The sequence below is a fragment of the Ketobacter sp. MCCC 1A13808 genome (assembly GCF_009746715.1).
Lineage (GTDB): Bacteria > Pseudomonadota > Gammaproteobacteria > Pseudomonadales > Ketobacteraceae > Ketobacter.
In genome coordinates, this window is the sequence record NZ_VRKW01000021.1 from 1 (window position 1) to 52175 (window position 52175).

The 52175-nt window shown below is 48.5% G+C and carries 46 protein-coding genes and 2 pseudogenes; 15 read left to right on the plus strand and 33 right to left on the minus strand.

Features of this window, described 5'->3' with window-relative positions; all coding sequences use genetic code 11:
- Positions 1-119: 119 nt before the first annotated feature.
- Positions 120-1196, plus strand: a pseudogene (locus tag FT643_RS21505) (IS256 family transposase); the annotation flags it as partial.
- A 5-nt stretch (positions 1197-1201) separates the two neighbouring features.
- On the opposite strand, the gene FT643_RS21510 reads toward FT643_RS21505, so the two are convergent.
- From FT643_RS21510 to FT643_RS21565, 12 genes are all read right to left on the minus strand, one after another.
- Positions 1202-1687 (minus strand): hypothetical protein, encoded by a 486-nt coding sequence (locus tag FT643_RS21510; protein WP_156873486.1) that lies wholly within the window; start codon positions 1685-1687, stop codon positions 1202-1204.
- 3 nt (positions 1688-1690) lie between these two features.
- Positions 1691-1951 (minus strand): hypothetical protein, encoded by a 261-nt coding sequence (locus FT643_RS21515; protein ID WP_156873487.1) that lies wholly within the window; start codon positions 1949-1951, stop codon positions 1691-1693.
- Positions 1952-1974: 23 nt separating this feature from the next.
- On the minus strand, positions 1975-2256 hold the full coding sequence (locus tag FT643_RS21520; protein ID WP_198043779.1) for a MafI family immunity protein: 282 nt from the start codon (positions 2254-2256) through the stop codon (positions 1975-1977).
- Positions 2253-2519, minus strand: a complete 267-nt coding sequence (locus FT643_RS21525) for an EndoU domain-containing protein (protein WP_411267825.1) — start codon at positions 2517-2519, stop codon at positions 2253-2255. Before FT643_RS21525 ends, FT643_RS21520 begins: the two co-directional genes overlap by 4 nt.
- A 66-nt stretch (positions 2520-2585) precedes the next feature.
- A complete protein-coding gene (locus FT643_RS21530; protein ID WP_156873488.1) occupies positions 2586-2990 on the minus strand; it encodes a DUF6896 domain-containing protein in 405 nt (134 codons plus the stop codon).
- A gap of 1 nt (position 2991) precedes the next feature.
- Entirely contained in the window at positions 2992-3192 is a 201-nt protein-coding gene (locus tag FT643_RS21535; protein WP_458859528.1) for a hypothetical protein, read from the minus strand.
- A gap of 115 nt (positions 3193-3307) precedes the next feature.
- On the minus strand, positions 3308-3538 hold the full coding sequence (locus tag FT643_RS21540) for a hypothetical protein (protein ID WP_156873490.1): 231 nt from the start codon (positions 3536-3538) through the stop codon (positions 3308-3310).
- Positions 3539-3891: 353 nt separating this feature from the next.
- Positions 3892-4203 (minus strand): immunity 53 family protein, encoded by a 312-nt coding sequence (locus FT643_RS21545; RefSeq protein ID WP_156873525.1) that lies wholly within the window; start codon positions 4201-4203, stop codon positions 3892-3894.
- A gap of 310 nt (positions 4204-4513) precedes the next feature.
- Positions 4514-4756: a hypothetical protein gene (locus FT643_RS21550; protein ID WP_156873491.1), complete on the minus strand. Its 243-nt coding sequence runs from the start codon at positions 4754-4756 to the stop codon at positions 4514-4516.
- Positions 4757-4773: 17 nt separating this feature from the next.
- The gene (locus tag FT643_RS21555; RefSeq protein WP_198043783.1) at positions 4774-5760 is read right to left on the minus strand and encodes an RHS repeat domain-containing protein; all 987 of its coding nucleotides are present in this window, start codon (positions 5758-5760) and stop codon (positions 4774-4776) included.
- On the minus strand, positions 5753-6607 hold the full coding sequence (locus FT643_RS21560) for a putative Ig domain-containing protein (RefSeq protein ID WP_156873493.1): 855 nt from the start codon (positions 6605-6607) through the stop codon (positions 5753-5755). Before FT643_RS21560 ends, FT643_RS21555 begins: the two co-directional genes overlap by 8 nt.
- A gap of 223 nt (positions 6608-6830) precedes the next feature.
- Complete coding sequence (locus FT643_RS21565; protein ID WP_458859529.1) at positions 6831-6998, minus strand: PDDEXK nuclease domain-containing protein; 168 nt, start codon at positions 6996-6998, stop codon at positions 6831-6833.
- 531 nt (positions 6999-7529) lie between these two features.
- Between FT643_RS21565 and FT643_RS21570 the strand changes: the two genes are divergently transcribed.
- The 5 genes from FT643_RS21570 (at position 7530) to FT643_RS21590 (ending at position 14759) form a co-directional block, all read left to right on the plus strand.
- The gene (locus tag FT643_RS21570) at positions 7530-8795 is read left to right on the plus strand and encodes a TolC family protein (protein WP_156873494.1); all 1266 of its coding nucleotides are present in this window, start codon (positions 7530-7532) and stop codon (positions 8793-8795) included.
- A 35-nt stretch (positions 8796-8830) separates the two neighbouring features.
- Positions 8831-9745 carry an efflux RND transporter periplasmic adaptor subunit gene (locus FT643_RS21575; RefSeq protein WP_156873495.1) on the plus strand — a complete coding sequence of 305 codons (915 nt, stop codon included), beginning with the start codon at positions 8831-8833 and terminating at the stop codon, positions 9743-9745.
- Between the two features lie 11 nt (positions 9746-9756).
- Positions 9757-12870 carry an efflux RND transporter permease subunit gene (locus FT643_RS21580; protein ID WP_156873496.1) on the plus strand — a complete coding sequence of 1038 codons (3114 nt, stop codon included), beginning with the start codon at positions 9757-9759 and terminating at the stop codon, positions 12868-12870.
- Positions 12871-12912: 42 nt separating this feature from the next.
- Complete coding sequence (locus FT643_RS21585) at positions 12913-13665, plus strand: dienelactone hydrolase family protein (protein ID WP_156873497.1); 753 nt, start codon at positions 12913-12915, stop codon at positions 13663-13665.
- 221 nt (positions 13666-13886) lie between these two features.
- Positions 13887-14759: a hypothetical protein gene (locus FT643_RS21590; protein WP_156873498.1), complete on the plus strand. Its 873-nt coding sequence runs from the start codon at positions 13887-13889 to the stop codon at positions 14757-14759.
- Positions 14760-14781: 22 nt separating this feature from the next.
- On the opposite strand, the gene FT643_RS21595 is transcribed toward FT643_RS21590, so the two are convergent.
- The 8 genes from FT643_RS21595 to FT643_RS21630 all read right to left on the minus strand — a co-directional run bounded on the left by FT643_RS21595 (position 14782) and on the right by FT643_RS21630 (position 22495).
- The gene (locus FT643_RS21595; protein ID WP_156873499.1) at positions 14782-15462 is read right to left on the minus strand and encodes a Fe2+-dependent dioxygenase; all 681 of its coding nucleotides are present in this window, start codon (positions 15460-15462) and stop codon (positions 14782-14784) included.
- Positions 15446-16594 carry an alpha-hydroxy acid oxidase gene (locus FT643_RS21600; RefSeq protein WP_156873500.1) on the minus strand — a complete coding sequence of 383 codons (1149 nt, stop codon included), beginning with the start codon at positions 16592-16594 and terminating at the stop codon, positions 15446-15448. The genes FT643_RS21595 and FT643_RS21600 overlap by 17 nt, the downstream gene beginning before the upstream one ends.
- A 78-nt stretch (positions 16595-16672) precedes the next feature.
- Positions 16673-19006 (minus strand): TonB-dependent receptor, encoded by a 2334-nt coding sequence (locus FT643_RS21605; protein ID WP_156873501.1) that lies wholly within the window; start codon positions 19004-19006, stop codon positions 16673-16675.
- Positions 19007-19025: 19 nt separating this feature from the next.
- Positions 19026-19847, minus strand: a complete 822-nt coding sequence (locus FT643_RS21610) for an energy transducer TonB (protein WP_156873502.1) — start codon at positions 19845-19847, stop codon at positions 19026-19028.
- Positions 19848-19850: 3 nt separating this feature from the next.
- Positions 19851-20258, minus strand: coding sequence for an ExbD/TolR family protein (locus FT643_RS21615; protein ID WP_156873503.1), 408 nt, complete (start codon positions 20256-20258; stop codon positions 19851-19853).
- A gap of 15 nt (positions 20259-20273) precedes the next feature.
- Positions 20274-20699, minus strand: a complete 426-nt coding sequence (locus tag FT643_RS21620) for an ExbD/TolR family protein (protein ID WP_156873504.1) — start codon at positions 20697-20699, stop codon at positions 20274-20276.
- A 3-nt stretch (positions 20700-20702) separates the two neighbouring features.
- Positions 20703-21365, minus strand: a complete 663-nt coding sequence (locus FT643_RS21625; RefSeq protein ID WP_156873505.1) for a MotA/TolQ/ExbB proton channel family protein — start codon at positions 21363-21365, stop codon at positions 20703-20705.
- Between the two features lie 131 nt (positions 21366-21496).
- The gene (locus tag FT643_RS21630) at positions 21497-22495 is read right to left on the minus strand and encodes an extracellular solute-binding protein (RefSeq protein WP_317622099.1); all 999 of its coding nucleotides are present in this window, start codon (positions 22493-22495) and stop codon (positions 21497-21499) included.
- A 203-nt stretch (positions 22496-22698) separates the two neighbouring features.
- On the opposite strand from FT643_RS21630, the gene FT643_RS21635 reads away from it, so the two are divergent.
- Complete coding sequence (locus FT643_RS21635) at positions 22699-24456, plus strand: ABC transporter transmembrane domain-containing protein (protein ID WP_156873507.1); 1758 nt, start codon at positions 22699-22701, stop codon at positions 24454-24456.
- A gap of 54 nt (positions 24457-24510) precedes the next feature.
- On the opposite strand, the gene FT643_RS21640 is transcribed toward FT643_RS21635, so the two are convergent.
- The 5 genes from FT643_RS21640 to FT643_RS21660 form a co-directional block, all read right to left on the minus strand.
- Positions 24511-26589 carry a CocE/NonD family hydrolase gene (locus tag FT643_RS21640; RefSeq protein ID WP_198043785.1) on the minus strand — a complete coding sequence of 693 codons (2079 nt, stop codon included), beginning with the start codon at positions 26587-26589 and terminating at the stop codon, positions 24511-24513.
- A gap of 285 nt (positions 26590-26874) precedes the next feature.
- Positions 26875-30048 (minus strand): efflux RND transporter permease subunit, encoded by a 3174-nt coding sequence (locus tag FT643_RS21645; protein ID WP_156873508.1) that lies wholly within the window; start codon positions 30046-30048, stop codon positions 26875-26877.
- The gene (locus tag FT643_RS21650) at positions 30045-31160 is read right to left on the minus strand and encodes an efflux RND transporter periplasmic adaptor subunit (RefSeq protein WP_156873509.1); all 1116 of its coding nucleotides are present in this window, start codon (positions 31158-31160) and stop codon (positions 30045-30047) included. The genes FT643_RS21645 and FT643_RS21650 overlap by 4 nt, the downstream gene beginning before the upstream one ends.
- Before the next feature lie 103 nt (positions 31161-31263).
- Positions 31264-31722 carry a GbsR/MarR family transcriptional regulator gene (locus FT643_RS21655; protein WP_156873510.1) on the minus strand — a complete coding sequence of 153 codons (459 nt, stop codon included), beginning with the start codon at positions 31720-31722 and terminating at the stop codon, positions 31264-31266.
- Between the two features lie 85 nt (positions 31723-31807).
- Positions 31808-32794, minus strand: a complete 987-nt coding sequence (locus tag FT643_RS21660) for a CE1 family esterase (protein WP_198043787.1) — start codon at positions 32792-32794, stop codon at positions 31808-31810.
- A gap of 323 nt (positions 32795-33117) precedes the next feature.
- On the opposite strand from FT643_RS21660, the gene ppk2 reads away from it, so the two are divergent.
- Positions 33118-34008, plus strand: a complete 891-nt coding sequence (gene ppk2, locus FT643_RS21665; RefSeq protein WP_156873528.1) for a polyphosphate kinase 2 — start codon at positions 33118-33120, stop codon at positions 34006-34008.
- 103 nt (positions 34009-34111) lie between these two features.
- On the opposite strand, the gene FT643_RS21670 is transcribed toward ppk2, so the two are convergent.
- Complete coding sequence (locus tag FT643_RS21670) at positions 34112-35065, minus strand: esterase/lipase family protein (RefSeq protein WP_156873512.1); 954 nt, start codon at positions 35063-35065, stop codon at positions 34112-34114.
- Between the two features lie 271 nt (positions 35066-35336).
- On the opposite strand from FT643_RS21670, the gene FT643_RS21675 reads away from it, so the two are divergent.
- Positions 35337-36386: a lipase secretion chaperone gene (locus tag FT643_RS21675; protein WP_156873513.1), complete on the plus strand. Its 1050-nt coding sequence runs from the start codon at positions 35337-35339 to the stop codon at positions 36384-36386.
- On the opposite strand, the gene FT643_RS21680 is transcribed toward FT643_RS21675, so the two are convergent.
- Complete coding sequence (locus FT643_RS21680; RefSeq protein WP_156873514.1) at positions 36346-37098, minus strand: NUDIX hydrolase; 753 nt, start codon at positions 37096-37098, stop codon at positions 36346-36348. The two genes, FT643_RS21675 and FT643_RS21680, sit on opposite strands and share 41 nt — an antisense overlap.
- Positions 37099-37273: 175 nt before the next feature.
- On the opposite strand from FT643_RS21680, the gene FT643_RS21685 reads away from it, so the two are divergent.
- Both FT643_RS21685 and FT643_RS21690 read left to right on the plus strand, forming a co-directional pair.
- Entirely contained in the window at positions 37274-38308 is a 1035-nt protein-coding gene (locus FT643_RS21685; protein WP_156873515.1) for a bifunctional nicotinamide-nucleotide adenylyltransferase/Nudix hydroxylase, read from the plus strand.
- Between the two features lie 69 nt (positions 38309-38377).
- On the plus strand, positions 38378-39793 hold the full coding sequence (locus FT643_RS21690) for a nicotinate phosphoribosyltransferase (protein WP_156873516.1): 1416 nt from the start codon (positions 38378-38380) through the stop codon (positions 39791-39793).
- Between the two features lie 78 nt (positions 39794-39871).
- On the opposite strand, the gene FT643_RS21695 is transcribed toward FT643_RS21690, so the two are convergent.
- The 4 genes from FT643_RS21695 to FT643_RS21710 all read right to left on the minus strand — a co-directional run bounded on the left by FT643_RS21695 (position 39872) and on the right by FT643_RS21710 (position 45125).
- Complete coding sequence (locus tag FT643_RS21695; RefSeq protein ID WP_317622098.1) at positions 39872-41614, minus strand: isocitrate/isopropylmalate family dehydrogenase; 1743 nt, start codon at positions 41612-41614, stop codon at positions 39872-39874.
- 68 nt (positions 41615-41682) lie between these two features.
- Positions 41683-42141: an ATPase gene (locus FT643_RS21700; protein ID WP_156873517.1), complete on the minus strand. Its 459-nt coding sequence runs from the start codon at positions 42139-42141 to the stop codon at positions 41683-41685.
- Between the two features lie 1054 nt (positions 42142-43195).
- A complete protein-coding gene (locus tag FT643_RS21705; RefSeq protein ID WP_156873518.1) occupies positions 43196-43612 on the minus strand; it encodes a VOC family protein in 417 nt (138 codons plus the stop codon).
- Between the two features lie 358 nt (positions 43613-43970).
- On the minus strand, positions 43971-45125 hold the full coding sequence (locus FT643_RS21710) for a cytochrome-c peroxidase (RefSeq protein ID WP_232340382.1): 1155 nt from the start codon (positions 45123-45125) through the stop codon (positions 43971-43973).
- A gap of 387 nt (positions 45126-45512) precedes the next feature.
- On the opposite strand from FT643_RS21710, the gene FT643_RS21715 reads away from it, so the two are divergent.
- From FT643_RS21715 to FT643_RS21730, 4 genes are read left to right on the plus strand one after another with little or no spacing between them, the layout of a single operon-like run.
- A complete protein-coding gene (locus FT643_RS21715) occupies positions 45513-46943 on the plus strand; it encodes an imelysin family protein (RefSeq protein ID WP_156873519.1) in 1431 nt (476 codons plus the stop codon).
- On the plus strand, positions 46882-48456 hold the full coding sequence (locus FT643_RS21720) for a di-heme oxidoreductase family protein (protein ID WP_198043789.1): 1575 nt from the start codon (positions 46882-46884) through the stop codon (positions 48454-48456). Before FT643_RS21715 ends, FT643_RS21720 begins: the two co-directional genes overlap by 62 nt.
- A gap of 8 nt (positions 48457-48464) precedes the next feature.
- Complete coding sequence (locus FT643_RS21725; protein ID WP_156873521.1) at positions 48465-49631, plus strand: DUF1513 domain-containing protein; 1167 nt, start codon at positions 48465-48467, stop codon at positions 49629-49631.
- Between the two features lie 22 nt (positions 49632-49653).
- Positions 49654-50730, plus strand: a complete 1077-nt coding sequence (locus FT643_RS21730; protein ID WP_156873522.1) for an imelysin family protein — start codon at positions 49654-49656, stop codon at positions 50728-50730.
- A gap of 53 nt (positions 50731-50783) precedes the next feature.
- Here FT643_RS21730 and ypfJ read toward each other — a convergent pair whose 3' ends face one another.
- Positions 50784-51686: a KPN_02809 family neutral zinc metallopeptidase gene (gene ypfJ, locus FT643_RS21735; protein ID WP_156873523.1), complete on the minus strand. Its 903-nt coding sequence runs from the start codon at positions 51684-51686 to the stop codon at positions 50784-50786.
- Positions 51687-51782: 96 nt separating this feature from the next.
- Positions 51783-52175: pseudogene (locus FT643_RS21740) on the minus strand (glutathione-disulfide reductase); the annotation flags it as partial.

A 52175-nucleotide genomic window follows, 5' to 3' on the forward strand; every position in this document is an offset into this window, starting at 1 on the left:
AAAAATGGACGATGCCCATAAGAAATTGGAAAACGGCCTTAAACCGATTTATGATTCTGTTCGAAGACCGTTTGAAGGATTATATTTAACCCTGCAGTTACACAGAATTATTTACAGGGTCCAACGAGGAAGCGCCTAACCGTAAGAACGGAAAGTCTTCCAAGACCTTAAAAGACCCCACTGGCAGCGTTGAGTTGGATCCCCCCCAGCGACCGGTCTGGCACCTTCGAACCCCAGCTGATCAAGAAGAACCAGACTCACCTCACCGATGAATTGGAACGCAAGATCCTGGCTCTGTTTGCCCTGGGTAACAGTTACCAGGACATCCGCGGCCATATTGCCGATCTTTACGGTGTCGAGCTTTCCAATGGTACCACCAATGCTGTCACCGACAAGCTGCTTCCTGAGTTGTAGGCGTGGCGTGAGCGAGACCTGGAAGCCATCTATCCTATCGTCTGGCTGGACGCTATACACTACAAAATAAAAGAAAACGGCCGCTATGTCAGCAAAGCCATTTACACCATCCTGGGCCTCAACATCGAAGGCAAGAAGGAGCTGTTGGGCCTGTATTTATCGGATCAGGAAGGCGCTCATCACTGGCTTTCAGTGCTGACAGATCTGTACAACCGAGGCGTAAAAGACATCCTGATCGCCTGTGTTGATGGATTGAAGGGCTTTCCTGAAGCCATCGAAAGCATCTACCCCAATACCGAGATCCAGCACTGCATCACTCACCAGATTCGCAACTCTATGAAGTACGTCGCCTCAAAGAACCAGAAGGCGTTTATGACCGATCTAAAATGCGCTTACAAGGCTGCTACGCTGAACGCTGCCGAAACCGCTCTGGATGAACTGGAAGCCAAATGGGGTGACAAATACCCGATGGTGATCAATTCCTGGCGTAGTAAATGGTTCACCTTGTCGACTTATTTCAAATACCCGGATTATGTCCAGAAGGCAATCTACACCACCAATGCCGTTAAAGCTGTTCACCGCCAGTTCCGCAAGCTCACCAAAACCAAAGGTGGCTTCGCCAATGAAAACAGCTTACTGAAGCTGTTCTATGCCGGTATACTCAAAGCCACTGAGCGATGGACTCATCCGATTCAAAACTGGAACCTGACGGGGTCGCCTAGACGCTGTCACAGCTCACGATCCACTTCCCTGATCGATTGGAGAAATTCATCAGCTTATGATGCCACTAGGCTGACACAGAATTTTGAACACCCTCGTTAAATTCAGAGTCCGAGGAATCTACAACCATTATAGATTCCTCGTAATCATTTAACTCATCAGACAATAGTTGCTCTCCAGTACGCTGTAAATGGAACTTCAGCTTCAAGCCGAGCTCATCTAGGGACAATACAGCTAATAAATTCTGATCCCTTTTCTCCTTATTCCAATGAGAGAAAATTTTTCGAGTAAGCAAAACGCCTTGAATCAGGTAATCTGCTTCAACATAGTCATCGATATTGATCGAGTTTATAAAGCATTCAAATCCAGTTTTATCAGGAAAGTCATCTACCGAGGCGTTAGTTTCAATATTTATGCACGCTTTAATAAAAACACAACCGTACTTTTCACTGAAACCAGACTCTCCAATCTTAAGTAATTCACGATCTAGCACTCTACCGTTCAATTCTAAATGAGAGTACGCCGTAGCCATATCTTTGTTCATCGTAAACATATTTTATTCTCCAAGATATTTGGTCATGGCTTTATCTATTGCAGCTCTAAACTTTTTATCACTAAGCATTTTATTTACAGACTTTGGTGCATTAGGAAAAGATTTTGTTTCCGGGTCATACAAATACTTATTGTTTTTATTGTCTTGATAATGTACTTGACCTGGCCTCTGCCCGGGATTTGGATTTTCAACATCTATTCTCTCTTTACCCTTACCCTTCCATAAAGTCTTGCTTGCGGTTTTCGTTCCATTTGCACCCAGCATCCCTCCCTTTGCAACATTAAAACTTAGCTATCAGTTACATGGCCGCGCAGTTTCTCTTCAAACACTTTTTTGTCCAATTGCATTAGCTCTGCCAACTCACAGACGAGAGCCAAATACTCACCAGGAATCTGCTTGTTCTCCTCAATTACGATATCAACCAAGGTATCCAAAGCCAGTTCATATTCACCAGCATCAATGAAATCCTGTACTTCATTTCTTTCAGAATTGGTAAATATTTCTAACAACAGACCAAGCAATCGTAACAACAGATTTTCGATAGACTGATAATCGTAGGTAGTCATCATGGGTTTCTCGGCACGTTAGTTGGGAACCCTGAGACAATATCTCCATTGCGTTCCTGAATTACTCTGATATCAATCCCATCGCGCGTTCCTTCGGTAATGGTCCGCCCGCCACGCCCAGTACGAGTTACGGCATTTGGATCAGTCGCAATGTCAGATATTTCATGCATGATTTTGTCATCTGACCAGCCTTGAGGAAACTCACTCTTTCCTGGCTTGCCAGTACCAGGTCTATGCCCACCACCTGTGGCATCACCGTCAAGGATGTGTCTACGACGCTTAGAAGAAGCAAGGTCTACATAGTCATCTGCCTTCTTTGCAACATCAAACCATCAACCTGAGAGTTCAAAATATCCATCACTGATAACTGATGACTTAATCACCCCTTGATCCTTAAGCTTTGCCAAGCAATCTGCTAAGTCATATTCACTATAATCGACTCCAATTGAGTCGAGAAACTGCTCTAACCTCCAAGAATCAAATATTTCTGTGTTGTCTACATACTTATGAACATCAATAATTTCGCCAGTAGAAACGTTCCGAAATAGCAGGCCTACTCCATGCTTATTAAACATCCATATCTGACCACCAATTTCAATTTCTCCAGTTTTGGGAAAATCGAGCAAAAACTGCCAGTCTTTTAAGCCAGGATGAAGAGCAGCAAACGCGGAAATCAAAGCGACTTGATAGCAGATTAGTTGGTGTATTAGTTTGTTAAGATTTGGAATCGTACCCATACTAATATAATCTCGCTTCAGCAGCTTCTTTCAATAATTGATCGCCTTGCTCTCTAGTTGCTTTTGTAATATTTTCCGGTATTTCCTTAATCCCAGCGCCTATTGCTCCCTGCGTCCGATGATGCCCATCGAGAATAATCATCTTCCCATCTACATCCGCTACTTCAACCGGTTTGGTTTGATCGTATCCATTTTCACGCATGTTTCGGCGTAGCTTCTTAACCCGGCTAGAGGACATCTCATTCCTTCCTTGACGGCTGATCAAAGATTTTGGATCTACTTTCTGCGCAACATTGCTGCATCGCTACATTAAAAAGCTATCCAGCCAATTCCTCAGCAAGCGCCCTTAGCTCCTGTTCCGAGAACTCAAACTCAGGCCCTTCCTCCATAGCCATCAACTGAAGAAGTTTCTCATCAAGATCAGGAGTCAATTCAACCCCATGATCTTGATAAAGCTGGAAAGCCGAGCGGGCTATTCTCACAACGTCGTAGCCTTTATCAAGCTCTGCTTGCAATACACTACTTAGTTCTTTCGCTGTAAGCGTCATAACCCTAGCTCCCTTGCAGTTGGTGGATAATGTTGAGAATTGACCGTCTGACCGTTAATTGATTTCGGATGAACTCTATTTACCTGGCCAGAATGGTTATAGCTTTCCATCCACTGTCTGACGTTACCGGTTTGAGGGTTATGCTCAGTGACAAATGAAGCCCCACGGGTCGGGCCTTCAGTCCTTGCAGGGACTTCCTTGGTGTAATAACGCGTACGGCCATCAGGTAGTTGTCGCGTCGTAGCTGCATTTTGCTGAGCTTTTTCCAACCCAGAAAGTTTCGCGCGAAGTGCTGATTGCGCATTTACGTTTTCGGCACCGCTACTTACTTTCTTTGCAACAAGGGTAAATTATTACGGCGCGTTTTCCTCCGCCCAACTCAGGAAAACTCCAATCAATTCGCCCAAATTAAAGGGGCCTCCATACCCTTGGAAATTACCTTTCTCGACCTTGCACAATATCCAGTCATTCTCATCAGCACGTTGTACTTTTATGTCTTTGAATTCGACATCATAAAGATAGGTATCTTTCAATTCGACCTTTAATGACCAACCTGGATTATCAATATTGCTAATAAACACCCCGTAGGTGTGCTCCCAGTCTTCGTTACACATGGATGCATACCACTGTTGGAGGCGCTCTAACAGGCCAGATTCTGAACTCATCATAACCATACCTTAGTAGTTGTAGTGGTTACCTTTTGGTATTTCACTCGAATCAGCAGGTCTCACCCCTCCTGGAATATCTTTACCTTGAGTGTGCGGCGTAGGCACGGCGTCACCTGTTTGTTTGTTGATATGCGGGGCACCTTTTAAATCCGTGCTCTGCACTTTGTCCCATCCATTTGGATTTCTTGGGTTAGGACTCCAAGTTTCATGTTTAGTAATTTCACCCGTTTGGGGATCTGATTTCCATGTCGTGTGTGGTCCGTCAGCATCCTTGATTGGTTCAACTTTCTTTGTTCTCTTTGTAACATTAAATCACAGGATTATTTAATTCATTCCCATACTTATCGGTAAATCGTCTTTTAACTTGCCTAAATAGTTTTAACTCCAAGTCAGGATTTAGACCTTCAACTTTAAAAATTTCCCTAACGAACTCGTCAGCAATATATTGATTTCGTGACGCCAACAAATCAACATCATTAGGAGGCAAACAAAACCCCAAATCCACACATATTTGATCCAAAAAGCATCTAATTTCTGATTCTACATCCATAAACTATATCCAACCTGTTAATTGTCTAAATGCTTCTCAATGCTTTTAATCAATTGCTGTTCAGCTGCTTGCCGTTGCCCATGAGCTTTGTCGCTACCAAGTTCAATATTTATCTTTATTCGTTGTTGCACGCTTTCACCTAATTCACCCTTCAACTGAGTCAGCTCTTCATTTGAATAATTTTTCAAATCCTTAGGCCGCGGCAATTCACCATGTACCTTTCCAGTTGAATCTAACGAAGGTAGTTCTTTTCTTGCCTTCTTTGCAACAATTTGAGCCCCGTCTCTCGTTGCTTCAATCCCTAACCCTGAAGCACCAGGGAAGATTGGTACTGCCATTAAAACAGAGTCGACTAGTATACCCCCTGCATCTACGATCGCTGCGCTATAGTCTCCCCGGCTATAATTATCTACTAAGCTTGCTATTCCAACGCTGATACTCAATGCTTCAACGGCTAAATCTAAGTATCGCCCATCAGGATCCACGTACTTATATGGGTTGTTATTGACATATGCATACCGATTAAAACTCATTGGGCTGCTTTCCACAAACCAAACCGGATCAACTGCTAAAAACCGTCCCATTTCGGGGTGGTACCATCGGCCTTGCATGTAAGTTACATTCAGCGTCTTTTCATCCAGATGACCTGTGAAACCAACACTATTATCGGTATCTTCTTTTACTATTTGTGAACCATAGGGCAGATAGTCCTCACGCCACTTAACAGCGCCTGAATGGTCCGTTGCCATGATGGGTGAACCCAGGTGATCCGTTGTAAAGTAGGTAATGCTTTCTACGGCCGCGTTGCTGCAAAAAGCAAAGCCAAACATTAACAATATGATTAAAGCGCGGCTTACGCTTTTTGTGATAATTTCAAAATGCTTCATAGTCGAAATGCCTGCTTTGATATTAATAAATCCTATCTCTTTATTGGCCGCATGACGAACGTGCCCTAAACTCTGCCAGTTGCTGGTGGATAGCCAGGAGGTGAGCCGCTTATTCATATTGACTCTCCTCCGGTCCATTGCCGTTGGGTACAAAGCTCGAATCGGTCGTCAACAAAATGCGATCAATGATGACGTCCGATTCGCGCATCCACAGATTCAAATGATGCACACCGGGGCTGCTCACCTCGAAAGTGAATACGTTTCCAGCAGAACCCTGCCGAACATTGGACCAGGACCAGCCATTGGGCGGGGGAATGACGAAATATTTGCCCGAACTGTGCGGGATGCCGTCCATTCCAGGATAAAAAGTGCGGGAGGTACTATTCGGAGCATACCCGCGTATCCATAGGTAATAAGTACCCGTTTGCGTAAAATCGATGGCGTAATCAACTCGGGCATTATCGGTCGTAAAGCCATTCGGCGGTGAAACCGAGGCCCCTGCAGGCGCGACTATCGCACCTTCGCCCACAGCTTCTGCTGGGGTAATCAATTCCCAATTGTAGTTTTCAAAGGACTGCTCTTGGTTGATGTAATGCTCACCCTCCATGACCACCAGGCCTGCTGATTCCTGATAGACAAAGTTACCCGTAGTGACAGGTACTGTCTCCACCGTGATGGTAACGGTTTGCTCGGAGTACAGACTGCTGTCCACAGCATCGGTGGCACGAATCACCAGGGTGTAAGTACCGGGACTATTAAGCGGTGGCGTCCAATTCAGACGGCCACTGCCATCACCCCAATCACTGAAACTTGGATTGCCCGGCAAACCGCTCACATCCGCCGACAATGTTGGGACCGTACTATCTGCATCAGTGGCCGTCACCGTGAAATCAAGCGCCTGTTCTTCCACAACACTTTGACTGCCAATGGTTGCTAGCTCAGGTACAGCGTTATTGGTCTGCATACCAGTTCGGTTACTTTATATGGTGCGGTGCTGAGCTGGGTTTTCCGATCTTGCTCTGCAACAGCGTGGCCTGCTTTTCCCGTTGTGGGTGCAGTTCTCTAATCACTTTGAGTACCTTTGTCACCATGGGCCTTGGTGGGACCAGGAGAACCTGGGGCAATATACCATTGCACTAGAGCAGCCTGTCGTCGCTTGAGAGTGTTAACGGCAGTTCGATCATGCTTTATAGCTTCCCAGCACACAGAATAATGTCGAGTGGCGCTTCCTCTCCTGGCTGTCGCTCGTGTTTGTCGAGCCAGCGCAAATAAAGCTCCATCTGGCCCTTGTTCTCAGCCTTAAAGTCGCCAAACTTTAGCTCCACGACCACCAGCCGCCGGAGATAGCGGGTTATTCAAGGGCAATTCAGGCGGTTACAGGACTCGATATGAACGCGGATGTTCGAATTACACTTGAACTTTTAGTTTAACGGCTTACACTATTGCGTTCAGTTTTTGATTTGGTTAATTCAGTTGTTTAGATTGCTGCTACGATCCATGATGATTTCTCTCCTGCTATTGCAATCTTTTGCAACGCTCGCGGACGTGCATCAATTTCACCAAGCAGATAATCAACACCAAATAATCACCGAGCAACTTCAGGATAATGACCAACTGAAGCTATCCGAAAAGCAATCCAACACAGATATCGGCTGTCAACATTGTTGCCATTGCCATGGTTCTATTCATTTCGCACTACCAACAAACGCTGAACCCCCCTGGCCGAATCGAGTTGGCTCTGAAGTCACGGCTTACTCTCATTTTTACTCTCCCGATATTTCCGCGCACCACTACCGCCCTCCTATCATTTAGTCCTGCTAAAAAAACACGTTTACCATTAGCGCCGTCCCTTAACGGCTGAAATCTTTGCTAGCAGGAATGTAATCATGGCTATGACTCATGCCCGTGAGGTATTTTGCCGCCTATTGTATACCGTCATTATGGTGGTTGCCTCTGTGTCTCCCACTATTGCTATCGCGCAAAGCATGACACTTACACAAGCAATCACTAACACTCTGGAACACAACCCTCAATTGCATCAATTTGAGATAAAGAAAAACCACATCCTCGGTCAACGTAAAATGAGCAGTCTGTCTCCCGGACTCAACCTGGATTTTGAAGTTGAAAATATCGGAGGTAGCGGTCGCTACTCCGATGTGGGATCAGCGGAGACAACATTATCTTTATCGTCTGTTATTGAATTAGGCGATAAACGAAACGCACGCACAGCTGTCCGGGATTCGGAATTGGATCTAGTCGACTACCAAAAGCGGGCGTACACACTGGACGCTCTAGGGCAACTGAACGCGGTTTTTATTAAGACGTTAGAAATCCAACAACTCATTACTTTAGCTGGGGAAGCGCGAGACCTGGCAAAGAAAACCTTAATGATTGTTAAGCGCCGGTCCGGAAAAGGTGCCGCACCGGACTCTGACATTAAGCGATCCAACGCGCTATTAGCGAAATCCCAACTGATATTAGACGCGCTAACACAACAGCACGAACGGAGTCTGGTTAGGTTAGCATCGTTTTGGGGTGGGGAAACGCCCCCCGCCACCGAAGTAGAGGGAGAACTTTATGACTTCGGCTCAACGTCGGAATACTCAGACCTGTACCAACGCGCACTGGCCTCACCCGCCATCGCCGTTTTAGCCAGTGAAGACCGGCTGAAAGCAGCCGAAATTCAGCTCGCTCAAACACAAGGCAAACCCGACCTGGATTGGAGCGTGGGAATTCGACGTTTTGAGGATTCAGGAGAATCGGCGTTAGTTGCGGGAGTATCTATCCCACTCTTTAGCGGAAAACGTAGTAACGGTGATCTAAAAAGCGCGTTGGCTGACCGCGATGAGGTTGCGCTCCGCCGCAAAGATGCCCTTAACCAATTAAATACCCGCTTGTTTGATGCTTACTCATTACGTATTCAGCAAGTGAATGAGGTGAAAGTCTACCGAAACACGGTTATTCCTGAACTCACTTCTGCTTTGAAAGCCACTCAGCGCGCTTACGAAACTGGTCGCTACAGCTATCAAGATTGGATTGCAGCACAAAAAGAGCTTATCGAAGCAAAGCAGAGCTTAATCGAAAGCGCAGCTGCAGCATTGTTAAACCAGACCGTTATAGAACAGTTGGTCGCGAAACCCTTTGCTCAATAATTCACGCTCATAACGGAACAAATTCAGGAATAAATATGAACAATAAATTCGTTTTATCGCTAATGACGATACTCACATTGGGACTGATTAATACGGCCTACCCGAGTGACTCTGAACATCACCTTGAACACGAAGAGACGACAAAAATCACAGAGGATCTAGCAAATAAAAACGGCATCAATACCGGGATTACCGGTCCGCAGAAATTACATAAATCGATCATCAGCTACGGCAGACTGACAACGGCTCCGGAGAAAACAAGTCATGTACGCGCTCGCTTCGCAGGAATAATAAAATCTGTCAGTGTCACCATCGGCGACCAGGTTAGTACTGGCGAACTTCTGGCCATAGTCGAATCCAACGAAAGCCTAAAACAATACAAAGTGATTGCCCCTATCACAGGAACCATTATTCAAAGGCACGCAAATGCTGGGGAAATGACACAAAACCAGGTGCTGTTTTCCATCGCTGATTTTCAATCTCTTTGGGCTGAATTGCGAATCTTTCCGCAACAGCAAGCGCTTATCGAGCCAGGTCAACCCATTAAACTACTGAATAATGGCGAAACTCCAGGAAACACGAAGGAATCCATCATCGAGCACGTCTTGCCAGGTCCGGAAAACACCGCTTACACCATTGCAAGAGCTAAGATTCCAAATGACGATAGTAAACTATTACCCGGACTTATGATCGGTGCAAAAATTGACATCGCGGAATTTACCACCGCACTTGCTGTGAAAAATACTGCACTGCAGACCATGGATTCGCAACTCGGTATTTTTACCAAAGCCGAAGACACCTATACATTTAAACCGGTGACCATTGGCCGATCCGACAATCAATTTTCTGAGGTGATTTCAGGTGTTGCAGCAGGAGTGGAATACGTTACTGAAAATAGCTACCTGATCAAGGCCGATATAGAAAAATCAGAAGCCGAACATGAACACTAAGGAGGCGTAACATGATTAATTCAATATTACGCCTTGCGATAGAAAGGCGGATTCTATTCTTGAGTGCATTGGTCTTAATAATCGCATCAGGATTATGGAGCTACCAGCAACTTCCCATCGATGCCGTTCCCGACATAACCAATGTTCAGGTTCAAATAAATACCGCAGCGCCCGGTTATTCCCCCCAGGAAGCGGAACAACGCATAACGTACCCGGTTGAAACAGCCCTCGCAGGGCTACCTAAGCTGGCTTATACCCGCTCGCTGTCCCGCTACGGGCTATCTCAGGTCACGGTCGTTTTCGAGGAAGGAACAGACATCTATTTTGCCAGAAACCTAATCAATACCAAGCTTAGCGGTATCCAATCCGCGCTGCCTGAAGGTATAGAACCGGAGATGGGACCGATCTCAACAGGGCTTGGTGAAATATTTATGTATACCGTGCAGGCTTTACCCGACGCGGAGAAAATTACCGGGACTCACTATGACGCAACCGCACTACGTGAGATTCAGGATTGGATTATCAAACCTCAGCTGGCGCAGGTGAAAGGCGTAGTCGAAGTGAACAGCATTGGCGGTTACAACAAGCAGTACCATATTACACCCGACATACAAAGCATGCTGCATTTTCGTATTGCCATGGCAGACATCGTTCTAGCGCTGAAAAACAACAATCGCAATCAGGGAGCGGGATACATAGAAAAAAATGGTCAGCAACTTTTGGTACGCTCTCCTGGTCAGCTTACAACGATAACTGAAATTGAAAATGTCATTGTCACCAGCCAGGATTCTGTACCCGTCAAAATATCCGATATAGCCAGTGTCGCTATTGGAAAAGAGCTTCGCACTGGAGCTGCAACCCAGGATGGTGTAGAGACGGTGCTCGGCACAACGATGATGCTGATCGGAGCAAACTCGAGAGAAGTAGCAAAGAATGTGGCGTTAAAGCTCGAACAAATTCAGACATCCCTCCCCCGGGGTGTCGTCGCAACCCCGGTATACGATCGCACTTCACTGGTAGACAAAGCCATGAAAACGGTGAGCAAAAACCTGTTGGAAGGCGCCCTTTTGGTGATCCTTATCCTGTTTATGTTACTGGGAAACTTGCGAGCTGCGATTATAACCGCAGCGGTGATTCCGATAACAATGCTCATGACCGTAACCGGTATGGTTAAAACCGGCGTTTCAGCTAATCTGATGAGTCTGGGGGCATTGGATTTTGGTCTCATAGTCGATGGTACCGTTATCATCGTTGAGAATTCCGTACGACGTTTAGCCTATGCACAACGATCAGGAATTCTGGATTTACGGGAACGTTTGAATACAGTGTACGAAGCGGCTTCTGAAGTCATCAGACCCAGCTTGTTTGGCGTAGCCATAATTACCGTGGTTTATATCCCCATATTTTCTTTGACCGGGGTAGAAGGAAAAATGTTTCACCCGATGGCGGCCACCGTCGTCATGGCCCTCATCGCAGCTATGATTCTGTCCCTGACCATAGTCCCCGCAGCGGTAGCAGTATTTCTTAAAGGAAATATTAAAGAAAAGGAAAGCTTCGCCATACAAGTCGCAAAATCGATATACAAGCCCATGCTGATGTTAGCAATGAAGGCTCGCTGGTTGGTATTGGTCTGTGCAGGGGGGTTCGTTATCTGCGCCACCTGGATAGCGACAACTCTGGGTTCTGAATTTGTACCGCAACTGGATGAAGGTGACATCGCCCTGCACGCTATACGGATACCGGGAACCAGCCTAAGCCAGTCGGTAGAAATGCAAGAGCTACTGGAGAAACGCATTAAATCGTTTCCCGAAGTTGACAAAGTGTTTGCTCGAATAGGGACAGCGGAAGTGGCTACAGACCCTATGCCGCCCAACGTTGCGGATAACTTTGTTATCCTGAAGCCTCGCAACGAATGGCCCGAACCTGAAAAAACCAAACAACAGCTGATAAATGAGCTGGAAGAATCACTTACTCAGGTACCGGGCAATAATTATGAATTTACTCAGCCAATCCAGATGAGATTCAATGAACTAATATCGGGAGTGCGAGCCGACTTGGGGATAAAGGTTTTTGGCGATGACCTAACGCAGCTGGTGTTAACAGGGAACGAAATAATGAGCGTTTTGAAAGAAACGGAGGGTGCTTCCGACGTTCGTGTTGAACAAGTAACCGGGCTTCCGACACTTTCCGTTATCCCCAAAAGAACGGAGCTTGGTCGATACGGGCTAAACGTGACCGATCTGCAGGAATGGGTTGCTTCAGCAATCGGCGGAGAAAGTGCAGGTATTTTATATGAAGGGGATCGACGCTTTGAACTGGTGGTACGACTACCGGAAAGCACGCGCAGTGACCCGGATCAACTGTCTGAGCTCCCTGTACTTTTAAAAAATGGCGACTATGTTCCGTTATCCGAAATCGCAAACCTGGAAGTATCCCCTGCCCCGGCTCAAATAAGTCGTGAAAACGGAAAACGCCGTATCGTGGTGACAGCAAACGTTCGAGGACGTGATCTAGGCGGATTTGTCGAAGAGGTTAAGGGAAACATTGCGGCTAATGTGAACATACCGGCAGGCTACTGGCTCGATTTCGGTGGCACCTTTGAACAATTGGAATCAGCTACCAAACGCCTGAGCATTGTGGTGCCCGTTACGCTGATCATTATATTAAGCTTACTGGTAATGGCGTTCGGCTCACTAAAAGACGCGTTAATTATTTTCAGTGGTGTGCCTTTAGCTCTCACAGGCGGCGTATTTGCTTTGGCCATCCGAGGTATGCCGATGTCGATTTCAGCAGGCATCGGTTTCATTGCATTGTCCGGCGTGGCTGTTCTTAACGGACTGGTCATGTTAGCGTTTATTCGCAACCTGTGGCACGAAAAGAAAGATCTCGCGGGCGCAATAATAGAGGGCGCTGTTATCCGGTTACGCCCTGTTCTGATGACCGCATTGGTGGCCAGTTTGGGGTTTGTACCTATGGCCCTGAATACGGGCACCGGCGCAGAAGTTCAGCGACCGCTAGCGACAGTCGTAATAGGCGGCATCATCTCTTCCACGTTACTGACATTATTTGTACTGCCCGTGTTATACCATTGGCTGCACGGACGATCGCGCTCCGTAAAAGTCTAAATCGGCAACCAACGAAGATAAACCCATTTAAGGTGGAATCTCATGAAATTACTAAGGACGTTAAGCATCAAAACCATGGCCCTCACCCTGGGCCTGTTCTCTTCCATCACCTTCGCCGGCACCATTACCTATAAAGTGGATAAACAAGAATACGAAGGTTATTACGTATCCCCCGGCGAGGATGCACCCCTGGTCATATTGCTACACGATTGGGATGGATTAACGGACTACGAAATACAGCGATCCGATATGCTAATGAAGCAGGGTTATGCGGTGTTTGCGGCAGATCTATTCGGAAAAGGTGTTCGCCCGATAAAAGATCAGGATAAGAAACAACACACCGGAGAACTCTATGCGGACCGGGAAAAATTACGAAACCTCATCAAAGCTGCTGTTACTACGGCTAAAGCCCAGGGCGCAGATGTTAACAATGCTGTAATGGCAGGTTACTGTTTTGGCGGAGCCGGAGTGTTGGAATACGCCAGATCAGGTGCCAATTTAAAGGGATTTGTCACATTCCACGGAGGGCTGAGCACGCCCGTTGGGCAGAACTACAAAAATACCAAAGCCGGAATATTAGTGTTTCATGGAAGTGCGGACAGCGCGATCAGCTTACAGGATTTGGCAACCCTGGGCACAGAGCTGGAGCAGAATAATGTTCCACACGAATTGATTAGTTACGGTGGTGCCCCCCACGCATTCACTGTGTTCGGCTCGGATCGTTATCGACCACAAGCTGACAAATTATCCTGGCAGCGTTTTCTGACCTATTTGCAGGAAACCACCAGTAAATGATAGTTATCACCATGAGCAGATAGATGAGCACCCGCTCTTGAATCTGCTCATACCCCCTCCTTCTGATTACCCTGCAATTTCTTACTGCACGACGAACTACTCGCACCGCGTGCCACTTAGATCTGATTTGGCACGGTGTGGCTGGAGGCGTTGCTGGCTTCTATTACGGGGATGGTATAATATACTTCCAATAAAATTACCCGAACCAAGGATTTGATTCAATGTTCGCCGGATTGGTACAGAGCATGATTCAGAAACACCAAAAGCTGGAAGCATCCGCCCACCATTTCGCTGACTCAGTTCGCGCTGATGAAGGCCTGCCGATCCTGCTGCCCGGCTATTCTGGTCCTTTGGACCGTGAGTCTGCCATCGCATCAATGACGCAGATGTGGCGCTTGTCTGCAGGCGAAACGTTGCCAACGGCCGGACTGGTATGCTGCTCGAAAGCAACCATTCGCCAGGCCGTTAAATTAAATGACGCAAAACACCAATTCCAGGAAGCCATTAAGCAGGTCCGTAACGGAGCTAGCGGTGAGAAATCCAGGATAGATAAACTAGTAGACCGCATGTTGCAACAAGAAGGACGGCGAACGGAAGAACTGATTATCGCGCTAAAACGCGCACGCCTGAATCAACTGGATTTGCTCCGCTGCTACGCGAAAATCCGTGTCATTGAGCCTAACCTTCATTCGATTAGCTGGACTTGGGCCAAAACCCATTCCGTGATCGACCCGACCAACCGCGAAGAAGCCATGGAGATGGCTGAGAAACTGACCCACCCCCACACACGCAGCAGGGTAATGGCGTTACTGCAGGATTTGCCCGCTGGCGAGCCGTTAGCGTATAAGAAAAAATTACCCAACCAGCTGAGAGCCAATCTGGTCTGGAAAGAAGAACGTGTCTACAGAAGAAAAGCTGTCACCATTTCGGGCATCGTGTTAAGTCAGGACAAAACCTTGCCTAAATATGTGTGGCGGGATGATCCCGGAAATGACTCACCGGCGGAACGCATCACCCGATTCGATACCAAGCTGAATCCGGAGCCCTACATTAAAGCGCTGCACCTGCACCGCTATATCGCAAACGATGGTTAAACAGCAGATTGAATGGGCTTGTTCAGACGTCTATCCAGCGCCTTAAAAGGTTATGATAGATGCCACTCAAGCGAACAATTTCGGTTTGCTGACTGTTTTCAGTGCGCAGCATTTGAATACTCTGGTCCAATTCATACAACAACTCTCGCGCGCCGTCATCACGCACCATGCTCTGCACCCAGAAAAAAGAACTGACTCTCTCACCCTCCTCTACCGGTTGCACCTGGTGCAAACTAGAGGCGGGATAAAGCACCAGATCCCCGGCGCAAAGCTTGACGGGCTGCGCCCCGAACGACCCTTCAATCACCAGTTCACCACCCTGATATTCGTCCGGTTCTGACAAAAATAACGTTGCGGAAATATCGCTTCTTACATATTCACCGGTGCCCGGCGCCTGCAGTACAGCACTGTCCACATGCACGCCATAACGACCACCCGCCGCGTAACGATTAAACTTTGGCGGATAAATTTTCTTTGGTAACGCGGCGGATATAAATTGCGGATTCTGACTGAGCTTGCTCACAATCAAATTACCCAATCGAACGCCGGTTTCATGGTGGTCGGAAAATTGCTGATTCAGTTTCACTTCTTTTGCCAACTCACCGGCACTGGAAGCACCCTCCTCCCAATCAGCCTCAGCCAACTGCAAACGAAATTGTTTTACTTCGATCTTGGATAAAGCGCCTTCAACGACGAGCAACATGGGCTGAACCTTCTATTAAACAACTTTCATTGATTTCTTCTAATGTAGTGCACCCGGTTAAGGCCATACAAAGCTCCAATTCATCACGAAACAACCGAAGCAAATGCGCCACACCTATGGCTCCGGCCACCGCCAATGCGTATATCGGTAGACGACCAATCAGGACCGCATCTGCGCCGAGGGCAATGGCCTTGAAGACATCTGAGCCGCTGCGAATGCCACCGTCAAGCAGTACGGCAACACCATCGCCGAGCGCTTCACGTATCGCCGGTAAGGATTCAAGCGTTGAAGGCACGCCGTCCAAAGCCCGACCACCGTGATTTGATACGATGACGCCACTTGCACCGCAAGCAATCGCTTGGCAAGCATCCATGGGGTTTAATATTCCTTTTACCACCACTGGTAACGTCGTTTCTTCGATCAACCATTGCAAATCACTCCAGGTTGGCGCTTCCGACATTATACCCTGGAAAATGACACTTTGATCTGGATTCAGACTGACCTGGGGAGGGATGGAATGGTGTTTGAGATTAACTGCTTGCACATGCGCGGGCATAACGAACCCGGCCGCTTGTGCCCGTCGGTTACCGGAGCGAACCGGCACATCCAATGTCACCACCAGGGTATCGTAACCCGATCGTTCCGCCCGTCGCACCAAGTCCAGGGTATCCGCCTTGCCCGGCTGAAAATAGAGTTGAAACCATTTATGACCCGAAGTTTCGGTAGCGATCTCTTCCAGGCTATACGATGAAAGCGTGCTGCTGATCATACCGCTTTCCAACGCATCGGCAGCACGGGCACTGGCCAGCTCGCCATCGGGATGCACCAATTTTTGAAATGCAACAGGCCCTAACAGCAACGGATGGCGAAATTCCTGATTCAGAATACGGGTGCGGGTGGTAGCAGTTGTAAAATCAACCAGGACTCGATTCATGAGCCGGACGTTTTGATAGGCCTCGAGATTGGACTTCAGCGTGGTTTCTCTTCCACTTCCACCTGCGATGTGGGCATAGATAGATGGCTCGATAAACTCGCGAGCGATAAGTTCATAATCTTCGGTACAGGTAATGCTTTCGGGAATAGAGGTTAACGCGGAGCGTACAGTTCGGGTTGGGGATTCAGATTGAGCCATTCAAAAAAGCCCCCTGAGCTTCTCGATAGGAAGATGAAAGTCCCGTCATTTTAGCAGAGACGGGACTTTCAGGCTCTATTATAGCTGATAAGTGAACGTTAGCATGGCTCTGGGAGCATCACCGATATAGGTGAAGGCACCGCTGCGATAAGCTGCCAAATAGTAATCTTCATCTGTGACGTTCATCAGATTCAGACGCGCATTCAGACTATCAGTAATGTCATAGGTCGCAAACAAATCCAATACGGTATAACTCGGAACGGTATAGGAGTAATCACCGATGGCTTCGTTGTATCCGGGTGCAGAATCAGGTTGGCCGGCGTACATCTCGCTGGAATACGTGACCACGCCACCAAAGGCAAACTGATCGGTAAACTGATAGCGAAGTTGGAAATAGGCGCTTTCATCGGCAAAATTACTCAAAGTCTGGCCAATGGTTTCTACATTGTAAGACTCCGTTATTTCGGCTTCCATAATGGCTACGCCGAACTGCGAGCTAAGGCGCTCGGTAATATTGCCGGTTAACGATGCTTCAATACCTTTAACTTCATTGGCGCCGGTATTAATTGTGCCGATCGTGGCATAATCGTCACCAACACTCTCCATGACATCTTCTTTCTTAATCTGGAAGATAGCCAAAGTAGCCAGTAGCTTCTCTTCCATGACATTCCATTTCGTGCCTAATTCCAGATTAGTCGTCGTTTCAGGTTTGTTTTCTGTTACCTGAATCGGATCGCCACACAGGCCACCGTATCCACAGTTTCCGCCCAAATCAGACTCGCCACCGTTGATATTGCTCGACGTACTCCAGGTAGCATATATATTACCGTGTTCGGTAATATCATAGACAACACCCACATGACCATTCCACAGTCCGTCTGAGTAGCTGTAATCCGTCTGGTCGCCATCGTCCCCTGTTAGCGTATTCTGGTAATCGAAATCGTCATAACGAATACCCATGAACACGGACGCCTTTTCCGTCAGATCCACAGTATCCATAACATAGAGCGATACGGTTTCAACGTTGAAGTCAGAGTCCTGTCTGTCCTTTTCAATAGTACGACCCGTAAAATTATGAATATCAGGCACAATTGCACCGTTGGCATCGACAATACAATAGGCTGATCTTTGCGAGCCACCGCGACCGGAAAGTACACAATTAGTTGCGGCGGAATCGGTAACTTTATAGAGGCCATTCTGTACTTTCAGATCGGAATACTCCATGCCGAATACAAATTGATTGCGAATGCCGTTCGCACTTTCTGTATCTACATAAAAGTTCAATTGATCAGCCAGGTACTCTACTTCCTGCCACCCCTGGTGGTCACTCAAGCCGATAGTAGGAGTCGGTGGAACGGTAGCCAAATTATCACTTCCGCGAGCACCGGTAACCACGTATCCATTATCCGTAGTGCCGTAGCGAATCGAATTCTGCACGCGGAAGTTGTCGCTGACATCGTAATTCATACGAAACGTGAACGTGTCCACGGTGGATTCAAGGAAATCGGCGTTTTGCAGATAGACAGGGATATCGTCCACCGGCTTGCCACCGTCCGGAAGAATATAGGTGCCCAAATCAGGCTTATCATCTGCCTGCAAATGGTAATAATCCGCTATAAAGGAGAGCTTTTCTGTTGCTGTAAACGCGGCAGACAATGCGATACCGGTGCGCTCCCGGTCCGCCGGGCCACGATCAGGTACTTCTTCTGCAGCACCCAGCACGTTGACACGAACGGCCAGATTATCAGTCAAAACCTGGTTGGTGTCCGCTGTCAGCCGGTAATATTGATCTGTACCAAAGCCACCCTGCAGCTCAGTAAAATTGTATTCGGTACTGGCTTGCTTGGTAGCACTGTTAACCGCACCACCTGTTGATCCTCGTCCTGCGAATGTGGAGCTGGGACCTTTGGTCACTTCCACTTGTTCAGTAGCAAAACTCTCACGAATTGTCATCCCCGGATCACGTAAACCGTCAACGAATACATCGCTGCGGGCTTCATGCCCTCGAATAATATAGCGATCACCGAACGCATTTCCATTCTCACCGGTGCCAAGAGTAATACCGGGCTGAGCCTGCAGTACTTCACGCAAATCAGACCGGCCGGAATCCTGAATCTGAGTTTCCGTAATGACCGTAATCGTTTGCGGGGTTTCAGCCAGCGGCTTAACGTGACGCGCATCGCTTGACACTCTGGCTTTATAGGGCGCACCGGGTTCTGCATAAGGGTTGGTATCAATTGCCCGATCTTCGATCTGCATTTTATCCAGTTCGATAGTATCCTCTTCAGCCATGACCACCGGGCTCATGATCAAAGCGGAAATACCCAATGCCAACGTTGTTTTCTGGCCTCTGAACTGATCGCGGGAACGTAAGCTTATAGGTCGCTGCGACCCATTGTTTGGTTTGGTCATTTATTTAACTCCTGAATGTTTACTTGGTTATGAGCGAATATTCGATAGGTATGGCAAGTGACAACGAGTCACGGCCCATGGAATCGGGAATCGGAGGTAAAGGATTGGCTTTTACCAACATATCCAGAGCTGCCTTATCCAATAATGGGTAACCTGAACTTGTTTTAATTTCAGACGCTGTTACTTCGCCTTTTTTATTTATGGAAAATTTTAAAACCACAACACCCTGCTGTTTTTCTTTTTTTACTTCCGCCGGATAATCTTTGTATTCGTTGAGTCTGGCCATTAAAACGTTAAAGTAACTTTTAGCGTCCCCTTTTTTGCCACCTGATCTCGAGGTATTTCTGGATCCGGTTCCTTTCACCATCGCTTTTGTCGTTTCTTTCTGGTCACTCTGCTCTGCCGTTTCCGGCTGCTCGGGCGCAGTCTCGGGCTCAGCTTCAACGGTTTCTTCCGGCTCTGTGTTTGGTTCCGGTTTTTCTTCCGGCAGCTCAGTAGGAACGACCACGTTTAACACTTCAGGCGTAGGCTCTGAAACTTTTGCAACCGCTATCGGCGCCACCACTTCTTTCTTTACCACCGGTTTGGGCACTGCCTTTTTTACCACTTTTTCTGGTTCAACCGGTTCCGGTTCTACTGGTTCGGGCTCAACTTTTTCAGCGACCTTTTCCACCTGCTCCTGATAGCCGCCAATTTGTCCCAGCCCCACTTCTAAACCGCTTTCTCCTATATCCTGCGCCTGACTAACACCCGACATGGGGGGATCGCCAAATACGGCAAGTGCAGCAGCATGCAGACCGAGGGACGCAGTAATCGCAATAACCCACTGATACCAGGACATACTCTAAACCCCACGCTTGCTATAAAGCGTGATGTGAGTAATTCCCTGCTCACGTAGCACATTGAAAAGCTCGTCGATATCCTGAGCGTGAATAGTATGATCTGCCTTCACTGCGACCGACTGGTGTTGAACATCGGGCAGTAGACTGAGTGACTCGGGTAACGAGTCAAGAGCGACGGATTCACCATTTAACGAAATTTTAAGATCGCTATCCATCTCCACAAGGACCTGCGGCCTGACCAGTGGTTTCTCACTTTTGGATTCGGGCGGTACAATATGCTGATTTTGACTTTGGCGTATTTGCCCGGCGATCATAAAGAATATCAACAACAAGAAAACGATATTGATCAACGGAATCAGTTGCTCATCCATGGAACGGGCTTTATGCCGGCGGCTCTTGAGTATGTCCATGTTAAGTCCCTCCGCTCACTGTTGGGATGAACCGGGTAGCGCCATAACACCGCCCAAAGTGACAGAGCTGACACCCAATTGTTTAAGCGCCTCCAGAGTGCTCACCATGCTTTGCACCGTGGCTTCCGGCTCAGACAGAATAACCAGCGATTGCTCTGCGGAGAAATTGGCAACGTGCTCGGGCTTCAAATCAAGATAATGGGGAACTGAAAAAGTTGACCCTTTCAAACGTAACGAACTATCCGAACCCAGAATAATAATCTGTGGCTGTTTCTTTTCTATGGATTCGACCGCAACCGGGGCATCAAAATCAACCGCATTCCAACGATTGAAGCTGGAGCTGAGCATGAAGAACATCAGCAGGATAAACACGACGTCGATTAATGCAGTAAGGCCGATGCTACGACGACGAGGTATAAAAACTAACGAGTCCGAATCCACGGCTCAGGCTGCCTTTGCGCGATGTGCAGGCTGCATCAACGGCGTTGCAGAAAGAATAAGGAAAGTCCGGTCGATATCGTTTTGTAATGTAGCGGCGCGTAGCTCTACCCGTCTTTCGAACCAGCTATGCACCATCGAAACCGGAATTGCCACCGCAAGACCGACCGCAGTCGTTAATAAAGCTTGCCAGATACCACCGGACAGAATAGACGGATTAACCTGGCTGCCGGCCGCTTCCAAAGCCTGAAAGGCTTCGATCATTCCCAGAACCGTGCCGAATAAACCCAATAAAGGGGCTGTAGTAGCAATAACTTCCAGCACCCTCAGAAAACCGGACAGCTTGTCGATTGCAGCGCGAGCCAAACGAATTGACTCGACTTTTACGACTGAAAGGTCGACAGATTGAGCATCGGCCAGCGTTAATGTCTGCGATAACAAAGCGGCACGATCGTCTTTATGCGCCTCCAACGACTTTAACGCCTTACTTCTGTCACCACTCTGGAGCGCTTGAATAAACTCCTCAATCTGCGCATCACCTGACCAGCGATTCACCATAAATTGGAATGATTTCAATAATATAACGGCAAGCGCGACAACCGACATCGCCCCCAATACGGAGACCACGAAACCACCCTGAGACAACAGTTCAACGCTACTACCCAACATAATTAACTACCAGCACTTTAGAAAATGTATAAATTGCAAACGATTACGCGTCTGCAATTTAAATCTAAATGCTAATAATTTTCAATCATTAATTTGAACTTTAAATGAACACAGGGGTCGATTTCTGCAATTTATTGGTATCCGGCACGATCCATTAGCTTGATTGCCTCACCTTGGCGTGCACCGGCGACGTCTACCTCAAGCTTGTCAGCTTTGAATTTACCCCAGGACTTAACAATCGGGTCGAGCTTGGTGGCATCGTTCACCGGAAACTCCATGTTGATACCTGCAAATACTTCCTGTGCTCGCCGTTTTGCCAACCATTCAAGAAAGGCCTGAGCGGCCTGAGGCCGTTTGGCGTGGGTTGTGATTCCCGCACCGGAAATATTGACATGAACACCGGTCGTTTTTTGGTTAGCCCAGAATAATTTTACTGGAATATCGGGGTTAGCGTATTGCGCGCGGCCATAATAATAGGTGTTTACGATGCCGACATCGCACTGCCCGGCCGCTATGGCATCAATTAAAGCAGAGTCATTGGCGAAGACGGGTGCGGCTAAATTGCTGACCCAGCCCTTGACGATCTGCTCTGTTTTCGGTTCTCCGTGACGCTCTATCATGGTCGCTATTAGAGATTGGTTATACACTTTCTTCGATGTTCGCAGGCACAAGCGCTTTTTCCACTTGGCATCCGCCAGGTCCTCATAAGTCGATAGATCTTCTGCTTTAACCCGTTCGCTGGAGTACACTATCGTCCTGGCACGAACAGACAAGCCGAACCATCTGTTTTCCGGATCCTGGTATTGATCAGGTACGATATGTTCCAATGGCCTGGACTTTATAGGTCGCAGCAACCCCATCTGAGCTGCTTGCCATAAATTACCGGCATCGACGGTGATAAGCATGTCAGCAGGCGTGCGTTCACCTTCTGCCTTGAGACGGGCCATCAACGGCCCTTCGCCGTCGGTCAGGTAGGTGATCTTGGTACCGGTTTCTTTGGTGTACAGGTCGAACAAGGGTTTTAACAGGCTTTCGCTACGGGCGGTGTAAACCACCACTTCTGCATCCGCTTGAACCTGACCACATGACAATAAGGTAACTACGACTAAGAGAGCTCTGAGCCGGGTAATTCTGAAAAAATGCATTCTAATCCCCTTTAATCTATATATTAACGCGCAGATGATAATACCCAGTATGAATTTGATGAAGGGGTTTTTTCTGATTTTGCTGGCAGCCTCATCCGAATCCAGGAACCATAACGAACAGATTTAATGATTGAATTGGCTGATACCGTTACCACCACAGAACGCTTAACTTTCAAAAGGACCAAAATTTGGAACGCACCCGATGGCAATTCGTCAAACTGGCTGGACAATTCCTCACGCCCTATAAACCACAACTGTTTTATGCACTGATTGCGCTTACCTGTACCGCCGCTATCACCCTTTCTATCGGACAGGGAGTCCGTCTGTTGATCGACCACGGTATTGCGACGGCCTCTGCCCGGTTACTTGAGCACTATGTGTTGGTCTTTCTGGGTATGGTGATCGCACTGGCCGTTGCGACTTTTACCCGCTACTACTGGGTATCCTGGTTAGGCGAACGGGTGGTAGCCGACATTAGAATCCGCGTCTTTAATCATTTGCTAGACCTTCACCCCGCCTTTTTCGAACACAATCGGGCACTGGAAATTCAGTCACGCCTGACCGCCGATACGATATTACTGCAAACCGTAATCGGTTCGTCATTCTCCATTGCACTGCGTAATATTATTATGATGATCGGCGGTATCGTGTGGTTGTTTATCACTAACCCGAAACTGACCGCCATTGTTATAATTGCGGTCCCGCTTGTAATCGCACCGATTCTGGTTTTCGGTCGCCGGGTGCGCAATCTTTCCCGCAAAACACAGGACAAAGTCGCCGGTGTGGGAGCCTACGTAGGCGAGATACTGAGCCAGATTAAAATCGTACAGGCTTACAACCACCAACCGCACGATCGCAACCGGTTCGGTGAATATGCAGAAGACGCATTTAACGTAGCCAAGCAACGAAATATTCAACGCGGGCTGCTGATTACTGTGGTAATCGTGCTGGTTCTTGGGGCGGTGGGTGTCATGCTTTGGGTGGGGGGCCTGGATGTCATCGAGGGTAGGATCACCGGCGGCGAATTGGCTGCGTTTGTTTTTTACAGCGTCATCGTCGGAAATGCCGTTTCCTCTATTTCGGAAATAATAGGAGAGCTGCAACGGGCAGCCGGCGCCACACAAAGAATCGTTGAACTACTCCATTCCGGCTCACTTATAGAATCCCCAACCCGTCCTGCAAAGTTAATCCGTCCGGTCAATGGTCGCATTGACATTGATTCACTCAAATTTACCTATCCGTCCCGAGTCCACTCCCCTGCACTGGATAAGCTGACTTTACATGTTCGTGCCGGGGAAACCCTGGCACTGGTGGGCCCCTCCGGTGCAGGAAAATCCACATTGTTTGATTTATTGCTTCGCTTTGCCGATTGTACCGAAGGCTCCATCAAACTTGATGGCGTGGACATTCGGACACTGGAACTGCACGAACTTCGCGGGTGTTTCGCCCTGGTTTCGCAAACCCCCAGCCTGTTTTATGGCAGCATCTCTGAAAATCTAAAATACGCCAAACCGGACGCCACCGATGCACAGATCGTGGACGCGGCGAAAGCGGCTCATGCGGACGAATTTATTGTGGCACTACCCGACGGATATGAAACGCGCTTGGGAGACGCTGGCATCGGTTTATCCGGCGGACAGAAGCAACGATTAGCAATCGCGAGAGCGATATTGGCAGATCGACCAATCCTGTTGCTGGATGAAGCCACCAGCGCGCTGGATGCGCAAAGTGAATTCTGGGTGCAGCAGGCACTTGAAAAGCTAATGATCGGCAGAACCACCCTGGTTATCGCCCATCGGCTGGCTACGGTCAAGAATGCGGACAGGATCGCGGTGCTGAATCACGGAACGCTGGAGGCATTGGGTACCCACCAGGAATTAATGCAGAAAAGCGCACTTTACCACCGCCTGGCTTCGCTTCAGTTCAAGTACACTGAAGACCAATGAGCGCTGAAGAACAATAAACGGGGAGCAGCTAAGCTGCCCCCTCGTACTGTTACATTAATTCAGCTCGCTAACGGGCACAGACAGCAGCACCACGCTGGACGGGTATTCTGCGCTGTTATGAATGGAAGTCACACCGTCCCGCGCCAGTTCCCGCCGGGGAAGATTCAATATACCCTGTGCCTGATTGCTCGGACTGATCGACACCCGCAACTTGTTACCCTTGCGAATCAGCGCGCTGGTAGGAAACACTTCAACGTGCATTTTTACCACTTCCCCTGGAACCAATAACTGCTCCGTCGATTGAGTAAAGTAGTGATAGGGTTGCACCATCTCTCCATACAGATATCTGGAACGGCTTTCGTCCAACGCCCGGGCCGATGCCAGCAGTAAACCATTGGATAACGGTATAACCCGCCCTTGCGGCGTAACTTCATCAATTCGCACAGAAACAACCGCATCTCTTGCTGTACTGGAAACAAACAGATCAGCCTGAATCGGCCCGTTGATATAGTAAGCTTCCGTCATTGCTTCCGTTTCATAATTTAACGCCTCTCGTTCAAGCTGCGCCGTATCCCGAAAGCATTTTGGCGACCTGGCTATACCCGCAGAACCCAAGGTCCACTGCACATAGCTGGGTGAACATCGGGTGCCATCGTTCAAGGTGAAATCCAGGTGTACAAACCCACCATCAGCACTTTTTCCATAATCATATCCGGCGAATTCCGGTTGCGTCATAACGCGGGTAGTTTCCTGGTCAAAAGGTGCCTGCTGGTTCAGGCTGCCATCACCGTGTAAGTACCAACGATCCGGTTCTGCAGCTGGGTGCGGCCAATCAGTGGTGCTGGCAAAACCCTGCCAGTTTCCGTTTTTATAGCCTTTGACGTATTGAGTCACCGCGGGTATGCGCTCTGTGCCCGAATCCATACCCTTCAAATGCTTATCGAACCATTGCAGCACTAAATTCAAAATGGGGTCAGTTTTCTCTGTCCCGGGCAATGCCTGCATGAAATGCCCTATGTGGTCACCGTTGAATATCATCAAGCGTGCATCCACCCGGTCTTTTAATGCTTCGTATATCAGTGGTTCGTCGCGTTGAAAAATGTCATCCAGCGCCCCCATGATAAAGGTCGGCGCCTGGATACGATCAATATTCTCAATGGGAGAACGAACCCGCCAGAACTCGCCATCGTAGGAAAACACCGGATCTCCATTAATCGCTTTTTCAATTACCGGCAGATAGTAGTGGTCAACCTGGTCAACATGCCGTTGCGTGGACCCCATAATGATATCCATCAATTCGGGGTGTAGTAACATCGTGATTAAATTCTGGGTAGAAGTTAAATGGGTGAGCGTCATCCAGGTGCTCATAAACACGCCGTTCAGGATGCCACCGGTGCCTACCGTGCCTCTTAAGGGGTCACCCATGGGGACGCTGGCAAAAATGGCTTTAATATCATCCGGGCGTTGCTGCGCTGTAAACAATGAAGTAATGGCCATATACGATGCTCCGGCCACGCCAATGTCTCCGTTTGCCCACGCCTGTTGCTGGATCCAGTCCACAACATCACCATAACCGGACTGCTCCTCTTCACCGAGCATCTCCCATCCGCCTTCTGAGGTGCCGCCACCAATTACGTCCACTGCCACCATTGCGTAGCCACGCCTCACCATAAAGGGATCGGGTGCCCCCAACAACACACCACCGGGCAAAGGCATTAGGGACATTAATCCGATGTTATACGCGCTTTGAATCAAAATCACCGGGAAAGGGCCTTCCGCTGGCGTACCATCTTCGTTAGCTGGCAACGTTACCCTTACGCCCATTCTATGTCCGCTGGTACTATCGATATACTGCAACGGCGCGGTCTTGATTCTGGGATAGTCTGGGATGCGAGTATAGGCACCGGTCGGAGCTTCCTCAGGTGCACTATCGGTGGCCCCAGCTTCGCCGGTCGAAGGCGATTCGGTAAAATCGATATCTTCAGTCTGGCTTTCTATAGTTCGGGTATTGACTGCACTTTCTTCCGCGACGGAACGGCTGCCGCCACAACCTGATATATTTATTAATACGCCAACGACAACTAACATTCCGATTCGTAACGCGCGGCGATTTGGGTTTAATAACTTAATCACAACAGATGCTCCCTTCTATTTATTTTTATTTTTATGGCAACCAACAATTAACCGACATTGTATCTGGTTTTCATCTTGCCTGAATTGGCCTTAAAACACACCTCTCTGACTGTTTATGCAAGGCATTGTAATGGTCAATAAAATAGTAATTTATCAGGATACAACATGGAAAACACCATCCCGAAGATGGAGATGGTGTTCCTAATAGGCTGCTCAGAACAGAGCGCCGACAATAAAGCTTTTAACGCTGGAGTGAATAAACCCCAGCCACGTATGGAAAAAATGCTACTCGACGGACGAGATTAGCGTGTCTTTGTTTCTACGCCGTGCCCGTGCTGCGCGCCAGTCTGACATATTTTCACCAATCATTAACAAACAGGGCGTTAAAAACAGCGTTAATATGGTGGCAAAAGTCAGGCCTCCGGCAATGGCACTGGCCAGTTGAGTCCACATCTGCGCAGAAGGCGCGCCGATGGACAAGTCTCTACCAATAATATCAATCGTCAACGCAAACACCATGGGTAACAGACCCAGAACGGTAGTAACTGAGGTCAGAAACACGGGTCGCATTCTTTGCGCCGCAGTTCTTAGGATGGCCTCCGTCCCGGACAACCCTTTCTTCTTTAAATCATTATAGGTGTCGATCAGTACGATATTATTGTTCACCACAATACCTGCCAGCGCGATGACGCCTATGCCGCCCATGACGATACCGAAGGCCTGACCGGTAGCAAGCAATCCCAACAGAACTCCGGCCGTTGAAAATACGATGGCACTGAGCACCAACAGCGATTGGTAAAAGCTGTTGAATTGCGTGACCAATATAATCCACATCAAAAAAAGCGCCGTTACAAACGCGTTAATCAAAAACATCATGGCTTCCTGGATATCCTCATCCTGCCCTTTGAAACGCACATTCACTCCATCAGGTAAGGTGAGGTTCTCTAGTGATTGCTTGATTTTATTTACCTGGTCATCGGGTAGTAATCCGGGCAACACGCCCGCCTTGATCTCCAAAATTCTATGGCCCTGATTACGATTGATTACCCCCGTTTTCTGAGCCGGTTCAAAAGTCACAAAGTTGCTGATAGGAACCGCGCCGTTTTCAGACGGAACCCTGAGCCGATTGAGTTGATCCAGATTGCGTTCGCTTTGTGAGAAACGAAGCCGAATCTCTAATTCTTCATCGGCATCATCCGGCCTGTATTCCGCCAGCATGATGCCATTGGTAATCATGGTAACCGCGTGCCCCAGCAGGGACACATCGGCACCATACTGTGCCGCTTTTTGTCTATCCACTTTCAAACGCCATTCGATACTCGGTAGCGGTCGCGAATCTTCGACATCCACAAAACCACCAATGTTATTCATGGTCTCCCGTAATTCAGCAACTGCCTGGCTCATTTTCTCAAGATCCAGCCCGGTGATTTCCATTTCTACCGGTTTGCCCGTTGCAGGACCGGATTCCTGCTCACGCACCTGAATTTTAATACCGGGTATACCGGCTGCCTTCTCTCTTAGCACCGGGATAATATCCGCCGCTCGAGGACGCTGCTGCCAACCCACCAATTCAAGCTGTATCACTCCGATTGCGTCATCCGGCATATTGGTTTGGGTCTGTGCCCCCTCGCCGATGGTGCGGGCGTAGACTGATTTCAGTTCTGGCACATCGAGCATGCGTTTCTCGACCTGTCGCACCAGTTGATCACGCTCGAAAACGGAAAGATCGCCCCTCGCCTGTACCTGGACTTGCAAAAAGTCAGGCTCTTCAGCCGGAAAGAATTCAATGCCACGACCAAACACAATATACGCACTATACCCTGCTACTAGACACAGCACTGCAACGCCCAGGCTTTTACCGGGGTGTCGTAAAAGAAATGTCAGCGTTCTTAAATATCGACCAACCCAGCCACCGATGCTGTCCAGATCACCGTCTTCGGCTGCTTTTATAGCAGCGTTGGTTTGACTGTCCATTCCCGCTTTCTTACCACCCCGGGATTGCAGCATACCGCCCAGTACCGGTATAAAAATAAGTGCCATGGCCAGTGAAGCAATCAAGGTGATAATCACGGTGATAGGCAGGTATTTCATAAACTCGCCGACCATCCCGGGCCAGAACAGCAAAGGAACAAACACGGCCAGAGTCGTTGCTGTAGAAGCAACAATAGGCCAGGACATGCGTTTAGATGCCTCGGCAAATGCGGATTTCGGGTCCACCCCTTCGGCAATTTTCCTGTCTGCCAATTCAATGGTGACAATGGCTCCGTCAACCAGCATGCCTACTACCAGAATCAAACTGAACAAAACCAATATGTTCAAAGTGATTCCCATAAATTTAAGAATCAACATACCAGCCAGGAATGAACCCGGAATAGCCAAGCCAACCAATATCGCCGGCCGCACCCCGAGCGCAGCCACAATCACAATCATTACCAAAATTATCGCGGTGATGACGTTGTTTTCCAAATCACCAAGCATACTGCTGATGCGCTCGGATTTATCCTGCAAATACGTCACCGTAACGGAGTCCGGCCAAAGAGCCTCGGATTGCTGCACTATCGCCCGCACGTTTTCGATGGTTTCAATAATGTTGGCTCCACTGCGCTTACTGACCTCCAACGCCAGTGCAGACTGTCCGTTAATACGCGCAAAACTGGTGGGATCCTTGAACGTGCGATGCAGGGTGGCAACATCCTGAAACGTGACAACAGTACTACCGTCGACTTTAATCGGCAGCGTGGCCAGATCCTCCAGGTTTTCCAGCACACCGGGCACCTTAAACACCATACGACCAGCACCGGTGTCCAATGCACCGGCCGCGACCAAACGATTATTTTGCTGAACAAAATTGAACAGCGAAGTAAACGATATATTATAGGCCTCGAGCGCAGACGGATCGGCGATGACTTCAAGAACCTCCTCTCGATCTCCACCGATTTTAACTTCCAGGACATCAGAAAGTGCCTCGACATCGTCTTTCAGTTTGCGTGCAATAGACACCAACTCACGTTCCGGTGTCGGACCAGACAGAACCACGGTGAGTACCGGAAACAACGATGTATTTACCTCATTGACCCGGGGTTCATCACTACCGGGCGGCAGTTCCGCGCGCGCGATATCGACCTTATCACGAACCTCCTGGAGCGCTTTATCCACGTCGAATCCCGCTTCAAGCTCAACGGTAACCGATGCATAGCCCTCTGCTGCCGTCGCGTGGAGTTCTCTTAGACCCTCAATAGCTTGCAGCTCTTTTTCCAGCGGGCGAACCAACAACCGCTCCGAATCTTCAGGAGAAATACCTTCATAGGTAACCGATACGTAAATAATGGGAATTGATACGTCGGGTTCCGATTCTTTGGGGATGGTAAGATAGGCGGTGGTACCCATCAGCAATAACATCACAAAGATGAGTACAACGGTTCTGCCACGGCCGAATGCCGCATCAATAAATTGGTTCATTGAGATGACCCGATATAACTGGCAACACCTGCAGCCCGGTGCGTTTCATCGCTGTTTTTTTCAGCGACGTCCACCTTGGCTCCGGCTTCAACAAAGCCTTGTCCGACCGTAATAATGCGAGCTGAATCCGGCAACCCCTCTACCCAAATGCCGTCTTTTGTGGCCTGGATAATCGAAACAGGATTAAAAATAACACTGCTGGTGTCATCCACGGTCTTGATGCCCATGCGCCCTTGCTCGTCCAGAGCCAGTATTGCCGGGGAAACAAAATGGCCGGACACTCGAGACGTTGGAATCTTCACTTCTGCGCTGATCCCCGCCGGAATTTCATAACCCGGATTATCGACGCTGATTTCTACTCTGAAAGTACGGGTTTGCTCGTTGGCTAAAGGCGAAATAAACTTGAGAGTGCCTGGGCGTTTCTGTCCAATTGCAAAATCAACCTCCGAAGTTACGCCCTTGGAAAGCTGTTTAATATTTTGCTGTGCTATCGGCACAACCACTTTCAGTGGGTTATTGTCAACAAAACGTGCTATCTCACCATTGGCGAGCAAATACGCGCCTTTCTCCACCGCGCGCCTATCCACAACCCCTGCGAACGGCGCCCTGACTTCGAGCTTGTTAATTTCGTTTTTAATTTCCGCAACATTCGCTTCCGCTTCTTTTAATGCAGCGAACGCATCCTCAATCGCGCTTTTTGACTGGAAGTTAACATTGCCTAATTTCTCCGTACGGGAATACGCTTGTCGCCGGCTTTCCAGCAGCGCTTCTTCCTTTGCCAGCTTACTTTTCCGGTCCTCCATATCGAAACGGACTAATAAGGTTCCCGCCTCCACATGCTGCCCGTCTTCCACTAACACATCCTGGACTCGGCCTGCAATATCGGAACGGATAATCACTTCTCGATTGGGTTCAACATGCCCCTGTACAGTGAGTTCCAATTGCACCGGCTGTGAATTTTGAGTTTGCGTTTGCACCAGCACTCGCTTCTCGGTTTTTTCTGCAGGAGTTTGCACCTGCTCAGTTGCATCCGGCTTTCCCAACAATCCGGTCGCCATCCAGATCACTAAAGCGGCAAACATGGCTATTGCGATCAAGTAAGGTTTTTTCATGTTGTACAACTCTCTTAAACAAATGAACTACGGCGGAATCACACGTTATGTTTGCTCTTGGAGTAACAAACTAAGGAAATCAATTACGTCTGAGGATGATCACCTAATCGGTTTTGAGCCGCTGACTAAGCGTAGTAGTAATTTTGAGATATTCGGTATAAAAGTGTTCCAGATCCTGCAGGCGAGTTTGGGATTGCTTCCAGTCTTGCGGTAAGTCCGTTATTGCCTCACGCACCACTGTAATGGATTTTTCCATTCGTTGAGATGCCCCATGCAACAATTTGACATAAGGATCGTTCGCCAACTGGAAATAATCGCAGCGGTCACCCATTTTGGCTATGCGTTCGATCACACCCAGGTTTTCAAGTAGGCGGGTGTTGGTACTGACGCTGCCCCGGCTGACTTCTAACCGCTCAGCAATCTCACTAAAGCTGAAGGGCCCTGTTTCAATCAATAGCAGCCCTAGTATTTGGCCTGAAATACGGGGCATGCCTTCGCTCTGGGTAATCATCCCCATCTGTTCTATAAAGTGGTCTACGGTATCTTTCGCTGATTTATTCATCGTTTCAGCGTAAGTTGTTTATATTGTTTAGTCAAGACTAAACAATATAAACAAAACCTAAACCACTTAACAAGAAGTGATTACTCTACTGAGATCCGCTATGGTCTGCCAGGGTTTGACGCCGCGTAACCGAGAATCGTTCAAACTCAGACCAAGCCTCGGAACAGATATCGAAGCCTTGCGCGTTACCATAAAGCAAATGCCCATGGTTCAGGGCGCATTGTGAAACCCGGGCCTGGTTATCGCAATCATAGTAAGTCTCGCAACTTGAGCGGCCATACTGACAATCGAGTGCCGCGCCGGGGCGATCGCAAATGTCTTCAACTCTGGGGTTAGTATCGCACTGATTGGTATCCGCCCAGGAACGAAGGCTACGGTCGGCCGTTAACGACACTCCCCAACTAAACGAATATGGGACAATAGGATCCCATTTACCGCGCATCTCCAACACACTAAAACCCGGTTTCAGTGTTGCCGTGCCACGCTGTTGCCTGCAAACAGAGGAGTCCCGATAAGGAAAACTTTGCGAAACGACCAACGCCGCAGAGAATACATCTGAGTGATTGCAGGCAAGAAATCCCGCCATCGCACCACCGTTTGACAACCCGGTGGCGTAGACCCTGCCTGTATCCAAATCCAGATGACTCCGCTTCTCATCTAACAAACACGACGCCAATTTAAGGGCAAATGCTTCATCCGAAAACCGGCGCGGTTCACAACATACTTCACCTGAGTTCCAGGAAGGAATCAGTCCGGCACCCTGCGGATAAACAACGGCAAATCCCTCCTGAGCCGCTTTCGAGTCCCAACAGGAAAGTTTTTGTTCCTGAACCCGCCCATTGGCAAAGCCATGAAAATCGAAAACAAGAGCCGAACCGCGTTGATGGTCAGCAGGCACATATAAGCCGTAACTTCTTAATCGACTATTCACAACCATGTAATTTACTGTAGTTTGGCCAGGTGAATACCGAACCACGCCGCACCAATCGAAAGCCTGCGCTGTACCGGCTACCAACTGACTCAAAATAAGGCACAGCAATACCCGCACAGAAACATCCATTTCTGTTTTCATTCCCAAGTCCATTATGTGATTTATATAGAATCAGTATAGGCAGTAAAGAAACCCTACTACCTCTAAAGCAAAAAATATTCTTAACGATAATGTGGATATATCCAATCCATCTCCACGAGCAAACACCCTCCTTAACCGCGCTCTCCCTGGAATTTTCCGATCCAGAATCAGCAATGCCATTTGTTTGAAACATTTTTAGTGTACATAACTCAAAATGGGCAGCTTAACGCCTGTCTGCCATACCATTAATCAGCCCGCCAAAAAACAAGTCCGGGTTTACTCTTAGGGGAATTACCGTGAATGACATTGAGCATTTAGAAGGTATGGACTGGCTTGAAGCAGAGCTAGCAGAAACGTTTGACGAACATTTTGAACTGGAGCTTTCGGAACCGGCATTATCTCTGGAGTTACGTCGCATATATAAAGAGAAGCATCCGAACGCGATGGACGGAAAGTCGTATTTCAGAGCATTACTCGAATTGCAGTCCGAATTAATTAAATTACAAAGTTGGGTTGAGCATACTGGTGAAAAAATCGCAGTTATTTTTGAGGGTCGCGATTCTGCTGGTAAAGGAGGCGCGATCAAGCGCATAACACAAAGACTCAATCCAAGAACCTGTCGCGTCGTCGCGCTACCTAAACCTAACGATAGAGAGCGCACCCAGTGGTATTTTCAACGCTATGTTGCCCACCTGCCATCGAGCGGAGAGATCGTACTGTTTGACCGATCCTGGTACAACCGCTCCGGCGTAGAGCGGGTAATGGGGTTTGCGACCGAAACCCAGGTCGAAGAGTTTTTCCAGGACGTGCCGGAATTTGAACGGATGCTGGTACGCAGCGGAATCCGACTGATAAAATTCTGGTTTTCAATTACAGATGAGGAACAGCAGCTCCGCTTTCAGATGCGAATTCACGATCCGATGAAACAATGGAAACTAAGCCCCATGGATTTACAATCCCGTGTCCGCTGGGAGGACTACACAAAAGCAAAAGAAGAGACTTTTGCCCGAACTCATATACCAGAGGCACCCTGGTTTATAGTCGACGGCAACGATAAAAAGCGGGCCCGACTCAACTGTATCAGTCACCTGCTGAGCCTGGTGCCGTACGGTGAAGTGGAATATGAAAAAATTGCGCTACCGGAACGCGTTTTCCATGAAGATTACGAGCGGGATGACCTGCCCCCGGAACTCTTTGTACCACAACGCTATTAATTAACCGCAATAATACACCAGCGTCACACAAAAAAGAGATAGGAGCTGCCGGAGCATGAAAACACTCCGGCAGAATACCTGTGTCGACCGTGAAAGCCCGATGCTAAAGCCCCATATTTTTGAGGCGATTAGCGTGTTGACGATAAACAACCGGCGGATCAGTATCCTTGCTGCTATGCAGTCCAAACATCTGATCGACCGCATCCATGTGATTCATGTAATAGTCATCCCGTATTACCGTACCCAGATACGATGAACAGACCGGCACCAGTCCATCGTTGGGTTCGTCCATCATTTTCGCCGACGTCTGCATACCATAATCCGAAATATCCCAGAAGTGGGTTTTCACCTGATTACCTGTCCAGGAAAAATAATAGATGCCGTTGGCATCCACTGCATCACCCTGGCCACAATATTCAGCAGGCATGCCGGCAGGAAACTCGGCGTTGAAACTCAATGCTTTTTCCGTGGTGAGCGCCTCCAGCTCCAGGGCATAATCTTGTGGCAATGGATTCCCGGTCAATATATTTACCATTCTCCCCCAGATATTCATGATCGCCTCCATGGCCTTGGGGCCGCTGGCACCCGCCTCTAACTGCGCCAGCAATTGGTCCGCGACCGGTGTTCCCCAATTCACCCCGTTAACGCTGCTGACCGATGCAACATATTGTGGATAGATCCCCGCTACGTAGCGGGAGGTGGGACTACCGTGACTGTGACCGATCAAATTGACTTTCTCTGCACCAGAAGTCGCAAGTATCGTTTCGATCTGACGTGCGGCCTGTTCTCCCCTCAATTCAGTGGTATTAAAAGCCGACACCTGAAGTACGTATACATCTGCGCCGCCGCGGCGAAGATTACGCGGAATTCCATACCAGCCACTGACCGCTAACATCTGATCGAACATCGCCATTCCGTGAACCAGCACGATGGGGTATCGGGTTTGAGTATAGGTTTTATCTGATAGGGTGGCGTCTTTCGCGGCAAAAACGCTCCCGGTAAAACACGCCAGCAATAACACCGACGCAATAAATTGACGCGGTCCACAGGAATGCATAGGAAGTTTCCCCTTATTTCTTATAATTTTGTTAACTGTTTTTTGGGTTTTATTATGTTCAATAACTGAATAATCTTTCATCAGGCTATTTCTGATTTTGTCCCAACGAAACGAATCCAGTGCAACATGGCCTATTCTGCTTTATTATTGACCTATTAAGCTACTATTTATAAATCTATAGATTGAATAAACAGCACGATTCGCTATCAACGATGCAAATTTGATTGGTAATGTGGCATCGTATTGTTGATACAATCGGAATAACCTAAATATGCAAATAATAAAAAATAAAATCTCATTTGGTGCATTGACCGGACTCATTTGTTTATTGCTGCTTACGCTTGTTTCACTATTTAAGCATTATACAGCCCCTCCTCAAAACGATGTGCTAAAAAGTATACCCGCCAAAAGGGCTACCATCGCAGATACCGCCTTCGGGAAGGATATTGATCCACCCTCTGCTCTCGGTATCGCGATTGCTAAGGGGGCTTCCCTGGGCGACCTGCCCGAGTCACTTGCTGGCACCGACGTTGACGGCGAATTATCCATGGACGCACAGGGAAATTTGGTAATCAATCTGGGATTGCGCGGCGTCTTCGATTATTTTTTAGCAACCATTGGGGAAGAAGACCTACCGGAGATTCGCGCCAGGATTGCCTATTATCTGAAACAGCACTTGTCTCCTGCTGCAACCAAACAAGCCTGGGAGGTCCTCAACGCTTATATGGATTACAAATTGGAATTGGATAACAAGGAGCAGCACGACGGGAGCTATGCGGGAATGCGGGATAGTCTTGCGATGCAGCGCGCACTGCGCATTTCGATTTTGGGGCCGTCGCTGGCGACCGCTTTTTATCAGGCTGAAGACGAATATTCCGAATTCGCGATGCATCAGGCAGAAATTGCAGCGGACCCCTCACTGACCGCGCAGGAAAAACAACAGCTCGCCGATAGCTTGTTGGAGGGCATATCACAAACCAACCGCCACCTCATCCAACCAGACAAGCAGCCATTACAGGTTGAGAGAAACATAGAACAATGGCGAGAACAGGGTATGACTGATACTCAAATATTCGAATACAGGGAACAACAACTCGGAGCCGATGCTGCGGGCAGATTAGCTGCACTCGACCAGCAGCGAGACCGCTGGCAAAAACGTTACACCGACTATCGCCAACAAACGGCCGACATCAGGAACAGTGGTTTATCGGGCACCGACCAGTCCGCAGCGATTGAGCAATTGAGACGACAGCGGTTCGAACCCGGCGAGCTTAAACGGGTTAGCGTTCTTGACCGGATGGCTGGCGAGCACCTTCAATAACCCGCGGAAAGGTATAATCATGGCCCCCCTTTTTTGCACTATACAGTTTCGCCGGACGGTTGCTCCCGGTTTTTAGATTACCGGTTTCGGCAAGCAGATCCGCATCCAGTATGCGGCGACGGAATGATTTCTTTTCCAGCGTGTGCCCCAAAATAATTTCAAAAACCCGCTGCAACTCAGTTAGCGTGAACTCGTTCGGCATCAGGTTAATCGCTATGGACGTATAAAGCGTCTTATTGCTTAGCCGGTCAGTACACACAGCCAGAATCTCGTTATGATCGAACGCCAGGCAATGTGACGTTTGCACTTCGTCGACCGGAACCCACTTCGCGAAGTCATCACTCAGGCCTGTATTAATCTCATCCCAATCGAGTAAAGCGTAGTAGGCCACTGTCACCGACCAGCCCCGGGGATCACGCTGGGCTCCACTGAAGGTAGCCACCTGCTCAAGATACGGAGCCGATACACCGGTTTTTATTTTTAATTTACGCTTGGCGGTATCGGCCAGATCACGGTCCTTCACCAAATCAACAAACCCGCCGGGAAGCGCCCACATGCCCCTGAAAGGATGCTCAGGCCGACTCGTGAGAAGAACCTGTAACTTATTGTCTTTGATAGAATATATAATTACGTCTACGGTCGTAATGGGCATACTGAATTGCTTAACATCGTACTCCCGAAGGAACTGTTCTTCACTTTTTGTAGCCATCATCCCACTCTCGCCTGCTTCGGTTAGAAACTGATAGTGGCACTATACCACTATTGTTCGAACTGCTCGTTGACAGTGATAGTGGCTCTATGACACTATGGCTGTCAACGAGCGGCGCCGGACAGACCGGCTCTGATATCCCTCTGCCTCCGGGCACTTCAGCAAGGAGTTTGCTGACATGAATAACACACCCTACGACTTTTTGGTTTTTATCGGTCGTTTCCAACCGTTTCACAAAGGTCACTTATCCGTGATTGAAGCGGGTCTGAAACAAGCTAAACAACTCATTATTTTATGTGGCTCTGCCCACCAACCGCGTTCCGCCCGTAACCCCTGGAGCCCCCCAGAGCGGGAAGCCATGATCCGCGGCGCCCTCAGTGCAGGCGATAACAAAAGAGTGCACATTGCCCCGCTGATGGACAGCGTATACAACGATGAATCATGGGTCCGCAATGTTCAGACTACCGTGAATGGTATTGTCACTGCTCAATATTCCACACCCCACCTAGCACCCAAAATCGGTCTAATCGGGCACAGCAAAGATCAGAGTTCATACTATCTGAATTTATTTCCCCAATGGGGCGCCGTTGCAGTCGACAGTTACAAAAATATCTCGGCAACCCCCATCCGCGAATCTGTGTTCCATTCGGACGCGCAACAATTGCAAAACGTACCACCCAACGTGCGCGGATTTCTGCAGGAGTTTTGCGCTAGCGGAGTCTATATGGCATTACGGGATGAATACCGGTTTATCAGCACCTATAAACAGGCCTGGGCTAACGCTCCCTACCCACCGACCTTCGTCACCGTCGATGCGATTGTGGTGCAAAGCGGGCACGTCTTAATGGTGGAACGCAAAGCACGACCGGGAAAAGGACTGTGGGCACTGCCCGGCGGGTTTGTTAATCAGGGCGAGAAATTATTACAAGCCTGTCTGCGGGAGTTACGTGAAGAAACTCGCCTGAAAGTGCCCGAACCGGTATTAAAAGGTTCGATCCAAGCACAACAGGTATTCGACGATCCACATCGCTCCTCCCGCGGCCGGACCATCACCCATGCTTTTTATATGGAACTGCAGCCAAACAATGAATTACCCAAGGTTAAGGGAGGTGACGATGCAACCCATGCGAAGTGGGTGCCATTAGCGGAATTGAATCCGACCAGCATATTTGAAGACCACTATTTCATCATACAGAACATGACCGGCATGTGAGTTGCCGGCTCATCAACCGGGGGATGGGATAGACCCAACCCTATTATCAATGATCGGAGGATTTCCATCATGAGTACGATTGCTAAACGAAACATTATTCTGAATGTCGATTCCTACAAGGCATCCCACTTTTTGCAATACCCCCCGCAAACCAACGTGGTTTCCAGTTACATCGAATCCCGGGGCGGAATCTATCCGCAAACGGTATTCTTTGGATTACAGATGTTCGTTAAAGAGTATCTAACCCAACCCATCACCTGCGAGGATATCGACGAAGCCCGCGAGATATTCGAGATCCACGGCGTTCCCTTTAATGATAGTGGTTGGCGATATATCCTCGAGCGACACAACGGTTATCTGCCTATCGAAATTGAAGCCGTCGCGGAGGGCACCGTGCTGCCGGTACAAAATGCATTGGTTCAGGTTAAAAATACTGACCCTAAGTGTGCCTGGCTAACAAGCTATATGGAAACGGCGCTGTTAAGGGCCATCTGGTACCCGACTACCGTCGCAACGCTTTCCTGGAGCTGCCGCCAGATAATCCGGCGATTCCTGGAGTCAACCGCCGACAATAGCGAATCAATCGATTTCAAACTGCATGACTTCGGTGCAAGGGGCGCCACTTCCGAAGAATCCGCTGCCATCGGAGGAGCTGCCCATCTGGTTAACTTCCAAGGCACCGATACCATGAGCGCCATACTGGCGACACGCCGCTATTACGATGCGCCTATGGCAGGCTTTTCAATCCCCGCAGCTGAACACAGCACGATCACCTCCTGGGGACGTGATAATGAGGCTCTCGCTTATGCCAACATGCTGGAACAATTTTCTGGCCCGGGTAAACTGGTGGCCGTGGTGAGCGATTCATACGACCTTTTCAACGCCATCGATAATATCTGGGGCGAAGAGTTAAAAGCAAAAGTGGAAGCCAATGGCGGTACACTTGTGATTCGCCCTGATAGCGGTGATCCTGTGTCAATCGTAACGCAAACCATTGAGCGACTGATGCAACGGTTCGGTTATGAGGAAAACCGCAAGGGCTTTAAGGTATTACCCCCGTTTATCCGGGTCATTCAAGGTGATGGGGTGTCCACCATGACCATCGAAGCAATACTGGCCGCGATGAAACAAAGAAAGCAAAGTTCCGACAATATTGCCTTCGGAATGGGAGGTGAATTACTGCAAAAAGTAAATCGCGATACCCTCAAGTTTGCGATGAAAGCCTCCGCTGCTGAAGTAGGTGGAAGCTGGCGCGACGTGTACAAGGATCCGGTGACGGACAAGGGCAAGCGATCCAAAAAAGGGGTGTTAGCGGTCATAAAGGACAATGACGGTACTATTAAAACAATCCCTCACCAGGATTTAGGGCAACGCCCCAACTTGTTAACGCCCGTGTTCCGAAATGGAAGGTTACTGCGAAATCAAACATTCGAAGACATCAGAGCGCGAGCCAGACTTACGGATTACCCAACTGCTGTTGAATAATCCGTACGCGACAGAACAAAAAGAGGCCCTGAAAATCAGGGCCTCTTTTTGTTCTGTCGCTACTGGGAAACCAATCTTTTAATTTTCCCGATCAAGATTCTTTTCTATTGCATCCAGAAAACCGTACATATCAACAATCGTTTCAGACGCCGGATCATTTGTTTTTCCTTTCAGATCAGCGGTAATAACACCCTGGGCAACCGTGTCGATCAACGCGGTTTTTAACGCTTCCGAATATTCTGTCAAGTCCGGATTTTGCTCTTTAACTCCTAATAACTCCAGCGCATTTGCGACAGCGAAGAGCAACGCGGATGGATTAAAAAGAGCCACTTTGCCTTCAGACTCCAGATACTTTAGATAGAGGTCGTGTGCCGTGCCATGAGGAGCCTCATAGAGCATCGTGCCGTCTTTGCTTTCGATCATCGAACTGGCTGTCGCCAGACTGCCACCTAAGGCCGCCGATATATCCGAAAAGATATCCCCGTCCAGATTCAGTGAAGGATAGATACCTTTGCGTGGGGGGTCTGTTATCATTTTCTTTAATTGGCTAGATGGCCGCATAATCATAAAAGAAGGCGGTTGAAAATTATCTGCTACCAATTCCTGCCTGACCTCATTAATAACGGTACTGAATACATCATCGTATTCCATGTATTCCCGCTTCAGGCCGAAATAGATTTCTTTGTCATTCCTTGCAGCATCTCTGAAAACCTGACTTACCCAATCTTTGATTGCGCCTCTATGATTGGCCATAAAAATAACCGGATCGCCTTTCTTCAGCTCCCGGGCATGCATTTCCTTGCCATCCAGAATTATTTTAACCAGCCCATCTTCTTCGACCGGCATATTAAAACTGCCATATTGATCCCCGCCTCCGGCGCTCATACGCGATATCGACACGCTGAAACGACGATCAGGAATACCGTACTTTTTCAGTGCCTTAACCAACTTGAATAACTTTCTGCCTGACGTGTTTTCCGGCACACCCCAAAGCGCCCGCTCCGGTGGATTGGAAACAATACGTGCAGCCTGAGCGTCAATCAGTTCATAAAAATAGCTGATACCCGCTTTTTCAAATTCTTTTTTATATTCAGCTTCAAATATGGCTTCTATCGTCTCCCGCATAACACCGTCATAACCGGGTATTACGGTGTCTTTGAGGCCCAGATACGCGTCTCGTTTCTCTTCTATCGCTCGTTTGAAAAAGTTATGTGCCCAGCGCTTTACTTCTTCATTATCGTTAGATGCCAATAACCAGGGGTCGCCTTTATAGATTTTGCGCCGATGCAGTTCTATTGGATCCCCGCTTGCGCCGACAAAAACGAGTTTGATTATGCCTGTGTCCTTGGATATTTCGTTGTGGCTATGTTTATTGCCACCGGTATCCATGGTATCGACGTCAATATCACGACCGATCCAATCCGGTGTTAGCCTTTTAAGATTACGAAACGGGATATCCTCGCGGGTTATATTGCCTCCAATGCCCTTGCGGATAGCGCCGTTAGGCGACTTTGTTGCCAACGGATCCAATTGACTTTTCGTTAGGTGAGAATTCTTCGATAAAAGCTCATCAAGTTGAGCCTTGTTGACTGTCATGCCTGCATTTTTGATTCCGACTCCGTATTCAATAAGTGCAGCGATCGCGTCCTTTACGACGGCACCGTTGGTGCTAAGACGATTTTCAGCAGATAAATCCATCTCGATAAGCTTAATATCGAGGCGTTTGGTTACGAAGGTATCGATTACCCTCTCAAATGAAACCTGAGCCATTTCGTCGCCGTGCAAAATGACCAGTGGTTTACTTACTTTTATTCTTTTCACCTCAATTACTCCCCATGAACCCGTTTAAAGAAAAAGACACCTGCTGCTGCCATCCCGTCTTCAGGCCGTTAAATGTCCTGTAGCCTGTTTGCACCTTGCATCATTTGCATTGCCTCGTGCTGTTCCAATTCCAGCAATGCGCCAAGCAACGATTTTGTTTCCGGAAAATTGGCTCTGGAATACAAATAACGATAAAGCTCTATAATCTGGTTATGCTGATCTGTCACTATATCCATAATCTGAGCTGGATTTAGATTACTGAAGGACTCATCAAAATGAATGCGCTGCACGAGCTGGTGTTTTTCCAGATACTCATAACACCAGGTATTTAATGATTTACCTTCGGCGGTGCGCTCTGATTCATGCACTGTTCTTGCCAAGCTGGCTTCATGCTTTGACAAATAATCCAGCAGTAATCTGGCACGTTCACTCTCATTATTGCCAGAGCTATGGTCTAATCGATCCGCCAGCGACTGGTGGTAATCTGAAGTCCATTTCAATACATCATCTAGGGTTTCAACCTGCATAACGCTTCTCCTGTGTGATTAATGCCCGAACAGGCCAAGCCGACAACATTCGTCCACGCAGCCCGATACAATACCTTCCCTGTTGTGAGCAATAATAGCTCACAAAGTTCATAGGGTTAGCGCAAACACACAATTCCTGAACAGCCCCGAAGCCCAGTAATAAACATCATTTACAAGATAGTGGAATGTTTCGACACCGCTGGTTCATCTTAGTCGAACCAGAAAAGGAAATCATATAGGCAGGGTTGGATAGGAAAGATTACGGGCAAAGTCTCAGTGAAATAATGGGTTTTTAAATACCAAATGTACATCGTCGCCGACTCGCTCTCGTTTCGATGCGTCAAAAGTGAGCACCTGAAATCAAAGAAGTCAGCCAATGCTCTATATCCGGCCGTTGCCACTTAACTTATGTTGCAGGCCCTATTCCCTCCAATCCGATCAAATCTCCTCTCTAAGAGGTGCGAAAAACCATTTTGAATCGATTTGAAGGCCTTTCGCTGGCAAAAAGGGTAGCTAACCCCTCTTAATTGACGTTACGTTCGTCCTGGGCAAGCGCTTTACGAATCATTGTTTGAGCACTGACTGGCACTCGGTTATAGGTGGTCTCAAAGCTGTGTGCCACACTGAAACCATACCGTTGATATAAGCGCTTAGCTGGCTGATTACTGCTTGCGACGTTAAGACACGGTTCGCCTTGAACCTTTGAGAATAAAAATTTGCAAGCGGTAGAAGTGTAAAAGTCTTATCTTCAAATTTGAGCTCATCCAGTTTAGAGCGACCATAAATATCTAAAATCGCGGCAAGATCGACCTCGGTATAGCCTCTGATTCTCATTCTTTACCTAACATTTAATTCAGCGGCAACCGGTAACGGTTATTCCCCGGAGTATTTAGCCACAAGCATTTCTCTGGCACCTTTTTGGAACTGATACTTAACTGGCACTTTTGACACACCTGTATTCTATTTCTCCAGCTCGCCACACACAGCGTCTAAATAAGGGGACAGCCATATTGTCAAGCATGGCTTGCTCCTGCCCCCATGCTGCTATGTCTTTTTACTCGACCCACTGGGGATTAAAGACAACCTCCCATAAATGACCATCAGGATCTTGAAAGTAGCCTGAATAACCACCCCAGAATGTATCGTGTGCTTGCTTTACAATGACCGCACCAGCGGATTCTGCTTTCGCTAAAACCAGGTCTACTTCGTGTTTAGTTGAGACATTGTGACCAAGGGTCATTTCCGTGGCGCTCGGGGAAGACAGTTTTAAACCTGTATCATTGGCGATACTTTTACGAGGCCAAAGTGCAAGGCGCAAACCAGCCTGGAGCTGAATAAAAACGACTGCACCAAACTCGAACTCCTTACCAATAATTCCCTCTGTTTCAAAGCCCAAACCTTCTCTATAAAAGGATAATGACTTTTCAAGATCGTCAACACCTAACGTTATTACAGTAATTTGCGGATTCATAGATTCTCCATTTCTACGCTCAGCGTCCGGCGCTCCAAGCATTTTCTAAGGGCGGCTATAATGCGTGTCTTTGCACAATAAATTACAGTGGGAATTTGCCATTTGTGGCCGCTTGCGTTAACCCAATATTATAACAAACCGCAGTGCATGAACTATAGGGAAGACCCGATTGGAAATATCTTAGACGTTTACAGCCACAGGTACCCGCTAGTTTATACCGAAGGCGCAATTTGAAAAGAACAAGGCTCGGCATTTATGTTCCATCCGAGCCCTGATTATAAGGAGCTGGCACCGGTGCGATGCGAAGGGCTGAAAATTCGATAGAAAATCGATGAGGTGGCTAAGCACCTCGACTACTTTATTCTCTGCAATCAACACCATTATTTTCAATCAAATGCTCATATCGAGCATCCGTTAACGTACGTAGAAAACACACCAAACCTTCGATATCGGCTGCACTGAGTTTGGGCCCATCCGCTAATTCGCGGGTGCTGACCGTGGAGGGAACTTCCGGGTCACGCCAGGCTAACCCTGTCTCAGGGTTCAACACGTGATCCGAATTCGAGAGGAAGTGATCGTAAAATTCAATGACCGTCTTAAGTTCCCGAAAAACGCCATTATGCATATAGGGTGCAGTTACAGCGACATTACGTAGCGTCGGCACCTTAAACTTACCTCGGTGTTCAGTACCCGTAATACCGGGATTATCCAATAGCCCCTGATCTACGAATCCCGTAGGCATGCCGTTAAGGGCGCGCACATCCTGATTTTCAGGAACGCCTATATTATGATATTCAAAATTAGTAAACAGTTCTTGCTTGTGCCCATTTGGGTGTAGCTGGTGGCAGGTCGCGCAGTTCGTAAATTGCTGGGAAAAAAACAGGGATTTACCCAAAGCAGCCTTCGATAACGGATCATATGAATATTCTCCTCGTAACGAGCGATCGTATTTGGAATCAAATGCAGCAAACTGGTCACCTTGTTCGAACACCGCAATACTTTCCGTCATTGCCGCATAGGCAGCTTCAACGTCATCAAAAATGTCATGGCTATAGAGACGCTGAAAGGCTTCTACATAGCCCTGATTTTCCTGTAAACGAAGCACCACACTGGCTTTATCCATCATTCCCATTTCTACCGGATTCAGGATCGGGACAGCGGCTTGATCCGCTAGAGTGTTGGCCCGCCCGTCCAGGAACTGACCTCCGACAAATCCACTGTAATCAGGCTGCTGACTATTAAAGCGCGCATGGGTTTCGGAAGAGAACGCCGGCGTAAACCGTGCATAGGTAACCGTCGGTGAGTTCCGATCCCCTATGGAGATGCCATCGTCACCCAAAGACACCGCACTGACGCTGCCGTCTGCACCGGGGCGGTCATCAATAAAAGCCACCGCAGGGTTATGACACGTGGCGCACGATTGGCTTCTGCTGGCCGACAAATTGGTATCAGCGAACAGTTTTTCACCTAATGCAGCTTTGGTTTCAAATTCAGGAGCAACAACGGGTGTCATCGGTACCACCGCTCCGGAACCCCCACCACCACACGAAAGCATGCAGCCGGTTAAAAATATCAAAACCAGATCATTGTAATTACGACGTTTTGCGCGTCGAACCGGCCTACTACTCAAGCCCAATTTCGTTCACCTCTCTCAACAACTTGAGCTTACGCTCCCCGTGCCCCGACAAGCGGCCACTTTAGCATAAGCCGAAAGACTTGGTAAAAGAACGCTTACACAAACCTAATTGCTAATTGTTCTTGTTTTCATTATTCTTCGCTCCCAAATATAAGCACTAACACCTTTAATAAGCTTGTCAGTAGACGCCTTCGTTTCACCGGCGCTACCCGTAATTACTTACGCATTCAAACCGATATATTTATGCTTCTGTAGGAGTTCAGCATGAAAAGGACACAGATTGCCACCAGCATCGCACTGATTAGTTTTCTAGGCGCTTGTGGGGGCGGCGGCGGCTCAACACCCGTTACGGTGACACCGGATTCCGATCCTTCCGGCATTAACATGACCAATGCAGCAAAGGTTCTTCAAACCAATGCTGACATCGCCCTGGCTGCTTACAGTGATGCAGTCGATACCGCGGTTACATTGCAAACTGCCATCGCGACCTTTAAAGCCGATCCGACACAAGCGAATCTTGATGCTGCAAAGCGCGCCTGGCTGGTTGCCCGCGAGCCCTATGGGCAAACCGAAGTCTATCGTTTCCGATTGAGCCCTATCGACTCAACGGACTACGCCAGTGAAGATGGACCGGAGGGTGACATTAATGCCTGGCCATTGGGCGAAGCCCTAATCGATTATGTTACAGAGGGCACTGACTTTGGTGCTGACCAAGTGGGCGTGACAGATCAAAGCACGGGAGTAAATTACCCGACAGAAAATATCATTAATTCATCGGTCACGATTAATGAAGCGTTGATCAGCAACACGGCAACAGCCGACGACGAGCATGACGTAATTGCCGGCTATCACGCGATTGAATTTATGCTCTGGGGGCAAGATCTGAACCTTGACAGCAGCGCCGACACTGAAACCAGTCGTGAGATGTCCACCTCAGGTGATGTACTGGATTCCGGTGGCCACCGCCCACTCACTGACTTCACTTCTGACACTTACGCCGCGCGCCGTTTTCAGTATCTTGAAGTGGTCGCTGCCAAACTGGTGGCAGACCTAACCGGCGTTAGAGATAGCTGGGCTGATGGCGCGGCGTATCGCTCCGCATTCACGACCATCGCGACAGAAGAAGATGCATTACAGAAGTTCGAAGAAATACTGACCGGAATGGGCACACTCTCTGAAGGCGAACTGGCAGGAGAACGCATGCAAATCGCATTCAGCTCTAATTCTCAGGAAGACGAGCATTCCTGCTTTTCGGACAATACCCACCGCGATGTCTGGCTTAACGCTGAAGGTGTGTCCAATAGTTATTTCGGCGTCTATGCAGGATACGACAGTACGCTGGACGGCATGGATGACAGCATTGGCCGGGCAATAGATGGCTACGGTTTCGACGACTACCTTGCGGACGCAGGGTTAGACAGCACTGCGGCTACAGTAGAAGCGGCGTTGGCCGAGTCGAAAATGAATTACGAAGCTATCGACCGCGCGGCAAGGGTCGACGGCAACCCTTTTGATGTACTAATCATGCCGGTCAATCGCAACGAAACTAACCCTGTCTACAAAACCATTTTGTCGTTGAATGCTCAGGCATCCACTATTGCCGATCTGGCTACAGAACTGGGCGTTTCTGCGAATGTTGTCGATGACGATGCCTCTGGTTGCGATACGACTCAGCCCGACTCAACCTGCGACTAACATGCCGCTGTCGGCTCGACCTGAGTACTTCAGCCATACCAACAAGCCGGGTAAATCCCGGCTTGTTTTCGTTTATTTCGTGTTTTTTCTCTGGTTAAGCGGCTGTAATCACGAAGCCATCGCTAAGATGCCAGTGCCACCTATTGACCCCGCTGAAATTTTGCCGGGAGGAAACACCAGCGTTTCCATAACCCCCTTTGCCAGCTTCGAAAAGCCCGCACAAAACTTACCACATGATCAAAAACCGGATTTCCATGCAGGCAAAGCCTTGGCGAACCAGCCCTGGATTAAAGCCCCGACGTCGACCACCTCCCGAGATGGTTTGGGCCCAGTGTATAACGCCCGCACCTGTCTGGCGTGTCACATAAATGGAGGCAAAGGTGCCGTTCCGGATAACAATCAACAACGGCTTTTCAGTGCATTTTTACGTATCAGTGTACCGGGTACAAACTCAACCCTGGGTGTCCAACCCGAACCCACCTATGGTGATCAACTACAAACCCAATCCGTATCTCTCGCCCATCAGCTTGGTCAGATTACAGAGGAGAATTCGCAATCAAACGGCGTTAAGCCCGAAGCGTATGTCTACCTTAATTGGGTTGAAAGCAGCTTTACTTATTCGGACAACCACACCGTAACGTTGCGCTACCCGGAACCGGAAATCCGTCAGTTGCAATACGGCCCGCTGCAGAAAAACACCCTTTTTAGTCTGAGAGTTGCACCCGCTATACCGGGTATGGGGTTAATTGAATTGATCGAGCAATCCGATATCGAAAAGCTCGCTGACCCCCATGACCGCAATCAAGATGGTATTTCCGGCCGGATTAATCGGGTCTGGGATGCACGTAGCCAGAAAACAGTGCCAGGACGATTCGGTATGAAAGCGAATAGACCGGATGTAGCCATGGTTGTGGCTGCGGCATTCGCCAATGATGTGGGCATCAGCAACAGATTGTTTCCAGATCAGCCTTGCACAACCAAGCAAACCCGCTGCCTGGACGAACCCAGCGGAAATGACGATACCGGCATTGAAATAGCAGATCCGTTATTCGGTTTGGTGGTAGGTTTTACGCAGAACCTGGCCGTGCCTGTACGCAGGAATGCCGACGATAAATGGGTTCAGCAAGGCCGCAGTCTTTTCTATGAAACCGGCTGTTCCGGCTGCCATCATCCGCGGTACGTAACCGGACGCAGCACTAAAAATCCGCACCTGTCAGAACAAACGATCTGGCCTTATAGTGATTTTTTATTACATGATATGGGCCCCGGTCTGGCTGATGGACGGCCGGATTTTGAGGCCAGCGGCAATGAGTGGCGCACCCCGCCTCTGTGGGGAATCGGCTTGACCAAAGCCGTCAATGGCAATGCCAATTTGCTACACGACGGCAGAGCGCGCTCGGTTGAAGAAGCCATCCTCTGGCACGGCGGTGAAGCTGGGCCCGCACAACAGGCCTTCATCGATTTACCTGAGCAGCAGCGTGAATTATTAATTCAATTTGTCGAATCATTATAGGGGGACACGTGAAACGTATTGAAATCAATCGTCGTCAATTTCTAGCCACCTTAGCAGCTGCGGGGCTTTCACCCCTTTGCATTGCCACCCCCTTCGGCGCAGGCGAAAAACCCAGTGCTTCAGCCACTGAAATGTGGGTTTCTGCACAAGGGAACAGCAGTGACAAATACAGTCTGGGCTGGGTAGATGCAGATGCTCGCCCCAAGTCCACCTCCGGTCGCATATTAAGTGGCTATCGCGGACATGGACTAGCATATCACCCGACCAAACCGAACAAGGTCGTCATGTTTTCAAGACGGCCGGGCCGGGTCGGAATGGAACTGGATGTTTTGACAGGCAAGATTGAACACCGGTTTTATTCGACAGAAGGCAGACACCAGAGCGGTCACGGCTGCTTCAGCTCCGACGGGGCTGTGTTATTCGTCTGTGAAACCCTTTCCAGCAGTGGTAAAGGTAACATCAGCGTGCTGGATGCAAAAACGTACCAGTGCCTTAACCAATTTGATAGCTACGGTATTGGCCCCCATGAAATCAAACTTATGCCGGACAACAGGACTTTGGTAATTGCCAATGGCGGTCTGCATCAAAGCCCGAAAAGCGGACAGGGAATATTAAATCTTGAAAGCATGGAGTCCAACCTGAGCTACGTCGATAGTGTTTCCGGTGAACTCATTAGCAAGCACCGGGTTACTGAGCCGAAAGCAAGCATCCGGCATCTTGATGTTGCCGACGACGGCACCGTCGCATTGGCAATGCAAGTTCAGCGGGCTGCCATGTCAAGTAATCGTGTTGTGCCGTTGGGAGCGGTGCATAAGCAAGGCAAACCGATTGAGTTACTGGCCGAACCGAATATGTTGATCGCGCAAATGCACGATTACATGGGCAGTGTTGCTATCAATTCAACATTTCGTATCGCTGGTTTTAGCAGCCCCAGAGGGAATGTCACCGCATTTTGGCATTTAGATAGCCATCAATTATTGGGCTATCACGCCTTTCACGATGTTTGCGGCCTGGCCGTCACCCAGGATCAGCAACGCTTTGTGTTGTCCAATTCTTTTGGCCAGCTACGCCAGCTAAACGCACATAATTTACAGGAACAGGTAAGGCAGCGATTGCAATTTCCTGACATGCAATGGGATAACCATTTATCGGTCATACCAACGCGCAAAGCTTAACGACGACCAACCAGGTGAAAAAATGAAACACGTATTTTCTGCAGCTCTAATCTTTGCTTTTCTAATACTCAGTGCTTGCGGAGGCTCCAAATCGAACACTCCGTTAGTAGTTAACCAGGATACCATTAGTAATGCCCTGCGGCTGGCCGTAGACAACTCCATACTGGTGGCGGTAACCGGTTTCGAAGCTCAGGCATCGGGCCTATCAACAAAGGCTGCAACTTTTTGCGAAGCACCCGCCACCGCAACATTGTCCGCAGCGCAGCAACAATGGGCATTGCTGGTGGAACAGTGGTATAGGCTGGAGGCTTACAAATTCGGCCCGCTGGATGATGATATCGTGTTCCCCGCCTATAACTATATTGATTCTTACCGGCTTCGCGGAACAGATTATACTGCCACCGTGCGAACGGAAATCAAAGCCATGATGAATAGTAGCGAAAGCCTGACAGAAGCGTATTTTGACAATAAGAACTTTAACCAAGTCGGCTTGCTCGCCCTTGAAGTGACACTTTTCGAAACCGCGGACACCCAAAGTCAGCAGCCAACTGACATACTCAATGAATTCACATCAGCGCCACGCAAGTGCGAAATACTGAAAGGGCTTTCACTGCAATTGTTAAAACGCGCGCGCTATGTCGAGGAAGGCTGGAACCAGCAACACAAGAATTCCGACGAACCCTATCGTGAACTATTTCTAAGCAATCGTCTGGATGATGGAGCAGAGCCGTTGACGCAACTCCTGGCATCAATACAGGAACATCTTGATTATCTGCAGCAACGTAATGTAGTCACGAATACATCCAGGATTTCGGGCCATGCGTGGCGGGCGGTAACGGCTTCCATTGACGAAATTGAATCCTTACTGAAGGGGGACGACGACGCCGAAACCAGCTTTTTTAAACTAATGCGAAAGTCTGGATTCGCAACGTCTGTCGACACTGTCGAAGCCAATATTCAAATGGCAAGAGACAGCATTACTCTGCAGGATCCGGTTCAGTTTGAAATCGCGGTTGCGCAACTGGACGGAAATTTTAAACGCGAAATACCCAATGGCCTGGAAGTTGAATTGGGTATCAATTTTACTGACGGCGATTAATTTCAAGCATGGCAAATACCAGTTTCAAGCCACGCTATCCGGGCCATCCTGACTTAGAGCGCATTAGCAGCAAATGTATCACAAGCAGCTAATGTGCCTAACTGGAAACCCTGCCGGAACCAACGCGATCGCTGCTTTGCGGAACCATGAGTAAAGGATTCAGGCACGACATAACCCTGCCCTTGCTTTTGCAGCGTATCATCACCGATCTGGCTGGCTGCGTTGAGGGCTTCGTCAATATCGCCTTCTTCAAGAATATTACGCGCTGTATTGGCTTTGTTTGCCCAAAGCCCGGCAAAGCAATCCGCTTGTAACTCCATCCTGACCTGCAACTGATTCGCCTGCGCTTTGCTCACCGATTTCTGCTTCTGGCGAACCTGAGCGGAAACACCCAATAGAGTTTGTACGTGGTGCCCAACTTCATGGGCAATAACGTAGGCTTGTGCAAAATCTCCCGGCGCGTTATGCCGCTGTTTCAAATCCTGGTAAAAGCTTAAATCGATATACACTTTTTGGTCACCGGGGCAGTAAAATGGCCCCATCGCCGCCTGTGCGTGACCGCATGCTGAATTGACCGAGCCTGAAAACAGTACCAGTGTAGGATCACGATATTGCATGCCCTGCTCCTGGAAAAGGACTTTCCAGGTATCTTCCGTATCCGCCAGCACCACCGACACGAAATCAGCAAGTTTTTGCTGCTCCGCTGTAACCGGCCTTGACGGGGCCGCAGATTGGGAGGTCACTTGTCCGTTACCTGTGAGCAACCCCAATACCATTAACGGATCGACACCGAAAAACATTCCAATCACCGCAATACCGGCAATAATCAGCCCTGTTTTTGTTCCCAAGAGCCGAAATAACCCGACCGGAATGCCGCCCCCGCCCGCACCTCGTGACGCAGTACGTCCGCGGGCATCTTCAATATTTTGACTTCGTCTACCTGCTTTCCAGCGCATACCCACGCCTCCCCGACAATAACGTTCGATTCATAACGATTTCTGGGATTTTCACCCATCAAATGTGCCTTCATAAAAAAGTAAATTCAGCACGAACTATTCAGGCTCGGCGGTTCGCATCGTCACAAATTCTTCCGCGGTGGTCGGATGGATACCAATCGTTTGGTCAAACTGAGCTTTGGTCGCGCCCATGTTTACCGCGATACCGATACCCTGAATAATTTCCCCTGCTTCCGGACCCACCATATGTGCACCCAAAACGATGTCAGTTTTCGCATCGACAACCAGCTTCATAAAGCTTTTTTCTTTCTGCTCTTTAAAGCTGTATTTCATCGGTGCAAATTCCGATTTGAATATTTTCAGCTTATATCCCTGCTCCCTGGCCTGATCTTCGCTTAGCCCTACAGTACCAATACTTGGCTGGGTAAAGACCGCTGTCGGTATATTGTCGTAATTCAGCGGAGCTGCCCCCTCACCGAAAAAATGTTT

Excerpts from the sequence above, each read along its gene's own strand:
- FT643_RS21510 (WP_156873486.1), bottom strand. The coding sequence starts at position 1,687 with ATGTTTACGATGAACAAAGATATGGCTACGGCGTACTCTCATTTAGAA.
- FT643_RS21515 (WP_156873487.1), bottom strand. The coding sequence starts at position 1,951 with ATGCTGGGTGCAAATGGAACGAAAACCGCAAGCAAGACTTTATGGAAG.
- FT643_RS21520 (WP_198043779.1), bottom strand. The coding sequence starts at position 2,256 with ATGATGACTACCTACGATTATCAGTCTATCGAAAATCTGTTGTTACGA.
- FT643_RS21530 (WP_156873488.1), bottom strand. The coding sequence starts at position 2,990 with ATGGGTACGATTCCAAATCTTAACAAACTAATACACCAACTAATCTGC.
- FT643_RS21535 (WP_458859528.1), bottom strand. The coding sequence starts at position 3,192 with ATGCGTGAAAATGGATACGATCAAACCAAACCGGTTGAAGTAGCGGAT.
- FT643_RS21540 (WP_156873490.1), bottom strand. The coding sequence starts at position 3,538 with ATGACGCTTACAGCGAAAGAACTAAGTAGTGTATTGCAAGCAGAGCTT.
- FT643_RS21545 (WP_156873525.1), bottom strand. The coding sequence starts at position 4,203 with ATGAGTTCAGAATCTGGCCTGTTAGAGCGCCTCCAACAGTGGTATGCA.
- FT643_RS21550 (WP_156873491.1), bottom strand. The coding sequence starts at position 4,756 with ATGGATGTAGAATCAGAAATTAGATGCTTTTTGGATCAAATATGTGTG.
- FT643_RS21555 (WP_198043783.1), bottom strand. The coding sequence starts at position 5,760 with ATGAATAAGCGGCTCACCTCCTGGCTATCCACCAGCAACTGGCAGAGT.
- FT643_RS21560 (WP_156873493.1), bottom strand. The coding sequence starts at position 6,607 with ATGCAGACCAATAACGCTGTACCTGAGCTAGCAACCATTGGCAGTCAA.
- FT643_RS21570 (WP_156873494.1), top strand. The coding sequence starts at position 7,530 with ATGGCTATGACTCATGCCCGTGAGGTATTTTGCCGCCTATTGTATACC.
- FT643_RS21575 (WP_156873495.1), top strand. The coding sequence starts at position 8,831 with ATGAACAATAAATTCGTTTTATCGCTAATGACGATACTCACATTGGGA.
- FT643_RS21580 (WP_156873496.1), top strand. The coding sequence starts at position 9,757 with ATGATTAATTCAATATTACGCCTTGCGATAGAAAGGCGGATTCTATTC.
- FT643_RS21585 (WP_156873497.1), top strand. The coding sequence starts at position 12,913 with ATGAAATTACTAAGGACGTTAAGCATCAAAACCATGGCCCTCACCCTG.
- FT643_RS21590 (WP_156873498.1), top strand. The coding sequence starts at position 13,887 with ATGTTCGCCGGATTGGTACAGAGCATGATTCAGAAACACCAAAAGCTG.
- FT643_RS21595 (WP_156873499.1), bottom strand. The coding sequence starts at position 15,462 with ATGTTGCTCGTCGTTGAAGGCGCTTTATCCAAGATCGAAGTAAAACAA.
- FT643_RS21600 (WP_156873500.1), bottom strand. The coding sequence starts at position 16,594 with ATGGCTCAATCTGAATCCCCAACCCGAACTGTACGCTCCGCGTTAACC.
- FT643_RS21605 (WP_156873501.1), bottom strand. The coding sequence starts at position 19,006 with ATGACCAAACCAAACAATGGGTCGCAGCGACCTATAAGCTTACGTTCC.
- FT643_RS21610 (WP_156873502.1), bottom strand. The coding sequence starts at position 19,847 with ATGTCCTGGTATCAGTGGGTTATTGCGATTACTGCGTCCCTCGGTCTG.
- FT643_RS21615 (WP_156873503.1), bottom strand. The coding sequence starts at position 20,258 with ATGGACATACTCAAGAGCCGCCGGCATAAAGCCCGTTCCATGGATGAG.
- FT643_RS21625 (WP_156873505.1), bottom strand. The coding sequence starts at position 21,365 with ATGTTGGGTAGTAGCGTTGAACTGTTGTCTCAGGGTGGTTTCGTGGTC.
- FT643_RS21645 (WP_156873508.1), bottom strand. The coding sequence starts at position 30,048 with ATGAACCAATTTATTGATGCGGCATTCGGCCGTGGCAGAACCGTTGTA.
- FT643_RS21650 (WP_156873509.1), bottom strand. The coding sequence starts at position 31,160 with ATGAAAAAACCTTACTTGATCGCAATAGCCATGTTTGCCGCTTTAGTG.
- FT643_RS21655 (WP_156873510.1), bottom strand. The coding sequence starts at position 31,722 with ATGAATAAATCAGCGAAAGATACCGTAGACCACTTTATAGAACAGATG.
- FT643_RS21660 (WP_198043787.1), bottom strand. The coding sequence starts at position 32,794 with ATGAAAACAGAAATGGATGTTTCTGTGCGGGTATTGCTGTGCCTTATT.
- ppk2 (WP_156873528.1), top strand. The coding sequence starts at position 33,118 with ATGGACTGGCTTGAAGCAGAGCTAGCAGAAACGTTTGACGAACATTTT.
- FT643_RS21670 (WP_156873512.1), bottom strand. The coding sequence starts at position 35,065 with ATGCATTCCTGTGGACCGCGTCAATTTATTGCGTCGGTGTTATTGCTG.
- FT643_RS21675 (WP_156873513.1), top strand. The coding sequence starts at position 35,337 with ATGCAAATAATAAAAAATAAAATCTCATTTGGTGCATTGACCGGACTC.
- FT643_RS21680 (WP_156873514.1), bottom strand. The coding sequence starts at position 37,098 with ATGATGGCTACAAAAAGTGAAGAACAGTTCCTTCGGGAGTACGATGTT.
- FT643_RS21685 (WP_156873515.1), top strand. The coding sequence starts at position 37,274 with ATGAATAACACACCCTACGACTTTTTGGTTTTTATCGGTCGTTTCCAA.
- FT643_RS21690 (WP_156873516.1), top strand. The coding sequence starts at position 38,378 with ATGAGTACGATTGCTAAACGAAACATTATTCTGAATGTCGATTCCTAC.
- FT643_RS21700 (WP_156873517.1), bottom strand. The coding sequence starts at position 42,141 with ATGCAGGTTGAAACCCTAGATGATGTATTGAAATGGACTTCAGATTAC.
- FT643_RS21705 (WP_156873518.1), bottom strand. The coding sequence starts at position 43,612 with ATGAATCCGCAAATTACTGTAATAACGTTAGGTGTTGACGATCTTGAA.
- FT643_RS21710 (WP_232340382.1), bottom strand. The coding sequence starts at position 45,125 with ATGACACCCGTTGTTGCTCCTGAATTTGAAACCAAAGCTGCATTAGGT.
- FT643_RS21715 (WP_156873519.1), top strand. The coding sequence starts at position 45,513 with ATGAAAAGGACACAGATTGCCACCAGCATCGCACTGATTAGTTTTCTA.
- FT643_RS21720 (WP_198043789.1), top strand. The coding sequence starts at position 46,882 with ATGTTGTCGATGACGATGCCTCTGGTTGCGATACGACTCAGCCCGACT.
- FT643_RS21730 (WP_156873522.1), top strand. The coding sequence starts at position 49,654 with ATGAAACACGTATTTTCTGCAGCTCTAATCTTTGCTTTTCTAATACTC.
- ypfJ (WP_156873523.1), bottom strand. The coding sequence starts at position 51,686 with ATGCGCTGGAAAGCAGGTAGACGAAGTCAAAATATTGAAGATGCCCGC.